The organism is Promicromonospora kroppenstedtii, assembly GCF_044389675.1.
Lineage (GTDB): Bacteria > Actinomycetota > Actinomycetes > Actinomycetales > Cellulomonadaceae > Promicromonospora > Promicromonospora kroppenstedtii.
Window position 1 is genome coordinate 1 of sequence record NZ_JBIRYI010000012.1, and the last position, 55,156, is coordinate 55,156.

The following is a 55,156-nucleotide window of genomic DNA, read 5'->3' on the forward strand; positions in this document are numbered from 1 at the left end:
TTTGTTGTTCTAGTTGCGCGGGGGGGTGGGTTTTTGTTGGGGGGGGGGGGGGGGGGGGGGGGGGGGGGCGGGGCCCCCCGCGGGGGGGGGGGGGGGGGGGGGGGGGGGGCGGGCGGGGCCCCCCCCACCACCGGTCGGTCACATCGAGGCGAGGAGCTGCTTCATCGTCTCGATCTCGGCTGCCTGCGTGTCGACGATGGTCTGCGCCATCTCGACCGCGCCCGCGTCCTCGCCCGACTCCACCTGGGCCTGCGCCATCTCCACGGCGCCTTCGTGGTGCGCCACCATCTGCTCCAGGAAGAGGCGGTCGCCGTCGGGGCCGGTGGCGGCGCCCAGCGCCTGGAGGTCCTCCTCGGTCATCATGCCGTCCATCCCGGCATGGCCGTCGTGCTCCGCGGTGCGCTCGGCGCCCCACGTGTCGAGCCAGCCGTCGAGCTCCTCGATCTCGGGCGCCTGCGCCGCCTTGATCTGCGTGGCGAGCTCGGCCACCTGCGGGTCGGCGTCCGGCCGTGCCAGGACGACGTCCGACATCTCGATCGCCTGCTCGTGGTGCGGGATCATCATCTGCGCGAACATGACGTCCGCGTCGTTGTGGCCGGCCTGCTCGGAACCTGAGCACGCTGCCAGGGCCAGGGCCCCGGCCAGGGCGATCGCGGACATGAGGGTGCGCTTCATGGTCTTTCCTCTGCTTCTGCTTCGATCTCGGGTAGCACTCATCGGCACGACCGCGCTGGGGCACGGTCGCGCTCGTGGGGCCGGCGCGCGGTGCGCGCCGGGCCCGGGTCTACGTCCGGGAGATGCAGAGGTCGTGCAGGCTGGGCGCGGCGAGGTCGCGGACGACGGCGAGCGCCGGCGTCAGGGACATCGCGAGCTCCAGCGGGGCACGCCACAGGAGGCGCCGTACGGGGGCCACGAGGCCCAGCAGTGCGACGAGGATCATCAGGCACATCGCCATGGCGGCGTCGTGCCCGCCGCAGCCGTCGCAGCAGGAGCCCTCGTCGTCGGCGTGGCCGTCCGGCGCCTGGGGCTGGATCTGGGCCTGTACCGGGCCCGAGGTCGTGACCGGGCCGGTGGCCGCCTGCGCGGTGCCGGCTCGTTCGACGGCGACCACGGAGGTCTCGTGCGGCACGGCGTGCCCGTGCGACGTCGGCGACCCGCTCATCGAGTGCATCGTGACCACGCCGACGATGACCGTCAGGATCGCCAGCGCCCCGACGGGACCCCGGTGGGGACCGGCGAAGGCCGAACGAAGGAGCGAGATCACGCGCACGGCACGGAGGCTACCGGATCGCGGCGCGTCGACGACGCGACACCCGCCGGGCGCGGCTCAGCGCCGTCCGTCGAGCTGGGGCACGTCGACGCCCTGCGCCGCGCGTCCGACGTGCGAGCGGGCGTGCGCGACGGCGTCGTCCAGCGTGGCGAACACGTGGTTCTCGTGCCGCAGCCCCGCCAGCACGCCGACGGTCGTCAGGAGCTTCTGGTGCCGGGTCTGCACGCCCTTGACCAGTACCGTCATGCCCCGCTGCTCCAGGGCGGTGACCAGCTCGGCCAGGGCCCGGGCGCCGGTGGCGTCGACCATGCCGAGCTGTGAGAGCCGCAGGACGACCACCAGCACGTCGGCGCGCACCGAGGCGTCGGTGACCTCGCCGAGGATTCGGTCGGCGGCCCCGAAGAACATGGCGCCGTCCAGCCGGAACAGCGCGATGCGCTCGTCGCCCTCGCGCGCGGCGCCCGGCAGCGGCTCGCGGTGCACGGACGACGCGCGCGCCACCCGGCGCAGCGCGAAGAACGCCGCGACGACCAGCCCGATCTGCACGGCTTCGACGAGGTCGAACGCGACGGTGATGACGGCGGTCACCACGAACGTGACGGCGTCGGAGCGCGTGGAGCGCAGCACGGCGCGGACGGTGCCCGCGCCGATCATCCGGAACGCCGTCACCATGAGCACGCCCGCCAGGGCAGCCAGCGGGACGCGCCCCACGGGCCCGGTGGCCAGGTAGATGACCGCGAGGATCACCAGTGCGTGCACGACGGCGGCCAGGCGGGTGCGGGCACCGGAGCGCACGTTGACGGCCGTCCGCGCGATGGCTCCCGTGGCGGGCATGCCGCCGAACAGCCCCGACGCCAGCGAGGCCAGGCCCTGCCCCACGAGCTCACGGTCCGGGTGGTACACCGAGCCGGGAGACATGGTGGCCGCCACCCGCGCCGACAGCAGCGACTCGATCGCGGCCAGCGCCGCCACCGCCACCGCCGCGCCCAGCAGGTCGCCGGCCACCGCGCCGTCGAACCCCGGAAGAACCGGGGCCGGGAGGGTGTCGGGCAGGGTGCCGATGCGGGCCACGGGCGCGCCGGTCGCCTCGGCCAGCACGGTGGCGAGCGCGACCGCCACGAGTGAGGCCGGGATCGCGGCATGCAGGCGCGGCAGCAGCACCAGCACGGCCGCGACCAGCACCACGATCGCGAGCGCCCACAGCGTGCTCGTGTCCGGGGCGAGGTTCCCGACCGCACCGACGGCGGCGACCAGCGGGTTCTCCCCGGCCGGGGAGCGCTGTCCGACGGCGGCGGGGACCTGCTGCAGGAAGATGATCGCGGCGATCCCGAGGGTGAAGCCCTCGACCACCGGCCACGGGATGAACGTGACCACGCGGCCCAGCCGCAGCACCCCGGCCAGCAGCACGATCGTGCCGCCCAGCACGGTGACCAGGGCGACCGAGGCGAGCCCGTGCTCGGCGACGACAGGGGCCAGGACCACTGCCATCGCGCCGGTCGGTCCCGAGACCTGGAACCGCGAGCCGCCGAGCACCGCCGCGACGACGCCCGCGACCACCGCGGTGACCAGGCCTGCCGCGGGCCCGGTGCCGGAGCTCACGCCGAACGCGAGCGCCAGCGGCAGCGCCACGACGCCGACGGTCAGTCCCGCGAGCAGGTCCGCGCCGAGGGACCGGGGCCGCAGGTCGTAGTCGTCGCGGTGGGGGAGGAGGTCGCGGACCGTCACGGCCGGGCCGCCTCGGCCGGTGCGGTCTCGGCCGGCGTCGTCCGAGCCAGTGCCGCCTCCAGCACCGCCCGGGCGCTCGCGCCGGGCAGGGCGGGGAGCCGCCGGGCGGCGGCGAGGCGGTCGGCGTCGGCGTCCCGGCCCGCGAGGCGGTGCAGCAGGAACGCGCGCGCGACGACGAGCAGCTCGGCCACGAGCGGCTCGGTCAGCCGGTAGTGCACGGCGTTGCCCGATCGGGTCGCCTCGACCACGCCCGCCCGCTTGAGGACGGCCAGGTGCTGGGAGAGCGCCGACGGCTCGGACCCGGTCACGGTCTGCAGGCGGGAGACCGGCGCGGTGAGATCGGCGTCGGCCGCGAGCACCTCCAGCACCTGGATGCGTACCGGGTGGGCCAGGCTCTTGAAGAGCTCCGCCTTGATCGCGTAGAGGGGCTGCGTGTCCACGGCACTGAATTTAGCATTTGCTCAAACCACTCCGCCGCGTCGGGCGGGGCGATGAGTTCCGCCCGCCGTCGCCGTCAGCCCTGCGAACCGGTCCGACGAGAGGAACCCACCATGGTCACCACGCTCCGCAGCTTCAGCGGCTTCTCCGTGGACGACGCCGAGACGGCGCTCCGCTTCTACCGCGACACCCTCGGCCTGCCCGCCCGGGCCAACGACATGGGCGGCCTGGAGATCGAGCTGACCGAGGGCTCGACCGTGTTCGTCTACCCCAAGGGCGAGGCGCACGCCCCGGCGTCGTACACGGTGCTGAACCTCGTGGTGCCGGACATCGACGCCGCGGTGGCCGAGCTCGAGGCCGCTGGGGTGAGCCTGCTGCGGTACCCGGGCTTCGAGCAGGACGAGCACGGCGTGGCCCGCAGCTCCGACCCCGCCCAGGGCCCGACCATCGGCTGGATCGCCGACCCGGCCGGCAACGTCATCGGCCTGATCCAGGACTGAGCCGGACCGGCGCCTGCTGATCCTCGCTCCGCCCCGGTGAGCTCCGATATCACCCGGGAAAGTCAGTCGTGGGGCCGATCCTGGCCTGCGCGCGCAGCCCGGTCGATGGATGCTGGCAGGACGGCTCGGGCAGCCGGGCCCCAGCACCAGCGAACGGAGCGACAACGTGCCGAAGATTGTGACTGACGAGGGCATCGAGATCTTCTACAAGGACTGGGGGACGGGGCAGCCGATCGTGTTCAGCCACGGTTGGCCGCTGTCGGCGGACGACTGGGACACGCAGATGCTGTTCTTCCTGCAGCAGGGCTACCGTGTCATCGCCCACGACCGGCGCGGTCACGGCCGGTCGTCCCAGGTGGGCGACGGGCATGACATGGACCATTACGCGGACGACCTGGCCGCGGTGACCGCTCACCTGGACCTGCGTGACGCCGTGCACATCGGCCACTCCACCGGTGGTGGCGAGGTGGTCCACTACATCGCGCGGCACGGTGAGTCCCGGGTGGCCAAGGCCGCGATCATGTCCGCGGTGCCGCCGCTGATGCTGCAGACCGACGCCAACCCTGGCGGCCTGCCTTTGAGCGTGTTCGACGACCTGCGGGCCCAGCTCGCGGCGAACCGTTCGGAGTTCTACGTCGCGCTGGCCTCGGGCCCGTTCTACGGGTTCAACCGGCCGGGTGTGGAGACCCGTGAGCCGTTGGTGCGTAACTGGTGGCGGCAGGGTATGACGGGTGGTGCCAAGGCGCACTACGACGGCATCAAGGCGTTCTCGGAGACGGACTTCACCGAGGACCTGCGCAAGATCACGGTCCCGGTGCTGGTCATGCACGGCGACGACGACCAGATCGTGCCCTACGCCGACGCCGGCCCATTGTCGGCCGAGCTGTTGCAGAACGGCACGTTGAAGACCTACCAGGGCTTCCCGCACGGCATGCCGACCACGCACGCCGACGTCATCAACGCCGACCTGCTGGAGTTCATCCGCTCCTGACGCCGGCAGACCCCACCAGCAGCCGACCGTGCCGCGACGGGTGACGCCCCCACGGGCCCGCGTCATCCGTCGCGCGGCGCGGTGAGCTGCTCCGTGGTCCGTCGGGGTGTCCGCAGGGGCACCGAGCTGTACCCGAGCCTCATCAGCATCTGCGGCGCCGCGTCCATCCCCAGCGCCCGGCGCAGGTCGTGCCGCGTCGTCGGGTTCTCCAGCACGGTGGTCGCGAACGACGCGTGCACGAAGTAGGTGGTCGCGACCAGCAGCGCATGCTCCAGCGCCTGGCCCGCCGTGATCCAGTCCCGCGGGGAGTCGCCCGGCGTGGACAGCAGCGCCATCGTCGTCCGCTGCTCGAACGGGACCGTGCCCGTGCTGGCGAGGAACCGCCGCACCGGCGCGCCGTCGTCGTCAGGCGCGGGGCCCAGCAGGTCGCGCGGTATGCCGTCCGCGCGGTCCCGGTCCGTGGCCGTCCACGCCAGCTCCTCGTCCCGGGCCACCGGGTCCTCGGCGGCGAGCGACTCCGCCCGCCGCACCAGCCCCAGGACCTCGTCGCGCACCGGCTCCGAGGGCTGGATCGGCCGCAGGTCCGCGTTCTCCTCCCGGGCGGCCTGCTGGATGGACAGCAGCACGTCCGTGAACAGCGGCTGGTCGTCGAACGGCACCCGCGACGTGGTGCGCCGCGCGATCGCCACCGACAGCTCCAGCTCGTCCGTGTTCGGGATCGGACCCGGCTCCAGGTCCACCTGCGCCACCAGCAGCTCGTCGTGCGGGTCCGGCAGCAGCCGGACGACAGCGGTCAGCGACTCGCGCCGCGCCGCGGTCCGGGCGTTGAACAGGAACGCCCCGCAGCTGATCAGCATCTCCCGGCCGTGCGGGTCGCAGTGCCGCAGCTGCCGGGCCGGGTCGGCCCGGAGGGACATCGTGCGACCGGCGAAGCTCACCTTCCACGGCTGCGTGTTGTACACGCTCGGGGCGCTCGCGGCGGCCCGCAGGATCCGCTCCACCCGTGCGTCGACGACGTCCATGTCCGCTGCTCCCGTCGGTCGTGCTGCACCGTCCCGCCCAGTCTTCGCGCGAGCGCCCGCCGGGGCACGGGCCAAAGGTCCCGGTGACCGGGGCCGGACGGCCCTGCCGGGCGGCAGGCCCCGGAACGGAGCGTGGAGACAGGAAACGAGGAGCTGATGACGATGCGTGCGCTGGTGGTCTACGAGTCGATGTTCGGAAACACGCAGGCGGTGGCGCGGGCGGTCGCGGAAGGGATCGAGGCGTCGATGCACGCCGACGTCGTCGAGGTCGGGGCCGCGCCCCGCACGGTCCCGGCCGACGTCAGCCTGCTGGTCGTGGGCGGGCCGACCCATGCCTTCAGCATGTCCTGGCCCTCGACGCGGCGCGACGCCGCGGGCCGGGGCACAGCCGTCATCTCCCGCGACGAGGGCATCCGGGAGTGGCTCGGCGGGCTGCCGGGCGTGTGCACGCCGACGGCGGCCGCGGCGTTCGACACGCGCACCACGTCCCGCCTGACGGGTTCCGCGGCACGGGCGGCCGGGCGGCGGCTGGACCGGCTGGGCTACGCCCTGGTCGCGGCGCCCGCCAGCTTCCGCGTCGCCGACGTCACCGGCCCGCTGGCGGACGGTGAGCTCGACCGCGCCCACGCCTGGGGCAAGACGGTCGGCGCCGAGGTCGTGCAGCACCGGCCGACCCGGAGGATCCCGTGACCAGCCCGGTGGCCCGGCCCAGCGAGGCGGCGATGCCCATGGACGGGGGTCGGCGGCCTGCCCCCGTCGTCGTCGCCGTCGACGGGAGCGACCGCAGCGCGGGCGCCGTCCGGTATGCGATCAACGAGGCCCGGCTGCGTGGCAGCGGCATGCGCATGGTGCACGTGGTGCCGGCGCCGCTGCCCGAGAGCGGGCTGTGGCCCGCCGAGGCGGGCGACGTCGACTACCTGGAGCGCACGGGCCGCGGCATCGTGAACCGTGAGGTAGCCCGGGCCCGTGCTGCCGCCCCGGACCTCGAGATCGAGCCGGTCCTCGCGCTGGGCCCGCGCGTGGCGCAGCTGGTGACGGCGTCGTCCTCCGGTGACCTGATGGTGCTCGGCCGCGAGACCCGGCGCGGCGCCGAGCGGCTCGTCGCGCGGGCGACGACCGCCGAGGTGGTCGGGCGGGTGGACCTGCCGGTGACCGTGGTCCCCGCACGCTGGCAGGAGACCAGGCTCGGCCGCATCGTGGTGGGCATCAAGACGTTCACCAGCGCCGGCGAGCTGCTCAGCCACGCGCTGTCCACGGCGGCCGCACGGCACGCCGCGGTGCGGGTGGTGCACGCCGTGGAGGTCCCGGACCTCGCCGCGGACCTGGGCGTCGCGGACGCCTACGCCGACGACTCGGTCGCGGTCGCCACCCGGCTGCTGGAGCAGGTCGTGGGCGAGCGGTCCGCGGCCCACCCGACCGTGCCCGTCGAGACGGCCGTGCTCCCCGGGCGCCCGGACGAGGTGCTGGTCGCCGCGGCCGCGGACGCCGACGTGCTGATGGTCGCGCGCCACCACCGCGGGATGCGGCACCCGGCCCGCCTGGGCCGGGTACCGCGCGCGATCCTCACGGTGTGCGACACCCCTGTCGAGGTGCTCCCGCTGCGTCGGACGGCCGAGAACATGCCGCTCGTCCTGGAGAACGCGGGCGAGACCCTGAGGAACTGACGCCCGCCGCGCCGGGCCGGGCCAGACCTGCGAAGGTGGGAGCAGCCCAGGACCCGGCGCTAAGGACGGTCAGCGATGGACGACTACCTGTGGGTGCTCAAGGACGACGAGCTCGCGCTGGTGCGCGAGCTCGAACCCGAACGGCTCAAGGCGCTCGACGAGGACGAGCTGCTCGACCTGCACCGGCGGGTGCGCCGGGCACGCAACAAGCACGTCAAGAACTACCGGCGCAAGGCGGCGCTGGACGTGAAGGCCGCCGGCGGCCGGGGCAAGGCCGCGCCCAAGGGCGGCAAGGCCCGGTGGCGCGCCGCCGCGTTCGAGGAGGCGCTGGCGATCGTCAGCGGGCGGCTGGCGCACGTCGCGCACCTCCAGGCCGAGGCCCTCAAGGAGGAGCGGTTGGCCCGGGCGCGGTCGGGCAAGTCGTCCGGGCCGGAGATCGCCGACCACCCGCAGGGCGGCAAGGTGGGCCCTGGTCGGGACCGCGAGTACGAGAAGACCACCGGCGGCCTCAAGCGGGATGCCTCGTCCCGGGCCCAGGGCGCGCGCCGGCAGGGCAAGAAGGACAGCAGGTAGCGACACCTCATGACAGCTCCTCTCCGACCAGCGCCAGGCACTGGATGGCCGCCAGGCCGTACTGCGCGCTGGCGTTGGTCGAGAACCGTCCCTCGTCCACCGCGTTGAGCACCAGCGGCGGCTCGACGCGGACCGTCTCGAAGGAGTGGCCGGCCGGGTACCCGGCGTGGCCGGTGCGGAACTCGGTCCAGGCCCGGCGCGCCAGCGCGGGGTCGTCCAGGCGTGCCGCCGCGTAGGCGGTGGCACGCGAGTAGGACTGCCGCAGGTTGAGGCTGCCCCACGACGCGCCCGTGGCCGCCACCTGCTCGGCGGCGGTGCCGTTGTAGAGGCGGCAGAACTCGACCCACGCCGCCTCGACCTCCGGCTCGTCGACCAGGTCGATCAGCTCCGTCATCACCTCGATGAGCCCGAACACGCTGCTCAGGCTGCCGATCGACACCGACGGTCCCGCCGGTGTCGTGAACGTGCCGTCGGCCAGGTCGTAGCGCACCGACCCCTGCACCCAGTGGTTCGGCAGCGCCGCGATGGACCGCGCGCCGTTGAGCAGCTTGGTCCGCGCGATCGGGTCGCCGTTCCGCTCCCACTCGGTGAGCCACGCACCCGCCAGGGCACCCCAGTCGGTGGTCTGCCCCACGCCGAGCGCGGAGGGGTCAGGGTCGAACGGGCCGCCGCCGTTGATCTTTCGGCCCGGGTCGAGCACGAGGAACGTCCGGTCGGAGTCCACGAGCTCGTGCAGGGTGTCGCCCACCCGCTCGTCGGCCGTCAGGAAGTAGTAGAACCGCCGGTAGCTCGCGTTCGAGATGCGCACCTGCTTGGCGCTGTCACCCCAGTGCATCACGCCGTGCCGCGTGCCCAGCCCCTTCCACGTGCCCAGATGGTACTGGTCCACCTCGCCCGTGTGCCGGGTCATCGCCTCGGCGAGCCGGAACGCCGTCGCGTCGCCCGTGCGCAGGTAGTGGTACCAGAGCCACAGGTCCGTGGACAGCTCCGAGTTGTCCCACGCGTACCCGCCCACGTCGTACCGCCACTGGTGCCGGTCGCCGTCGTACTCGTGCATCACGTCGCCGTGGTCCCAGAACCCGTACCAGGACCGCTGGTCCACCTGGTCCACGTAGTAGGCGTGCATCCGGTCCAGGTTGTCCTCGATCGCCGCCCGCGCCGGGGTCGACCGGTCCGCCGGCGCCCACGACCCGAACACCCCGGCCGAGTGCACGTGCCCCGGCCCGGTGACCAGGAGCGGCGGCGTGGCGCTCGCGGCGGCCAGCTCGGTGAAGCGATCGGCGGTCGGCGTGGCGGCCAGCGCCCAGAACATCAGCTCGGTGGTGCGAGCCACGCCGTAGGGCGTGCCGAACTCGGGCTCGTAGTCCTCGTAGGTGATCTCGAGGGCGTCGAGCTGCTCGGGGTAGGAGTCCTGGCCCAGGCCGTCGTGGTAGAACCGCAGGTCCATGGCCTCGGCCCGCGGCGACCACAGCCAGACCGTCGCCTCGGCCTCGTCGGTCGCGGCGCCCGTGACCTCCAGCTCGGTGGGGTGCAGCTGCCAGAAGTCACGCATGCCGAAGGCCAGGCCGCCCGACGGCGTGCCGACGTACCCGAGCCCCGCGGCGCGGGTGCCGCCGTCGACCCGGATCCACGAGTGGCCCGGGCCGGTGCGCTTGCGGATCTCGAACCCGTGCGCCGTGAGCTGGGACAGGCTGTAGTCGCCCCACTCGGGGACCCAGTGCAGGCGGGAGGTGACGCGCTGGTCCCACGTGGCCGGGTCGGGCAGGGCACGGCCCTCGACCTGGGCCGCGCGGACGGCGGCTCCGGGGTCCCGGCGCAGGCCGGTGACACTCCGCACGGCCTCGGACAGCACGCCGCCGTCCGCCCCCGCGAACCGCACGTGGCGGTCGTAGGACGCGCCGCGCATCGGCACCGAGAACGTCACGCCGATGCCGGTGATGAAGTCGCGGTTCTCGTCGCCGTCGAACACGAAGGTGTGCACCACGCGGACGCCGTCCGAACCCGCGTACAGGTAGAACCGCAGCACGAACGGGAGCCACGCGCGCTGGCCCTTGCGGTGCCGGCCCTCGACCTTGACGACGGCGCGCACGGGCCCGGACTGCTCGACGGTCACGCGGTCGACGGCGCCGGCGAACGACTCGTGCCGCACGCTGCCGCCACGGTCGGTGTCCGGCACGTCCTGCCGCGAGACGACGAGCCGGCCGTTGCGCGCCACGTCCTGCCCGCCGCGGCGGATCGCGCGGACCACCTGGCTGCCGTTGCGGGCGAAGACCACCTGGACCGTGCCGGTGTCGACGACGATCTCGCCCGGGGTCTCCCGGACCGTGAGCCGCTTGCCGGGCGCGCTCGGCCGGCCGGCGGCCAGCCGGTACGACTCGGCCCGCGGCGCGTCAGCGCTGACGGCGTGGGCGGTCCACTTCACGCTGCCGTCCGGCCACCAGCCCGTGGGCCAGGTCTGCACCGGCACCGGATCGCCGGCCGCGGTCGTGAGCGCGAGCTGCTGGTCGGGGGCGAACGCGCCCCGCGGCCAGGGCACGCCCCAGGTGGTGCCCGCGGCCAGGGCGGCGGGGGAGCCGCCCTCCAGCCAGTGCAGGTCGACCGGGCCGTGCCCGGCCGGGACCAGGGTGGGGACGCCCTGGGCCGCGTGCGCCGTGGCGAGGCGCGGCCCGAGGGCCGCGCCCGCGCCCGCGGCCAGCGCCGAGGTCAGGACGGTACGCCGACTGATGTGAACCACGATGTTCAGCTCCTTCGCGCGAAGTGAGGTCGCCCGTCGTCGGGCGTCAGACATCCTGGGTCGGCGGCCCGCGGACCGCGGACGAACGGACAAATGCGGTCAGGCGCTCGGGCTCCGCCCGGGGCTCAGGCCGTCGTGGCGAGCTGGTCGGGCAGCACCTCGTGCAACAGGTCCTGGCCCGCGGCGAGCCGTTCCACCTCCGCGACGGCGGACGCGCCGAGCCGCCGCAGCTCGTTGCCCAGCGAGCCCGCCACATGCGGAGTCAGCAGCGCCCCGGGTGCGTCGAACAGGGGATGGTCGCGCGGCAGCGGCTCCGGGTCGGTCACGTCGAGGACGGCGCGCAGGCGGCCCGCCACGACCTCGCGGGTCAGCGCCTCGGTGTCCACCAGCTGCCCGCGCGCGGTGTTGACCAGCGTCGTCGCGTCGCGCATCCGGGCCAGCTCCCGCGCGCCGATCATCCGGTAGGTCTCCGGCAGGGCGGGCGCGTGCACCGTCACGACGTCGGACCGGGCCAGCAGCTCGTCCAGGCCCACGGCGGTGGCGCCCAGGGCGCGCGCGGCCGCGGCGTCCACCCACGGGTCGTGCAGCAGCGCGTCCATGTCGAACGGGGACAGCAGGCCCAGCACCTGGCGCCCGATCCGGGAGGCGCCGACCACGCCGACCGTCAGCCCGTTGTTGCCCAGCGGTGCCGGCGGTGACCAGCCGCGCAGCGTGCGGTCCCGGCCGTAGGCCGCGGCCGACTCCAGCACCCGCTTGCCCGCCAGCAGCACCATGGCCAGCGTGTACTCCGCGACCGGCCGGGCGTTCGCCGCGGCCGCCGTCGAGACGCGGACGCCCCGCTCCCAGACCGCGGGCGTGACGAACGACTTGACCGTGCCCGCCGTGTGCACCACGGCCCGCAGCCGCGGCGCGCGCCGCAGGAACGCCTCGTCGAGGTACGGCGCGCCCCAGCCGGTGACGAGGATGTCGGCGGTGGCCAGGTCGTCATCCTCCGCAGCGCTCGGGGTCAGCACCCCGTCGGCGACGTCGGCGGCCGCCCGCAGGCGGGCGAGCGCGGCGTCGTCGAACAGGTCGGGCAGCAGCGCCGGGTCGCGGAGCGCGAACAGCACGCGGGGCCGGGTCACGCGACGCCCCCGGGGACGACGTCGACCACACCGTCCCGCCAGCGCACCTCGATCACGCCGCGGGCGGGCACCGGCACCACGGCCTCGACGGCGTCGAGGCCCGCCGTGGGGTCCCCGGTCAGCACGACGAGCGCGGCCACCACGTCGCCCGGATCCGCCGGGGCGGCGCCGGTCAGCGACGGGACCACCGAGGCCGCCCCGAGCGGGTCGGCGCCGGTCCGGCGGTCCGCGTCCGCCCGGGACAGCCCGCGCAGCCCTCGCAGCGCCGACGTCGTCCCGTCGGCCCGGGTCACGCGCACGGTGCCACCTGCGGCCTCCACACCCAGGTCCTCGTCGGACCCCGCCGCGAGCGGCCAACCGCCCACCCGGAACACCCACGGACCGGGGTCGGCGGGCCAGGCGACGTCGGCGTCCAGGTCCGTCCCCGGCGGCGGGGCGGTGACCCCCGCCGCGGACGGCGGCGTCCACCACGCCAGGCGCACCTCCAGCGGGCCGCGCACCACGCTCGCCGTGGTGACCACCGGGCCCCGGCGCGCCGCCGCCCAGCCGGCGTGGTCACCGTCCGGCCCGGCGCCCGGCACGTCCAGCCAGTGCACGCGCGACCGCGAGACGGCGACCCGCTCGCCCAGGTGCACGCGCTCGATGCCGTCGCGGTGCGACGGCCGGCCCGCGCCGTCGAGCAGCGCCACGTGCGAGTCCGACGGAGCCGCGACGTCCGCGGTCGCGAGCTGCGGCGAGACCACGTTGGCGTAACCGACGCGGCGGTAGAAGGGGTCGTCGGCGTGCGCCTGCGCCCCCGGCTCCAGCAGCCGGTCCGAGCCGTGGTTGAGCACCCGCACGATCCCGTCCGACGGCGTCCCCACGACCAGCCACCCCGGCGCGCGCAGCGGCACCACGTGCTCGTGTCGCCAGGGCGCGGGCACGTCGTCCGGCGCCGTCCACACCGGGTGGTCCGGGGGCAGCAGCAGGCCCGCGAACCCCTTGCTCGCCCAGTACGGCGACGCCCCGCCCGAGTAGAGCTGCCGCAGCCGGTCGAACCGGCCGTGCCACCCGACCGGCAGCAGGCCGCGCTCGTCCACGGCGCCGTGCTCGAAGAAGTGCTCCGCCACCGCCGACGTCAGCGCGCCCGTCGCGCCCGGCGACAACGGCGTCGCCCCCGCGAGCGTCCCGGCCCAGAACGGGGCCAGCACCGCGAACCGGTAGGTGACCGACCGGCCCTGCAGCAGCGGGGCACCGTTCGGCCCGACCAGGTGCTGCGCCTGCTCCAGGTAGGCCCGCAGCCGCTCCGCGTGCCGCTCGGCCAGGGGCCGTCCCTCGATGCGCGCGTGCAGCACCGGGTACAGGTGCCACGCCCACCCGGCGTACCAGTCGAACGTCTGGAGCCGCCCGTCGTGGCCCCGCCCGTCCGAGTACCAGCCGTCGTCCACGTACAGCCCCTCGGCCAGCTCCTCGTTGCGGTCCAGGTCGGCCTGGTCCCACGGCCCGCCCACCGACGCCAGGAACGCCTCGATCACGTTCTGGAACCAGACCCAGTTGTTGCGGTACCCGCTGGTGCCGACCACCCCGGCGAGCCACGCGACCACGCGCTCGCGGACGTCGTGGTCCAGCCGGTCCCACAGCCAGGGTCGCGTCTCGGCCAGCCCCACCGCGACCGACGCCGCCTCCACGACGGCCTGGCGGCGCTCGTCGATGCGCGGCCAGCGCTCGGGGCTCGTGGGATCGGTGCCGTTCCGCAGCCCCTCGGCGTACCGCTCCAGCAGGCCGTGGGGGTCGCCGCCGGCCTGGCCGCGTACCCGGAAGGCCGCCAGCAGAAACGTCCGGGCGAAGCCCTCCAGCCCGTCGCTCCAGGCGCCCGAGGCGCTGACCGGCCCGGGCAGCGGCAGCAGGGCGCGGCCGGGGGAGGCGTACGGCTCGGTGGCGCGCAGCAGGTCGTCGGCGGTCGCCAGCCAGCGGTCGCGGCTCCAGCGTGGGGTGGTCTCGGGCAGTGTTCCGGCAGTGGGTGCGGTCGTCACGCGCGCATCCTCACCCGCCGCACCGCCCGGATCTGTCCGACCGGACAATTCCGGTCATCGGCTGGCTACAGTGTGGTCCGGCGTCGACGGGGATGCCGCCGGGCACGAGGAGAGAGACATGCACCTGCCGAGGAGCCGGCACGAGTACCTGCTCCGCGAGGTCGAGCTGCGGGGGAGCGTGCGCTCGGCCGAGGTCGCGGCGCGGCTGGAGGTCTCCGAGGTGACCATCCGCCGCGATATCCGGGAGCTGGAGCGCGCGGGCAAGCTCGGGCGCGTGCACGGCGGTGCCATCGCGCTGCGCTCCGACCGGGGTCCGCAGGCCGCCCAGGCGCTGGTGGGCGTGGTGGTGCCGAGCGCCGTCGCGCACTTCCTGGACACGGTCCGGGGCATGGAGGCGCTGGCGCCGTCCCTGCGCGTGCGGCTGGTGCTCGGCGTCTCGCACTACCGGTCCGAGCTGGAGGTGCAGCAGGTCGAGCGGCTCCTCGCGCTGGGGGCGACCGGCCTGGTGCTCGCCCCCACCACGCGCGACCGCAGCCCGGAGGACCTTGCCGCGTGGCTGGGCTCGATCCCCGTGCCGCTGGTGCTGGTCGAGCGGCGTATCGACGCGCTGACCAGCCTCAGCGAGCTCGACGTGGCCCGCACCGACCACGCGCACGGTGCCGTGCTCGCCGTCGAGCACCTGGCCCGGCTGGGGCACCGCCGCGTGGGCCTCGGCGTCTACGACCGGACCCCCACCGCACCCCGCGTGCGGGAGGGCCACGCCACGGCCGTGGCCCGGCTGGGCCTCGAACCGGGTCCGGACGTCGCCCTGTCCAAGGGCGACGAGGACCCGGCCCGGCTGCGGCGCGAGCTCGCCGACCTGCTGGACCGGTGCCTCGCCACCGGCACCCGGGCGGTGCTGGTGCACACCGACGACCACGCCGCGCGCCTCGTGGAGACCGCCCTGGACCGCGGCCTGCGCGTGCCCGACGACCTCGCCGTGGTGGCCTACGACGACGAGAACGCCGAGCTCGCCGCCGTGCCGCTGACCACCGTGACGACGCCGCGCCGGGAGCTGGGCCGGGAGGCGCTGCAGCTCCTGGTCGACCGCATCGCGCACGACACGGGCGAGCGCGACACCGACGTGCGCGACGGGGGCGAGCACCGCCCGCCGCGGCACATCGAGCTGCTGCCTCGGCTCACCGTGCGCGCCTCCTGCGGGGCAGTGCCCCGGCTGTGACCGCTTTTGTCCGTTCGCGCGGCGCGGTGCGTGCGGGGCTGCACGCTGTGCGCGGGTCAGGGCGTATCCGTCCTGCGACGAACACGAGCAAGGAGGCTCACATGAATCTGCACGCGAGGAGCGACCGCGGCACGGCCCGCGGTCGCGGCCACCACAGGATGGTCCGCGCCGGGGTGGCCGTGGCGGCCGTGCTGGCCGTGGCCGCGTGCTCGTCCGGCGGCTCGGGGTCGGGCGGTTCGGACCAGGACGTGTCGCTGACGTTCTCGTGGTGGGGGGACGCCAGCCGCGCCGAGCGGTACGAGCAGGCGCTGGAGATCTTCGAGGAGGACAACCCGGGGATCACCGTCCAGACCAGCTACGCGGGATTCACCGACTACTGGACCGCGCGCAACACCGAGGCCGCGAGCCGTACCCTGCCCGACGTGCTCCAGATGGACCTCGCCTACCTCACCGAGTACACCGAGTTCGGGCACGTGATCCCGCTCGACGAGTACTTCGGCGACACGATCGAGGTCGACACCATCGCCGAGCCGCTGCTCGCCTCGGGGCAGGTGGACGGCCAGACCTACGGCCTGGCCAGCAGCGCGAGCACGCTCGGCACGTTCGTCAACACGGATCTGCTCGACGAGCTCGGCGTCGACGTGCCGCAGGAGGGCCTGACCTGGGACGAGTACGACGCCCTGCTGGCCGAGATCTCCGCCGCCGGGGCCGAGCACGACCCCGCCGTCCACGGTTCGGTCGACTACACCCAGTTCTTCTGGCTGTTCCAGATCTGGCTGCAGCAGAACGGCAGGTCGCTGTTCGACGGCGAGCAGCTCGGCTTCACGCAGGACGACCTCGCCACCTGGTGGGGCAAGAGCGCCGCGATCCACGAGCAGAACGGGTTCCTGCCGACCAAGCGCCAGGAGCAGCTCTCCGGAGCGGACGCCGTCGGCGTGGGCGAGACCGCCGCCGAGATCAGCTGGGACAACTTCCTGGTCCGGTTCAGCGAGGGGCAGGCGGAGCCGAACCTGACGCTGCTGCCCGTGCCCGCCGACGACTTCGAGAACAACAGCGGCATGTTCCTCAAGCCCGGCCTCCAGCTCTCGGTCGCGGCCAACAGCGAGCACCCCGACGAGGCCGCGAAGCTCGTCGACTTCCTGGTCAACGACCCGCGCGTCGGCGAGATCTTCGGCATGTCCCGCGGCGTGCCCGCGTCGAGCGCCACGCTGGAGGGCGTCGAGCTGGACGAGCTCGACCAGCAGATCCTCGACTACGAGAGCGCGCTCGAACCCCACCTCGTGGGCTCGGCGCCGCCGCCCGTGGCCGGCCTCAGCAACCTGGAGGCCACCTTCACGACCATCGCCATGGAGGTCGCCTACGGCACGCTGACCGCGGACGAGGCGGCCGACCGCTGGTTCGCCGAGGCGGAGACCGCCCTCGCCGGGTAGCCCCGACGACACCCGGGGGCCGCGTCGATCGACTTCGGTGCGGCCCCGCCGGTGCGTTGTTACGGTGTCGGTCATGTTCTCGGACTGGAGTCGCCGGCGTGCTGATCAGCGGGTACGGCCAGGAGACGGCAGCCCGCTCCAGCGGTTCCGGTGGTGGCAGCCGCTCTCGCGCTCGCTGTTCCACCTGGAGCTGACCACCGCGGACGGACGCCCCGAGACCTGGTCGGTCGACGTCCGGCACGGCGGGGACGACAACGGCACCGTCCGCGCGAAGCTGTACCTCGACGGCCGGCTGCACGCGGTCTCGAAGCTCCCGGCCCGGTTCCCGGTGACCGGCGGCGTCATCGAGGTGGTCACCAGCGGTTTCGGCCTTCGCCGCTGCCACTACGTGTCCGACGACGGCACCGAGCGCCAGCTCGCGCCCGACGCCGCCTCGGCCGAGGGCCGCCGCGCCCGGCTGGAGCACTCGCACCCCGCCGCGGGCCGGTTCATCGGGCTGGTCTCCGTCGTCGTCCTGGTGATCGGCCTGGTCCTCGGGGTGCCGCAGATCGTCCAGGAGGTCTCCCAGTTCCCGCCGATCGCCGAGCGGATCGGCAGCACCTTCACGTCGCCGGTCCGGCTGCCCGGGTGGCTCAACCTCTCGATCCTGGTCGCCACGCTGGTGGCGAGCACCGAGCGCGCCCTGCGCCTGCGCTACAACTGGCTGCTCGACGGCGGCCTGTTCGACGGCGACGGCTGAACCCCGGCCGGACTCGCCGGTCCGAGCGGGCGAGCGCACAGTTGGTGTGACGGCACGCCGGCGGCCGGCGTCGACGGCCGGCTGATGCGCGGGAGGCGTCATGACCTATGAGATCGGCTACCTGGTCGGCAGCCTGGCCAAGGGATCCATCAACCGCACGCTGTCGAGGGCGCTGATCGCCTCGGCGCCCGACGACCTGTCGTTCACCGAGATCCCCATCGGCGACCTGCCCCTGTACAGCTGGGACTACGACGCCGACTTCCCGCCCGAGGGCCGCCGGTTCAAGGCGGCGCTCGAGGCCTCGGACGGGCTGCTGTTCGTGTCCCCGGAGTACAACCGGTCCATCCCGGGTGCCCTGAAGAACGCCATAGACTGGGGCTCGCGGCCCTGGGGCCAGAACTCGTTCGCCCGCAAGCCGACCGGCATCATCGGGGCCTCGCCGGGCGGCATCGGCACGGCCGTGATGCAGTCGTCGATGCGCGGCGTGCTCAGCTTCCTCGACGCGCCCCAGCTCAACGCCCCCGAGGCCTACATCACCTACGACGCCGCGGACTTCGGTCCGGACGGCACCGTGGTCAACGAGGCGACGGCGACGTTCCTGCGGCACTACATGTCGGAGTACTGCGCCTTCGTCCAGCGGGTCCTGGCCGCCAACGCCCCGGGACACATCGGCGACGAGGACCCCGCCTCGACCAAGTAGCCGGCCGGCTGAGGCGCGGGCGGCGACGTGCCCGCCCGCGCCCCACCCCGGGTGTCAGCCGACGCGGATGAACGTCGGGCTGGACTGCCAGATGCTGGTGTACCGGACGCTCTTGCCGGGGACCGGCGCCTCGATCTGCATGCCGTCACCGGCGTAGATCGCGATGTGCCCGGGCGACCAGATCATGTCGCCCGGCTGCGCCTCGGACCACGGCACCACGGTGCCGGCGTACCGCTGCTCGGACGACGTGCGCGGCAGGTCGATGCCGACCTGCGCGTACACGTACGACGTGAAGCCCGAGCAGTCGAACCCCGCCGGGGTGTTGCCGCCCCACACGTAGGGCACCCCGAGGTAGCGCATCGCGACGGAGACGACGGCGGAGCCCGCCGCGGACGCCGGGACGTCGACCGCCGCGGCCTGTTCGGCCGCAGCTGCGGCCGCTGCTTCGGCGGCCTCCTCCGCGGCCTCGGCCTCCGCCTCGGCGGCGAGCTGGGCCTGGTACTCCTCGTTGTCCGCGGCGGAGACCACGGACACGGCCGCGCTCTCGACCCTCAGCTCGGCGTCGGTGGCGACGGTCACCACCGGTGCGGCGGCCACCGACGCCTTGGCCTGGGTGGCCAGGGCGTCCAGGGCTGCCGCGTCGAGCGCGCCCTGGACGGGGCTGCCGGCCAGCTCGGCGTTGACCGCCGCGGGGGCGGGCGCGGCCTGGGCGGGCGGCGCGATCAGCGACAGCAGCACGCCGCCGCCGGCGGCCGCAACCACGGCGCCGCGGCCGGTGAGGGCGCTGACGTCGGACAGGAGGGGGCGGCGTACCGCCCGGTGCCGACCGCGAGCACGCGGGGTGGTGGCCGGCTGGTTCTGGGGATCCATCAAGGCTCAAGACCTTTCGTTCGGAGGTGGACCACGCGCGCGACCCGGGTGCGGGCGCGCGAGAGACGCCCGGCACCGTGCGGTGCCGGAGCGTGGTGGTGGTCTACGTCCGGGAGATCCCCAGGGCGTGCAACGACGGCGGGACCGGGGCGGCCACGCCGTCGGCCGTGCGGTGGTCCAGGTAGGCCGCGGCGGGCGCCGTCCGCTGCACGGTGCGCTCGGGCAGCACGGCCGAGACGACGGGGGAGGGCCGCAGCGGGTCGCACTGCGCCGACGTCGAGTGGTGGTCTCCGCAGCCGTGCGACTCGTCGCCCAGCGGCTCGGATGCCGTCCCTGGGACGGGGGCCGCAGAGACGACGGCCGGGACCTCGCCGTGCCCGTGGCCGGCGTGGCCGCGGTCGAGGTGGACGCTGCACAGCACGTGCACGCTGACCAGCGCGAGCGCTACGAACATGACCGACAGCACGCTCATCGAACCGCGCCGGGCACCGGCGAGGAAGGGGCGGAGGCGGCGGGTCGGGTTCATGGCGCGACAACACTAACCGACCTGGCAGGCGGCTCGCCCCGCCCGGTGCCCGTCAGATCCAGCCGCGCTCCTGCGCGAGGAGCACGGCCTGCTGCCGGGTCTCGACCGCGAGCTTGCCCAGCACGGTGGAGACGTGGTTGCGCACCGTGCCCGGGGCGAGCGAGAGGGTGCGCGCGATCTGGCGCGTCGTCTCGCCGTTCCGGCCCGCGCGCAGCACGTCCAGCTCGCGGTCGGTCAGCGGCGAGCGCTCGTCGCTCAGCGCGTCGGCGGCGACCTCGGGGTCGACGTACCGCCCGCCGGCCGCGACCCGGCGGATCACGGCCGCGACCTCGTCGGCGCCGCGCGACTTGGGCAGGAACCCTGCGGCCCCCGAGGCCAGCGCGCGGCGCAGGACGCCGGGCCGGGCGTGCCTGGTGACGATCACGCAGCGGGTGGCGGTCGTGCGGTTCAGGCGCTCGGCGACCTCCACGCCGTCGAGGCGCGGCATCTCGAGGTCCAGCAGGCACACGTCCGGCCTGAGGCGCGTGGCCTCGGCCACGGCCTCGGCGCCGTCGGCGCACTCCGCGACGACCTCGATGTCCGGTTCCAGGCGCAGCAGCGCGGCCAGGGCCGACCGGATCATCCCCTCGTCGTCGGCCAGCAGCACTCGGATCATCCTGCGTTCTCTCCTTCGCTGGGAACGGTCACGGTCACGGTGAACGAGCCGTGCTCGCGCCGCACGTCCAGGTGGCCGCCCACCTCGGCGGCCCGGCGCGCGATGCCCTCCAGGCCCGCTCCGCCGGAAGCCCCGGCGGGGTCGGCGACGGCGACGGCGTCGCTGCCGTCCGCGACGTCGTTGGCGATCTCGTACAGCCACGACCCGTTCGACCGCGACAGGTCCAGCCGGGCCCACCGGCCGCCACCGTGGCGCAGCACGTTCGTCGTCGTCTCCCGGATCACCGGACCGAGGGCGGACGCCGGCGCCTGCGGCGAGTCCGGGTCCACCGTGGCCTCGGTGACCGTGCCCGCGGCGCGCAGCAGGTCCACCGCGTTGGCGATCTCGTCGCGCAGCGGCACGGAGCGGAAGCGTGTGGCGAGGTCGCGTGTGCCCTGGCGTGCGTCGCCGACGCTGGCGCGCGCCGCGCGCAGCTGCTCCATGCCGGCGGCCGGGTCCTGCGGCATGAGCCGCTCGGCGAGCTCGAGCTGGAGCGCGATCACCTGGAGATGGTGCCCCTGCAGGTCGTGGACGTCGGTCGCGACGCGCAGGCGCTCCTGGGTCGCGGCGAGTCGCGCCTCCGAGGCGCGGGCCTTGTCCAGCGTGACGAGCACGTCCCACCACCACAGCGACGAGACCGATGTGATCGGCAGGATGGTGGACAGGAAGGCGAGCTGGAACGCGCTCGGCGCGCTGTCCGCCCCGAGCGACTGGTTGCCGTCGACCACCCACAGCAGGACGAGCAGGGCGGTAGCGGCCACCACCACCCGCAGGCGCACCCCGGGCGGCCAGTTCAGGAGGATCACCGCCTGGAGCACGGGCAGCGCCAGCACCACCCACATCCCGGTGGCGTACCCGGCGCCGAGTCCGTACACCACACCGACCAGCAGCGACGGAAGGTGCTGTCGGGGAACCAGCAGCGGCGCGTCCTCGGCCCGGTGCCGGTAGGCGGCCACGGGCAGCAGCGTCGCCAGCCACCACAGCAGCCCGCCGACCGCGACGGCGAGCGTGGTGAGCGCGTCGCGCTCGTCCTCGACCAGGACGACGACCGTCAGGAGCACGGCGATCAGCTCGAACGAGACGACCCCCAGCGCCATGTACCACCAGGTCGCGCTGACGCTCCGGGTCAGGCGCAGGGCGCTGCGGGCGTCGACCGGCGTCGGTGCGGGGCCCGCATCAACGGGTCTGCTGCTCATCCGCCCAGGCTACGGGCATGACACATGTCATGGCCGGGGTGTGCGCAGCGCCCGGAAGGCGGTGACAGGCGGACACTTCTGCGCCGCGCCCCCTGCGGGTGGACTAGGGACATCGTCACCAGGCCCACCTCAAGGAGCACCCCATGAACCTCGTCGAGACCCTCCAGAACCTGCTCGGGCAGGTGCCCGAGCTCCTCCAGCCGCTGATCGTCGCGCTCGCCGGCGCCATCCCCTTCGTCGAGGGCGAGGGCGGTGCCGCGATCGGCATCCTCGGCGGCCTCCCGCCCGTCGTCGCCGCGGTCGCCGCCATGGTCGGCAACTTCCTGACCGTCGCCGTGCTCGTGCTGCTCAGCGCCGGCGCCCGCACCGCCGTCGTGACCCGCCACCGGGAGAAGGTACTGGCCCGGGACGGCGTGCTGGTCGGCGGCTCCCAGGCCGGCACCCGCATCGACCACGCCGACGACCGCGGCTCGGCCCGCCGCGCCAAGTTCCAGCGCGCCTACGAGCGCTACGGCGTCCCCGGCGTGAGCCTGCTCGGCCCCCTGCTCCTGCCCACGCACTTCACGGCCACCATGCTCGCCGCCTCCGGCGTCGGCAAGGCCCGGATCCTCGTCTGGCAGGCCATCGCGATCTTCGCCTGGACCACGCTCACCGCGCTCATCATCAGCGGTGTGCTCCGGGCCGTCGTCTGACCCGGTCACCGGACGCGCGGCACGGAGCTGCTCGACCAGCTGCACGGCGAGGGGTTCCGCACCCGGGAGTACCTGATCTTCGGCGACGAGTGGTGGCTCTACGTCCTGAACCGCATCGCCGAGGACCCCACGCGGGTCATCACCGCGCTCGCCGATCTCCGCGAGGGCCCCGCGGCCTGACCCGGCGATACGATGAGGCACCCCGGAGGAGGGTGGAGATGACCACCACGCAGCAGCAGTTCACCGACCCCGAGCTCACCCCGCGGCTCACCGACGCGCAGTGGGAGAAGCTGCTCGCCCGGGCGACCCCACGGGACGTCGTCGCCGGCGACTACGTGTTCCGGACCGGCGAGCGGGACTACCCCATGGTCCTGGTCGAGTCCGGCGAGATCGAGGTGGTGCGGGATGCGCTGCGCTGGATCGGCGAGGAGGTCGTCGCCACCATGGGACCCCGCTCGTTCGCGGGCGAGCTGGGGCTGCTCAACGGGCAGAGCGCGTTCCTGTCGGCCCGGGCCACGGGCCCGGGACGGGTCTGGTTCCTCGCGCGACCGGAGCTGCGCCGCATCCTCGCGCAGGAGGACGAGCTCGGCGACGCCATCCTGCACGCGCTCTGGGCGCGGCGGGAGCTGCTGCGGCGAGGACCGGCGGCGCTCACCCTGAAGTTCGTCGGGCAGGAGACGTCGGGAGAGTTCCTCGCGCTGCGCCGGTTCGCCGAGCGGCTCGACCTGGTCCACACGGCCGTCCCGATGCCGGCGGACGGCAGCCTGTCGCACACGTTGCACGACTACGCCCCCGAGGACCTGCCCATCGCGTTCGTGCAGGGCGAGCCGATCGTGCGGGCCACGCCCGGGATCATCGCCGAGCAGCTCGGCCTGAGCTACGAGGCCACCGACGACGACGTCGTGGACCTCGTCGTGATCGGCGGCGGGCCGGCCGGCCTCGCGGCGTCGATCTACGCCGCCTCGGAGGGTCTGCGCACCCTGCTGCTGGAGGCGATCGCCCCGGGCGGGCAGGCGGCGTCGACGTCCCGGATCGAGAACTTCCTGGGCTTCCCGTTCGGCGTGAGCGGCGGTGCCCTGATCGGGCAGGCGACGCTGCAGGCCATCAAGTTCGGCGTGCGGGTCTGCGCGCCGTGCGAGACGGCGGCGCTGCGTCCGGTCGGGGACGAGCTCGTGCTGACGTTGACCGACGGCCGGACCGTCCGGGCCCGCGCGGCCATCGTCGCCTCCGGCGCCGCCTACCGTCGGCTGCACCTGGACCGCTGGGCGGAGTACGAGGGGTCCGGCATCCACTACGCGGCCACGCCCCTGGAGCTCAAGCAGGTCACGGAGTCGCCCGTGGTGGTCGTGGGTGGCGCGAACTCCGCCGGCCAGGCGGCCCTCTACCTCGCGGCGAACGGCTGCCCCGTGCACCTGGTGGTGCGCGGCGGCGACCTGGGCGCACGGATGTCGTCGTACCTGGTCAACCGGCTCACCGAGGACCCGCGGATCCACATCCACCGCGAGTCGAACATCGTCGGGCTGGATGGCAACGGGCATCTCGAGTCCGTCTCGATCGACACGGCCGGGCGGGTCGAGGCGCGTGGCCTGTTCTGCTTCATCGGGGCCGAGCCCGCCACGGCCTGGCTGCATGAGCTCGACCGGGACCCGGCGGGCTTCATCCGCACCGGCGTCGACGTGGCGCCCGAGGCCCTGGCGCAGTGGGCGGGGCTCGGGCGCGGCCCGCTCCCGTTCGAGACGTCGATCCCGCGCGTGTTCGCGGTCGGCGACGTGCGGCGCGGCTCGATGAAGCGCGTGGCGGCCGCCGTCGGCGAGGGGTCGAGCGCCGTCGCCTCCGTGCACCGGGTGCTGGGCGCGACCGTCGCCTGAGCCGGTCAGGCCTGGGGCGGCCTCGTGTCGAGCGGCACGGCGGCGCCCCGCACGATCCCGAGCTGTACCGACTGGCGGCCCAGCACGGCGTCGAGCAGCCAGTCCGCGGCGGTACGGACCCGGTTCCCGGGCATCGAGATCAGGTGGTAGCCGCGCGTGACCACCTTCGCGGGGAACCCCGACAGCGGTACCTGCAGCGGGTTGGCCGCCGCCTGGAGGCCGCCGAGGTCCACGACGAACCCCAGGTCGTGGTGCTTGTACGTGCCCGTCTCGCCGTAGCCCAGCGACGCCGCGACGTTGCGGCCGGCCAGCGTGCCCTGGCGGGTGGCGTGCTGCGCCGTCATGGCCGTGACCTCGCCGGGGCGGGTCACGTCGGGCACGGCCGCGGCGTCCCCGCAGGCGAACAGGTGCGGCTGCCCGGGCACGGCGAGCGTGGTGTCCACGACCAGGCGGCCCTTGTGCGTCTCGAGGCCGGTGTCGCCCACGAGTGGGTCGGGCCGCACGCCGACGCACCAGACGAGCGTGCGGGCGGCGACGTCCGCGCCCGTGGTGAGCCGGACGCCGTCGGGCGTCGCCTCCTGCACCGAGACGCCGGTCAGCACCTTGACGCCGCGCTCCCGCAGCACGCGGTCGGCCGCGCGCGACAGGCGCGGGTCGAGTTCCGGGAGCACCTTGGGCGCGAGGTCCAGCAGCAGCCAGCGCACCCGCTGCCGCGCCAGCACGGGGTGCCGGCGCAGCAGCGCCCTCGTGAGCAGCGGGCCCTGCGCCGCCACCTCGGTGCCCGTGTACCCGGCGCCCACGACGACGAACGTGCACCGCGCGTCCCGCTCCGCCGGGTCGTCGGTCGCGGCGGCGAGCTCCACCTGGCGGATCACGTGGTCGCGCAGGTACAGGGCCTCGGCGACGCCACGGAACCCGTGCGCGTGCTCCGCGACCCCGGGGATGGGCAGCAGCCGGGTGACGCTGCCCGCCGCCAGGATCAGCCGGTCGTACCGCAGCTCGTGCTCGGCGCCCTCCGGGTCGGTGTACGCGACGACCTCCCGTTCCGCGTCGATCGCCGTCACGTCGCCGAGCGCGAGCCGGACGCCGCGCAGGGTCGCCGGGATCGAGACCGTCACCCGCCTCGGGTCGATCACGGCCGCCGCGATCTCCGGCAGCAGCGGCAGGTAGAGGAAGTAGTCGGTCCGGTTCACCAGCACGATCTCGACGTCGGCCGTGCGCGGCAGGGCCCGGTGCAGGGCCCTGGCCGCGTTGTAGCCGGCGAACCCGCCGCCGACGATCACCACCCGCTGGGTGCGTTCGCTCATCGTCATGCCTCGTCTCTGCTCGGGTCGTCCCGTCTATGCTGCTGCCGATCGAGCGAAAGGACCCGCGGTGACCGACATGCCCGGGCAGGAGCGGCTCCGCCAGGAGTGGGCGGAGCACCGGCCCGCGGTCTTCGGCGCCGCGTATCGCCTGCTCGGGAGCGTGGCCGACGCCGAGGACGTCACCCAGGACGTCTGGCTGCGCGCGCTCGGTGCCGACCTCGACGAGGTGCGCAACCTGCGGGCCTGGCTCATCACCGTGGCCGCCCGCCGGTCCTACGACATCCTGAACAGCGCCCGCCGACGCCGGGAGACGTACGTGGGGCCGTGGCTGCCCGAGCCGCTGCTGACCGGGCCGGACGCCGCCGAGCCGGTGCTCGTCGACGAGTCGGTCACCGCGGCGATGCTCCTGGTCATGGAGCGGCTCAGCCCGCCCGAGCGAGTCGCGTTCGTGCTGCACGACGTCTTCGAGCTGGAGTTCGCCCGGATCGCCGAGATCCTGGACGTCACGGTGCCCGGCGCCCGCAAGCTCGCCTCCCGGGCGCGGCAACGGGTGGCCGCGCAGCAGGACGCCGAGCCCCGGGTCTCCCGCGTCTCGCGGGCCGAGCGCGAGCGCGTGCTGGAGGCGTTCCGCGGTGCCTACGAGAACGGTGACCTGGAGGGCCTGGTCGGCCTGCTCGACCCCGACGTCGTCTACGTCACCGACGGCGGAGGCAAGGTGCACGCGGCGCGCAAGCCCATCGTCGGCGGGCGGCGCGTGGCCGAGGTCATGGTGCGCGTCGGTCACCAGCTGCCGCCCGACCGGATCGACCTGGTGGAGGTCGGCGGCGAGCTCTCCCTCGTGTTCCACCGCGAGGGCCGGGTCTTCTCCGTGGACACGGTGCAGATCGCGGACGGGCGGATCACCGCGTACCGCCGCGTCGTCAACCCGGACAAGCTCACGCACGTCTGAGCGTCACGTCCGGGCGGTCTGCGTCGTCTCCCTGGCGTCCGACGAACCAGACGAAGGAGAAACCATGACCACCACGCAGCGCGTCGACCTGGGCAAGCAGCACCCGAACACGTACAAGGCCCTGCTCACCCTGTCCGCCGAGGCCGAGAGCAACGCCCTGGACTCCGGCCTCGACCCCCTGCTGATCGAGCTGCTGCGCATCCGCACCTCGCAGCTCAACGGCTGCGCGTTCTGCCTGCGGATGCACACGGCTGATGCCCTCAAGAAGGGCGAGAACCCGGACCGGATCGCCGTGCTGCCCGCCTGGCGGGAGACCGGCTACTTCTCCACGGCCGACCGCGCCGCCCTCGGCCTGGCCGAGGCGATCACCCTGGTCGCCGACGGGCACGTGCCGGACGCCGACTACGAGGCCGCGGCCGCCGTGCTCCCGGACGAGCAGCTGGCGGCGGTGTCGTGGGTCGTCATCGCGATGAACGCCCTGAACCGCGTCGCGATCACGAGCCGGTACACCGTGGCCTGACGGTGTCTGCACGCGCGACGGCCCGCGAGCCGTCCGAGCCCCGGTCGGTTAGGTTGACCGAGGTCGAGAAGCGGCCGCAGGCACGTCGTGGTGAGGTGGCCCATGCAGGAGCCGGTCGGTAACGGGCTCACCCACAGCTGCGACGCCGACCCCGGCATCCACCGCCGGCGCCGCGGGCGCGGGTTCAGCTACACCGACGACGGCGGCGACCGGGTCACCGACCAGGAGACGCTGGACCGGATCCGCGCGCTGGTCATCCCGCCCGCGTGGACCGACGTGTGGATCTGCGCGGACGCGACGGGGCACGTCCAGGCCACGGGCCGTGACGCCAAGAACCGCAAGCAGTACCTCTACCACCCCCGGTGGCGCCGGTACCGGGACGCCGCGAAGTTCGAGGAGCTGGCGGGGTTCGGCGAGGCGCTGCCGGCGCTGCGCAAGCAGGTCGACGCCGACATGGGCCTCTCCCGGCTGAGCCTGGACAGGGTGTCGGCCACCGTCGTCCGGCTGCTCGACGAGACGTTGATCCGGGTGGGCAACGACGAGTACGTGCGCTCCGGCGAGTCCTACGGGCTGACCACGCTGCGCAACCGGCACGCCACCGTCGGGGGAGCCGAGGTGCGGTTCCGGTTCCAGGGCAAGTCGGGGGAGCCGCACGACGTCGTGGTGCACGACCGGCGGGTCGCGAACATCGTCCGCCGGTGCAAGGAGCTGCCCGGTCAGCAGCTCCTGCGGTACGTGGACGGGGACGAGGCCCGCGACGTCGGCTCGGCCGACGTCAACGACTACCTCGCCCGGGTGACCGGGGGCGACCACACCGCCAAGACCTTCCGGACCTGGGGCGCCAGCGCGATCGCGCTGGGCCATCTGCGCGGGCTCGAACCCGCGGACCAGGCCGAGCACGACGCGCAGCGCGTCGAGGCGGTCAAGATCGCCGCCGACCACCTGCACAACACCCCCGCGGTGTGCCGCAAGAGCTACGTGCACCCCGCGATCCTGGCCGACGACCGCGCCGAGCTCGACCGGCGGATCGCGCGGTCGGGGGCGGACGCCGTCCGCTCGTCGCGCTGGATGAGCGCGGACGAGCGAGCGCTGCTCAGGTTCCTGAGCGGATGACCCGGGCGGGTCAGGCCGCCCGGCGGGTGAGCAGCGGGTCGTTCGCGCGGGTCTTCTTGACCGGCACCACGGACGCCAGGATCCGGCTGACGCGGGTGGCCGCCCCGCCACCGAGCCGCTCCTTGCCGGACAGGCCGGCGAGCAGGTGCGCGGCGGTGGTCCGCAGGTCGACGCCGGCGGCGCTGGCACGCTCGGTGAGCATGGTCAGCGCGTCCTCCTCGCTCACGCCGTGCACGGCCATGAGCACACCGCGGGCCTGCTCGATCGTGGCCGTCGTCGCCATCGCGTTGTCGACCGACCGCTGGGCCGCACGGGCGACGGCCTCGTGCTGCAGGGGCGTGACGTCGGCGACCTGCCCCACCAGGACCGGGCCGCGCTCGGACCGGACGGCCTGCCCGGTCACGAGCAGGGTGCGGGCCCTGCCGTGCACGTCCACGACGCGCTGCGCGCAGGTGAAGGTGTGCCCGGACCGCAGCGAGCGCACGGCCTCGCGGATCACCCGGTCCTGGTCGTCCGGGTGGCGGCGGGCGTGCAGGATCTCGGGTCCGGGAACCACCTGTGCGGGCTCGTACCCGTACATCCGGTACACCTCGTCGGACCACCACCAGGTGCCCGTGGCAAGCTCGACACGGTACTGACCTGCGAGTACGGGCGTCCCGACCGCGAGGTTCTTGACCGTGTCGCCGAGGAAGGGAGTGTGCTGGGTGGTGTCGCCGGTAGTCGTCGTCATCAGGGCCTCCGTCATCGCGGTGCGGCGCCGTGGCTTGACTCCTGCCGCCACGTTAGCCCTTTCACCCGCTGAGGGCCAGCGCGGCCCGGCCGCGCGCTCAGCGTCGCGTGCGCGCCATCCACTCCCAGACACTCCGGCCCGCGTGCCGCGGGTCGTTGCGGGCCACGTAGATCCACGACCAGTGCCCGGGGTACGTGTTAGCGTCCCACACGACGCCGTCGTACAGGCTCATGATCGAGCCGGCGATCCGCTCGTGCGCGTGGACGGTGTTGTCCTCCGGGTCCAGTGTCGTGTCGTCGGCCGAGGCGACCAGCCACGTCGGAGTCGTCATCGCCGCGAGCTCCGCGTCGGAGATGAAGTAGCCGCCCGAGCCGTCCCGCGGCCCGATGCCGCAGCAGATCGGCGTCGACGTCGCGAACCGGTCGGGGTGCTCGGCGACCATCTTGAGCGACATGTACCCGCCGTTGGAGCAGCCGACCACGTGGACGCGGCTCGCGTCGATCCGGTGCGCCGCCGCGACCTCCTCGATCGCCTCCAGGATCTGGGGCGCGAAGCCGTCGCCGTCCTGCATCCAGGCCGACGTCGCCTGCGGGGCGAGCACGTACGCGCCGCCGAACAGGTCCTGCGCCTCCCGCGTGGCGAAGCCGAGCGCGCCCCGGTTGGCCCGCAGCTGCGCCTCGTTGTCGTAGTAGTCGTACCCGCCGGTCAGCAGCCCGCCCTCACCGCCGCCGTGCAGCCACACGACGAGTGCCGCGCCGCGCCGCCCGCCCCGGTGCCGCCGCTCGGGCGAGAACAGCCGGTAGTTCAGGCCCGACGTCGTCGCGTGGTACGTGAACGCGTCGACCTCCGGGTCGGACAGGTCGCCCTGCCGGAACGAGTCGAGCACGACGACGCCGCGCGCACCCGGGCCGCGCAGCGGCTCGGCCTGGGTGACCGTGTGGTCCAGGTCCAGGAGCACGTTGCGGCCGAACGCGCCCATGTACTGCAGGGTGCTGCCGCCGTCGACGCCCCACCCGTGCTCCAGGTCGAGCGTGACCTCGCCAGGGCCCGTCCACCGCGCCGCCGTGACCACACGGTCCTGCTCGTAGGCGACGTCGCCCGTGAGGGGATTGGTGGCCACGACATGCACGGCGAAGGTCGACGACGTGAGCGACGACCGCTCCACGCGGCCCAGCGCGCCGGACGCGATGACCAGCGCGGTGACCTGCTCGCCGCCGTCGAGCACCTCGGCGACGGGGGTCACCAGGGCGGCACGGTGGCCATCGCCCCTGGCGGCGGCGGGGGCGGTCGCGGCGCCCGCGGCCGGTGCGCCCAGCACGGCCGAGGCGCCGACGGCGGCGCCGGTGACGAGCAGGGTGCGGCGGGTGATCGGGGTGCGCATGGCAGAACTCCTTCGTTCGGGGCCAAGGGGCCGGCCCGCGCTACGACGCGCACCACCAGCCATCCGGGAGGCTAATGAGCGGCGTCGGCGCACGTCAACGGGTCGCTGCCCGCCGCATCACGCCCAGCGCTCCCGCGACCGCCGTGGCGACCACGAGGTCCTCCCAGGACATCCCGGAGCTCTTGAACACGACGGGCCGGTCGGCCGGAAGGCTGACCCGCCCGGTGACGACGTCCGCCATCGGGACGAGGTCGGTCGCGCTGACCGCGCCCTCGCCGACCGCGAGCACGACGTCGCCGCACTCGCGCAGCGCGGTCGCGACGTCCTCGACCACGACGGCGGCGCGGCTCAGCAGGTCGGCGGGGAGCTCGCGCGCGTCCGGCTCGTGGGAGCCGACGGCGATCACCACCGCGTCGTCGCGCACCAGGGCGCCGTCGAACAGCGGTTCCCGGGCCGTCGTCGCGCACACGATCACGCCAGCCGCAGCCGTCGCCCGGTCCGCCTCGGCGCTGCCCGCGCCCACCACGCGCGTGAGATCGCCGCGGGAGGTGACCCGGTCGGGCCGGCGGACCACCGCGGTGACGGTGCCGAGCGGGCGGTACCCCGCGAGCGCGTCGCGCAGCGTGTCCAGGTGCCCGAGGCCCTGGTGCCCGGCGCCGTGGAGCACCACGTCGAGCGGCGCGCTCGTCCCGCGCAGCACGTCGAGGGTGGCGGCGACCGAGACGGCAGGCGTGCGCAGGTCGGTCAGCGCCGGTCCGTCGATCAGGCAGCGGGGCGTCAGCGTCTCGGCGTCGAACAGGAGGTAGACGCCCTGGATGCGGGCCAGGCCGCGCGCCGGGTTGCCCGGCGCGAGGCTGAGCACCTTGATCCCCGCGTCCGCCCCGGCCTCGGCGGGCATGAGGAGCAGCTCGCCGTTCGTCAGCGGCTCGGCGATACGCGCGTGGTCCGCCTCGGGGCGCAGACCCGCCCGGAGCGCCTCGCGCAGCGCCTCGACGGCTCCGGCAGGTGCCAGGCGCTGCCGGACGTCGTCCGCGGTGAGGTAGGGGATCGCCCCCGGCTGCGCCGTCATCGCAGCACGAACCCGGGGACGAGGTCGTCACGAGGGTCGACGACGAAGACGTGCTCGGCGGTCCTGTAGGCGGTACCGGTGACCTGTGGCACGACGGCCGCCCGTCCGGCGACGTCGACCCGGTCCAGGACGGTTCCCGTGAACCGCGAGCCGACGATCGACTCGTGCCGGAGGACCGCACCCTCCGGCAGCGCGCCTCGCACGGTCAGCGTGGCCAGGCGCGCACACGTCCCGGAGCCGCAGGGGGAGCGGTCCAGCTCGCCGTCGGCGAAGATCGTCGCGTTGCGCTGGCGCGGCCCGGACCCGTCGTCCCCATCGAGATCCTCGAAGACGATGGTCCCGTAGATCCCGCTCAGCCTCTCGTCGGTCGGGTGGACGGCGTGGGCGGAGTCGTCGAGCGCCCGCTTGATCTCGCGCCCGATCGCGATGATCTCGTCGGTGTGCTCGGGCGTCACGGTCAGCCCCACGTCGCGGGCGTCGAGCTGCGCGTAGATCGCGCCGCCGAAGCTCACGTCCACGGTGACGTCGCCACGGGACGTGGCGACCGGGACGTCGAGCGCGACCACGTAGCCGGGGACGTTGACGAAGTCGACCGCCGTCACGGTCCCGTCGCCGTCGGTGTGCACCCGGGCGGTGACGCGGCCGGAGGGAACGTCGACGACGACGTCGGTGGTGCCCGACGGGTCGGGCTGCACCAGGCCGGTCTCGACCGCCCAGGCGCCCAGCGCGATGGTGCCGTGCCCGCACGCGGTCGAGAAACCGTCCTTGTGCCAGAACAGCACGCCGAGGTGCGCACCCTCGTCGTCGGGCTCGACCACGAAACCGCCGTACATGTCGGCGTGGCCGCGCGGCTCGTGACACAGGATCCGCCGGATCCGTTGGATCTCCGGCGACCCGATCGCGAACATCCGCTTCGAGGCGACGTCGGCGCCCTCGACGGTCACGGGCAGCGTGGTGACGATCCGGAACGGCTCACCGCCCGTGTGGTAGTCGACGGCCTCGTACCGTTCGGTGCTCACCGGGCCTCCTCGTCGGGTCGGGGTCGGGTGCGACGACAATAGCTGGGCCCTCAGACCAGCTCGAGCAGCACCCCGTCCGCCGCCTCCCGGCCTCCCGGCCCGTGCTCGCGGATGATCGCGACGATCTCGTCGAACAGCGTGGGGCCCTCGCCGCGGCGCGCGGCGTCGAGCCGGGCCGTGAAGGCTGCGCGGTTGGACGGGTCGACGCCGGGCAGCAGCCGCTCCAGGCGGCGGGCGGTCTCCGGGTGCCCGAGCGCCGTCCGCGACGTCTCGGAACCGGTCCACCGCAGGACCCAGCCGCCGTCGGGGGTGCCGAACCCGCCGCGGAGCACGTCGTTGAGCGCGTCGAGGTTGCCGTGCCACACATACCCGCTCAGCAGGCCGGAGAACTCGCGGGCGAAGCCGTCGAGGTCGTCGAACCGCGATCCGTCGACGACGAGCACGGGCAGGTCACGGTTCATGTCTCGAGGTTATCCGTCCCGTTCCGGGCCGGACCCGTGCGCCGCGCCCGGCCGGTCGGCCGGGCCGGGCGCGGCGCACGGGGCCCGGTCACATCCGGTAGAAGTCGCCGTAGTGGTTGGGCGAGAAGTAGGTCACCCCGGTGGTGCGGTCCAGGATGAGCCGGTAGGACTGCCGCGCCGCGCCGCAGGCCCGCGGCGTCACGTCGAACTCCAGGTAGGAGTGGCCCGCCGGGAGCTGGCCCTCGTTGTTGTAGTGCGTGCCACCCGCGAAGTTGCACTGGCCGTCCGGCCAGCTCACCCAGCCGCGCGTGCTCGGGTAGCCCTTGGAGCTCCAGATCGCCCTGGAGTCGTAGGCCTCCGCACATCCGCTGTGCGTGCAGGAGCTGTAGACGGCCGCCTCGGACGACGGTGCGACCGCGACGCCGCCGGCCGTGACGAAAGCGACCATCGTCGACAGGATGACGATGATCCGGACCAGGTTCGACGCGATGCTCTTGTTCTCGGACACGCTGACCTCCCTCTCGGTGGGGAACATGCAGGTTGGGAACATGCAGGGAGGATCCTGGCCGATCCGGGCGACGATGGTCCGACGACGCTCCGACGTGCGGGTGAATTTTACTTGTCTGCTTTGTCCAGGAAATCTGCCCGGGTCCGGCCGTCCTGTTGTCCGGACCCGCACCGGCCTGCTTGGGTCGGGGCATGGTGAGGTGGATCGAGGTCGCGGACGGCGTGCTGGTCCGGCGGTACGAGGAGCTGGACCTGTCGGTCGGCCTCGTCGTCGGCGCGGAGGGCTGCCTGGTCGTGGACACCGGGGGAGACGCCGGCCAGGGCGCCGAGCTCGCCGCCGCTGTCCGTGAGGTGACGCCGCTGCCGTGGCAGGTGGTGCTGACCCACTCGCACTTCGACCACAGCTTCGGCACCGAGGTGTTCGTGCCCTGCGCGGTGTGGGCGCAGCGGGGGTGCCGTGCCGACCTGATGGCGACCGGCGAGCACCAGCAGGAGAAGTGGGCGCGGCACTACCGCGAGCGCGGGGAGCAGGCGGTCGCCGACCGCATAGCGGCCGTGCGCCTGGTCCTGCCCGACCGGCTGGTCGACGACGGCGCGGAGCTGGACCTCGGCGGCCGGGTCGTGGGGCTGCGGCACTACGGGCCCGCGCACTCCGACCACGATCTGGTCGTGCACGTCCCGGACGCGGGCGTCGTGTTCGCGGGCGACCTCGTGGAGCAGGGTGCGCCACCCCAGTTCGGCGACGCGTTCCCGCAGGGCTGGCCGGGCGTGCTCGACGGCGTGCTCGGGCTGGGCGCCGCCGTGGTCGTGCCCGGCCACGGCGACCCGGTGGACCGGGACTTCGTGCGGCGCCAGCGTGCGGAGCTGGCCCTGGTCGCCGAGCTGTGCCGGGAGGTCGCCGCCGGCGCGCTCACCCCGGCGCAGGCCGTGGCCCGCTCGCCGTACCCGGAGGAGTTCACACTGGCCGCGCTGGCGCGGTGAACCTAGCGTGGGAGGTGTCCGGCAGCAGGGGGTGAGCGTTCTGGCAGAGCGGCTCACGGCGGCTGACGCCTCGAACTTCGTCCTGGATTCGCGGGACCACGTCAACGCGTTCCTGATGGCGGGGGTGCTCGCACCCGGTGGGTGCGTCGGGCCCGACGGCGAGGTGGACCTCGCTGCGCTGCGGCGCGCGGTCGCCGAGCGGCTCCCCGGGGTGCCCCGGTTCGCGCAGCGGGTGCGGCATGCCGGGCGCACCCTCGTGTGGGAGCCGGTTCCCGTGGATCTGGAACGGCACGTGCGGCAGGCCGCGACGGTCGACGGCCGGAGGGGGTTCGAGGCCCTGTGCGCCCGGCTCGTCGGCACGCCGCTCCCGCTCGACCGGCCGTTGTGGGAGCTGCTGGTAGTGCCTGGTGTCGCCCCGGCGCGAGCCGGGATCGTGCTCCGGGTGCACCACGCGGTGGCGGACGGGATCACGGCGGTGGGGCTGGCCCGGGCACTAATGGACCCGGTGGCGGTCGACCCGGTCCCGACGGGACCGGCTGTTGCGGACCCGGGCCGCCCGAGCTCCCGGCCGGGGCTGCGTGCGAGGGCTCATGCCCTCGTGTCGGGCGTCGAGCGCACGACCGCCGTCCTCCGACGCTCGGTCCCGCCCACCGCACTTCTCGGCCGCGTCGGACGCCGCCGCGCGGTGGCCTTCGTCGACGTCGACCTGGCCGACCTCGCCGCGGGCGCCAGGTCTGCGGGCGCGACCGTGAACGACGCGCTGCTCGTGGCGGCCGCCGCGGGGGCGCGGTCGGCGCTGCTCGCGGTCGGGGAGGACCCGCCGTCCGTCCTGCCCACCAGCGTGCCCGTCGCCCTGCCGTACCGGGGCCGGTCGGGCAACGCCGTCGGCGTCATGCTCGTGCCGCTGCCCGCCGACGCGGGCGACCTCGCCGGCCGCCTGCGTCGCGTCGCAGGGCTGACCCGCGCGGGCAAGGCGGAGGCGCGCACGCGCGGCACGTTCGAGCTCACCCGGACGCGCCCGGGTACCTGGCTGTTCGGGCGGCTCTCGCGCCGGCAGCGGCTCGTCGTCATGTTCGTGACGAACGTGCGCGGCCCCGCGCACCCGCTCACCCTGGCGGGCGCGCGGGTCGAGCAGATCTGGCCCGTGGCCGCGCTCGGGGGCAACGTGCGCCTCGGCGTCGCGGCGATCTCGTACGACGGCGTGCTCCGCTGCGCCGTGCACTGCGACGCGGGCGTGCTTCCCGCCGCCGTCGTCGGGCGGACCCTCGGGGACGAGCTGGCGGCCGTGGCCGCGCTCGGCTGATCGAGCGCGGGCAAGACCCTGTTGACAGGCGACAGCCCACCCGCGTACAACTGATAAATCGATTGTTCACTGGCAATGTCGCCTCAAGGCGACCAGAACGGCTGGCCCATGACCTCTTTTCCCTCCGGCTTCTTCGACCCGCTCCCGCGGATCCTCGTGGCCGACGACTTCGACAACGGCATGAGCGGGTGGCTCGACCTGCGCCCGAACTTCGTGGCCCCCGGGTTCCGCGAGCACTCCGCCGACATCGACCTGATCCACTGGGGGCCGACGATGCTCAGCTCCGCGACCTTCGCCTTCGGCGGCACACATGGTTCCGCGAGCGGCACCTATTCCCTGAAGATCTCCAGCCGCGCCGCCGCAGCGCCGGCCGACCAGCCCCCGGTTGCCGGCTCGATGGGCCTGGCGATCAAGCGGCTCGCCGTCCCCGGCGACGCGCGACGGCTGCGGATCGAAACCCTGCTCGCCCACAAGGTCGAACAGGACCGCCCTGGCCTCGGCGTCGACGACCTGCGCGCGTTCGGCATGTTCGTCGATCTGCAGGACGACGAGCACCGCTACATGCCCGGCGTCCGCTACGTGAACGCCGTCGACGGCGAGCCCGTGCGGCGCTGGCAGTACTACAGCCCCACCGACGCCACCGACGAGGAGTGGAGCTACGGCGCCGACGGCTGGCACAAGGCCGGCGTCGACCCGCAGTGGTTCGGCGAGCGCGGCCCCGACGGGTCCACGGTCGCCACGACCTGGTTCGAGGACGGCGAGCAGCACCTGATCTACAACGAGTCGGACGACAAGCTGAACTGGACACCGTTCTCGCTGACCGTCGACCTCGTGAACCGCTCCTACGAGGAGTTCCGCGTGGGCGGGCGGAGCTTCCGCTTCCCGGACGGAGCCCACCCCACCCTGGCCCCGGCGTACAACGACATCGAGGGCCTGCTCAACCCGGTGTTCTTCGTCGAGGCCGACACCGATCGCCGGGTCTCCCTGTTCCTCGACTCGGTAGTCGTCTCCGTCGAGCGGGGGGAGGCGGCGTGAAGACCTTCTACACCTCCGTGATCGAGCTCCGGCAGCCCTTCGACCAGGTGATCGAGACCCACCCGTACGAGTGCGGCTGGGCCGACGAGGCCATCTTCTTCGTCGAGCTGCACGACCCCGAGCCCGGCACCGGCGTCGAGCTCCGGGTCCAGATCAGCCCCGACGGCATCCGCTGGATCGACGAGGGCACCGACCTCAAGACCACCAGCACCACGTTCTCCCGCGTCACCCACTTCGGAGCATTCCTCCGCCTGGCCGGTACCGCACGGCAGGCCGACGGCGAGGCGGCGTCCGCCACCGTGTCCGTGCGCCTGGCACTGAAAGGTTAGAAAGGAAACGATGACGTTCCGGATCAACAAGGCCACCGTCGGTGCCACCGTGGGCACCGCACTGGAGTGGTACGACTTCTCCCTCTACGGCACCGCCAGCGCGCTGGTGTTCCCCGCCGTGTTCTTCCCGTCCCAGGACCCGGTGCTCGCGACCCTCGCGTCGTTCGCCACGTTCGCGGTCGGGTTCTTCGCGCGGCCCGTCGGCGGGCTCATCATCGGACACCTCGGCGACAGGTACGGCCGCCGGCAGATGCTCTTCCTCACCCTCGTGCTCATGGGGGTCTCCTCGACCCTGATCGGGCTGGTGCCCAGCCACGCGAGCATCGGCATCGCCGCACCCGTGCTGCTCGTCGTGCTCCGCGTGGTGCAGGGCTTCGGCGCCGGCGGCGAGTACGCCGGCGCGACGCTGCTCGCCGCCGAGCACTCCCACGACGGCGCTCGCGGGCTCAACGCCGCGATCCCCGGCGCGGGCAACGCCGTCGGCGCCCTGCTGGCGACCGGCGTGCTGACCCTGCTGAGCACCACGCTCTCGGAGGCCGCGTTCCTGTCCTGGGGCTGGCGCGTCGCGTTCCTGCTCAGCATCGCCGTGAGCATCACCGGCGTCGTCATCCGGCTGCGGGTGGCGGAGAGCCCGGAGTACGAGCGCACCAAGGCGCAGGGCGCCGTGCCGCGGGTGGCCATCGGCGAGCTGTTCCGCACGGCCGGGCGCAGGATCCCGTTCGCGATGCTCGCGAGCATCGGCCCCAACGTCGCCAGCTACCTGCCGTCCGTCTACGCGCTGACGTACCTGACCGCGACGGTGGGCGCGCCCGCGTGGATCGGCCTGACCGGCATCCTGATCGGCAACCTGCTCAAGCTCGTGACGATCCCGCTGGCCGGGTGGATCTCCGACCGCGTCGGACGGCGCCCGGTGTTCCTCACCGGCGCGCTCGGCGCGGTGGCGCTGATCTACCCCTTCTTCTTCCTGCTCGACACGGGCACCCCCGTGCTCGTCTGGATCGCCCTGGTGCTGCTCTTCACCTTCTGCAACGACGCGATGCTGGCGGCCCAGTCGGGGTTCATGTCGGAGCTGTTCGACGTGCGCCACCGCTACACCGGCGTCACGTTCAGCCGCGAGATCACCGGGGCCCTCGTAGGCGGCACCCTGCCGTTCGTCGCGGCCTGGCTGACGGCGGCGGCCGGGGGCGGATCCTGGCTGGTGGCGCTGTACTGCGCCGTGCTGTGCGCGCTCGCCGCGCTCGGGATGTTCCTGCTCCCGGAGACGCGGGCCGTCGCGCGGTCGGTGCGGGTCTGACCGCGGCTGACCGTGTCTGACCAGCGGGGGAGGGGCGGCGGCCGGTTGGCCGCCGCTCCGTCCCGCCCGGCATAGTGGGCACATGGACGCACCCCGGCAGCAGGCGACAACAGTGCCCGGGCCACGGAGCGGGCCGGTCCGGCTGGCCGACGTCGCCGAGGCCGCCGGGGTGTCCCGCGCCCTGGCGTCCCGTGTGCTGAACGGCGACCCCGCTGCGCGGGCCGCCGCCGGGACCAAGGCCCGCATCGTCGAGACGGCGGCGCGGCTGGGCTACGTGCCGAACGTGGCGGCCAAGAGCCTGCGCGGCAACCGCACCGGACTCATCGGGCTCGTCGTCCACGACCTGTCCAGCCCGATCTACCTGGAGCTGATGCGCGGGGCGCGCGAGGAGGCCGCCCGGCACAGCTACTTCCTGGTGCTGGGCGACGTCGACGAGCTCCTCGCGGACGAGGAGGCGTTCCGGATCCTCATCAGCGGGCGCCGCGTCGACGGCATCGTCATGCAGGGCGGCCACGGCGAGCTCGACCGGCGGGTCGGCGACATCGCGCGGGCGCTGCCCACCGTCGTCGTCAATGCCCCGACCGACGTCGAGCACGAGGGCGCGACCCAGGTCTACCCCGACGAGGTGGCCGCGACGCGCCTGCTCACCGAGCATCTGATGGGGCTGGGGCACCGACGGATCGGCCTGGTCTCGGGGCCACGGCAGTCGATGACCAACCGGCTCCGCGAGGAGGGCATCGTCACGGCGCTGGCCGCGGCGGGCTTGGAGCTCCGGGAGGAGGACCGCGTGCACGGAGAGTGGTCGGCCGACGGCGGACGGGCCGGCGTCGACCAGCTCGTGGACCGCTGGGGAGCGGGCGTCGACCGCCCGTCGGCCCTGATCGCCGGCAACTCTCTGGTCGGCATCGGCATGCTCGGCGCGCTGGCCCGCCACGACCTGGTGATCCCGCGCGACCTGTCCGTCGCGGCAGTGCACGACACGTGGATCAACGAGCACCTCGCGCCGTCGCTGACCGCCGTCAGCCTGCCGCTGCACGAGGTGGGGACCGTCGCGGTCAGGACGCTGCTCGCCGGGTCGCACGGCGGCCGGCACATCCTGACGGACCCGCCGCCCGTGCTGCACGCCCGGGGGTCGACGGGGGCGGCCGGGTGAGGCGCCAGGTAGCTGACCCCACGAACACCGCTCGCTGGGTGTTGCCGGTCCTGGTTCCGGTCGCGGCGGTGCTCGTCGCACATTTCGTCCTGGACCCTGGTGGCTGGGCCGAGGTGTCGAAGAGCCTGGTCATCGGTGCGTCGCACGCCGCTGTGGTGGTGCTGGGCACCGTTGTCGTCCTGCTGGTGCTGCTCGCGGCCAGGATGCTCGTCCGTGGCAGGCAGGGCGGCGCGGTCCGTGTGCCGGACGGGCGCACGTGGGCGGGGCTCGCCGTGGTGGCGTACCTGGTCCTGCTGACGGCGATCTCGGGCCGGATCGCGCCGCTGCCGATCTTCGATGGGCTGGAACGCCATTGGCAGGGCAAGGTCCTTGATCTGCTGTGGCTGGCGGTCCTGCTGGGGATCCTTCATCGGTGGGCGCGGGCCGAGGTCGGCCTGCGCCGGCTCGAGCCAGGTTCCGTGCGTCCGGCCCTGCTCCTGATCGGGGCGACCTTCGGTCTGTTCGCCGGGCTCACCGTTCTCTCCGTCGCGATGGGCTGGCTCCCGGTCGAGCCGGTGAGTGCCGAGCAGCTCGCGTACGACGCCACGATCCCCAACCTGACCGAGGAGCTCATCTGGCGGGGCGTCATGCTCGCCGTGCTCGTCGCCGTACTTCCCCCGACCCGGGCCGTGCTCGGGGCCAGGGTCGGCTGGGCCGTGGTGATCAGCAGCATCGCCTTCGGCGTCGGCCACACCGTGCTGGTCGACCTGGAGGGGGCATGGACCCTCAGCGTGGCCGGCGGGCTCTTCGCCACCGCGATGGGGCTCGCGCTCGGCTGGGGCTGGAGCCGCACACGCAGCGTCTGGCCCGCGTTCCTGCTGCACTGCGCGCCGGAGGTCGGGGTCGACGTCGGGATGATCCTCATGGCGTGAGCGGTGCGGAGGTGGTGGCGGCGTCATCGCATCGGCTGTCGCCGGGGAGCGGGCTCTTGCCGGCGGGCGGGATGGCGCGATCGGACTCGTACTCGCCCTGGAGTCTCTGCCACGGCGGGCCTCTGGTGCGCGTGGGTGGGGGCTGGTTACGCGGCGGGCAGAAGAACGAGCGGGTGTCAGTGGGTCCGTCTAGGATCGAACACACGTCCGCCGCAATGGTGTGGCTGGAGTATTGATAAGGGCTGGGGAGGTGTTGCTATGGGCAGGCAGTGGTCGGACGGCGGTGGGGGCTCGGTGCCCGTTGTGCGTGAGGATCCGTTCGTGGACGGCACCATGCCTGACGATGCGTGGCTTGCGGCGTTCTTCGCTGAGTGTGAGGCGCTGTTCGGCGATGATGACGGGCGGCAGGGGCTGGATGCGCCGCCGGAGCCGGAGTGGTGTGACGCCGTGGCCGGTGGCTTGTCGGGCTCTGTTGCCGAGTTCGGGCCGGTGGGGTTGTGGCCGGAGGAGGTGCTGCGGGGAGCGTTGAGCGAGGCGCCGGGGGCTGAGCTGGCTCGGGTGGTCGGTGAGGTCACGGGGCTGGGTGCCGGATCGCTGGGTGGTGCGGACTCAGCGCTGGCTGGCGAACCTGGTGCGGGGAGTGGTCCCGGGCTGACCACCGCTAGCGAGGACGGGGCCGGCCTGCTGGCTGGGTTGTCCGACGACATGCTGGGCGACCTCGCGGGGGCGTGTGCTCGGTTGCAGTCGTGGGCGGCGGGTGTGCAGGCGGTGGTCGTGGCGGAGCGGGCCGGGCGGGAGTCGAGTCCGTTGGCGCACAACTCGTTGGTCGGGCAGGTCACGGCGGAGTTGGTGGTGACGCAGGCGGAGGGGTCGGAGGTGGTGGTGCGGGCCGAGTCGGGTGCGGAGCACCCCACCGTGATCGACGCTCTTGTGTCCGGACGGATCGATGTGAAGAAGGCGCACACGCTGTTGCGGTCGGCTGCTCAGCTGACGGTGGTGGAGCGTGCCGAGGCGATTGCCCGGTACCTACCGCAGGCGCCGTATCGGACGTGGCGGTGGTTGCGGAACAAGATGTTGGCGTTCGCGAAGGCGCGGCATGGCGCGCAGGAGATGGCTCGGGCGGCTGCGTTGGACCGCAATGTGCAGCTGGATCGGGCGGAGAACGACATGGGGTGGCTGTCCGCGTACCTGCCGGCGGTGGATGCGGCGGCGGTGTGGGGTGTGGTGGATGACCTGGCGCATCAGTTGCGGTACACGGCTGGTGAGGAGCGGACCCTGGGTCAGTTGCGTGCGGACTGTCTGACGGGGATCGTGACCGGGCGGTTGGTGCCGGGGGACCGGTTCGCGGCGACGAGCGAGGTTGACGAGACCAAGACCACGAGGGCGGACCTGACCACAAGCTCGATCGCGGGCACGGGCGCGAGTGCGAGTGCGAGTGCGACTGCGAGCATCACCAGCGACACGAGCGGTGCCGATGCCGGTGCCGGTGCCGGTGCCGGTGCCGGTCGGGTCTGCTCGTGTGGTGGTCGGGCGCCCGTCGTCCACCAGAAGGTCGTGCGGGTGACGCCCACGCGCCCCGTCGTCCGGGTCACCGTCCCGGCGTGCACACTCCTGGGTCTGGACGATGCGCCAGGTGATCTGGACGGGTTCGGTCCGGTGCCTGCTGAGACGGCACGGCTTATCGCTGCGGATTCCACCTGGCAGCGTCTGCTCACGGACCCGGTCACGGGTGTCCTGACCGACTACTCGACCGCCACGTACAAGCCGGGCCGGGTGCTGCGCTCGGCGGTCGAGGCCAGGGATGGGACGTGCACCTTCGTCGGCTGCGACGCCCGGGCCGCGACGTGCGATCTGGACCATATCGAGCCGTTCGACCACGACCAGGAAGCGAGTCAGCACGCAGCCGGGAAGGCGGCGCCCGGGCAGACCCGTGCTGACAATCTCCACGCGCTCTGCCGACGTCACCATCTGCTCAAGACCCATGCGGGCTGGGGCGTCGAACGGGACCCGAGTACCGGGATCACGACCTGGACCACCCCCGCGGGCAAGAAGCACGTCCGGCCGCCGACGGTCCTGGACACCCGGGTGGACCTGGACCAGGTCGACCCGGATACCAGTCACAATCTGACTCTGCGTGCCCTGACCGGCCGCCGGCTACCCCGGGCCTACGCCACGGTTGTACCGGTGACCGATTCCTCCGATACCTCCGACGCCTCCGACCTCACCGCCCCATCCGGAACCGGCGAGCCGCCGTTCTGAGCTCCCGGCCCGGCCAGGAAGCCAGACGACGCATCTGGGCGATCGACGCCCAGCTGGATCGTTCCCCCGTGTCGCCTTCAGGTTGGCGTCGCATGCCTGCAAGCGAGACGTCGCACCGCAGTCGACTTGGTACGGGACAGCTCTCGGCTCTGCGCCGCACACCTGTGCACCGGTTGCCGTACTGTCGCCGAACCCAAGCTGCACGGCTGTCGGCCTGGCGTCGACGAGGACCCTCGGGTCCGGACAAGCGTGGTGTCATCAGACAAGCGCGGTGTGAGCACGGCGTCCGCATATCGGAGGGCCCCGGGTCCCGCGCCCCTTCGGCAACGGCTCGTTGCCACGTCCCGGCGCTCTCGCCCCCGGCCGACCCCGCAAGGGCGGCCTGTGGTGACCCGCGGTATCTAGGGGCCTTCCGCCACTACCTCTGCCTTCACCTGCGCCTCAGCCTCACTGAGTTCGTGCGCTCTCCGCAGCACATCCAGCTGCGCCGAGCTGTACAGGGCCTGCAGGGCCTGGTCGACGGCGTTCCGCGCCGCCTCGGCCTGGCGGGGTGTCGTGGCCTTCGGCTCCAGCGTCACCGACCCGTTGGCGCCGACGAACGGCGCCATCCGTTCGGCGAGGGCCTGCCGCGTGGCCTCGTCGGCGTCCGCGGGGAGGTCGCGGAACGCCTCGTCGATCCCCTCGTGAGGGTTGGCCGCGAGCAGGTCGCGCAGCGTGTCCATCGACTCGGCGGAGAACAGCTGGGCGTAGATCGTCAGGAGGGCGCGGTCGTTGTCGCGCAGCGGCCGCGCGACGTCGTGGAAGGTGGCGGGAACGTCCGGCGTCGCGCCGGGGCGGGACAGCGCGGCCAGCTCCTGCCGGATGCCCTGGATCCGTTCGACCGTCGCCTCGAGCTCGGTGCCGATCTCCTGGAACACGGACGGACGTCCGGCGCGCGCGGTCCCCAGCTCCGCCACCTGGGCCAGCGACAGACCCAGGCCGGTCAGCCGCTTGATCTGGAGGAGACGCGTCAGGTGCCGCACCTCGTACCGCTTGTTGTAGCCGTTGGGCTCACGGTCGGGCTCGTCGAGCAGACCGACCTGGTGGTAGTACCGCACGGTCTTGACCGTCGTGCCCGACAGCTCGGCCACCTCGCGCGTGCTCCAGGTCATCGTGTGCGGCGTTCGCGCAGCCAGACCAGGACGACCATCGCCACGTTGACGCCGGCCAGGATCAGCAGGGACGCGTCGCCGGTGTCGGTGGACCGGTCGATGGTGTAGCCCTCGCCGTCGGCCATCAGGGTGTTGACGCTCGAGAACAGGACGTTGTTCGCGACGTGGAACGCGACCGGGGCCTCGATGCCGCGGCTGATGATCGCCATGAGGGCGGTGGCCGCGCCGATGAAGGTGTAGTAGCCGAACAGCCAGGGATCGGTGGAGCCGTGCACGACCGCGAAGGCCAGGCTGGACACCACGAGGCCGACGGCGAGGGCGGGGCGGACCGCGCGTACCCAGGACGCGGCGGCGGGCAGCACCGAGCTGCGGAACATCAGCTCCTCGCCGACGGCCTGGAACGGGGTGCTCACGAGCGTGACGACCAGCATGAGGATCGTGGTCCCGGAGACGCCGAACGCGACCCAGCCCGGCGACTCGGGCGCGACCAGCGCGACGACGCCGATCCCGGCCCCCACCAGCAGCGCCGCGCCGAGCAGGTACTGCGCCAGGCGCTTCCCGTCGAACGCTCGGGGCGAGCTGATCAGGCTGCGCCACGGCACCCCGGCCAGCCGGGCCAGCAGCAGGATCGCGAGCACACCCGCCAGGCCCACGCTCAGATTGATCGCCAGGAGCTTCAGCGGTGTGAACGTGGCGGACATCGGGTCGTCCGAACCCTCGAGGACACCGACGACCTGGTAGAAGGCGACCTGCAGCACCACCATCGCCAGCGGCGGCACGACGATGACGACCAGCGGCCTCCACCAGCTCATGCGCAGGTGCGCGCCGAAAGGCCGCGAGACGTCGAGGCCCTGGGGCCGGCCGGATTCTGGTGTGCGCACGGTGAACGATCTTTCTCTCGGAAGCGGATCGGCTGATCCACTCCCGAGTGCACTATGTGCCCCAGGGGCAGAGGCAAGTGCGCGCATCACGGCGCGGCCTCCGTCCGGTCCGAGGGACCGGGCCGGCACGCCTCCGACGCGCGCTCGTTCGCCGTCGGCCGCGGTTCGCGTGGGGTGGCCGACGGCGTCGGCCGCGCGGGCGAGCACGCGCGCGAGTCCGTGGTCGGTGTGGCCTCGGGCGACCGGGGCGGCTCGGTGGCCTCGGGCCGCGGCGGCGCGGGAACCTGAGATCCGGGAGGCGTCTCGCCGGCATCGGACCACAGCATCGCCGTGCCGACCCCCGCGCCGCACAGCAGTGCCACGGTCGCGGCGAGCGCCCAGGCGGCCGCCCGACGGCGGGGCTGCGTGGGTCGCTGCCCGGACCTGAGGATCTCGACCTGGGGGTCGGCGTCGTCGGCCGGGGGAAGCAGGTCCGGGTCCGGCCGGCGGTGCCCCGAGGTGACGGCGTGCAGGCGGGCCAGGTCCAGCTCCCCGTCGACCTGGTCGAGCGCCCTGCGGGCCCGCGCCAGGGGGTCGTTCTGCGCTCTCGTCAGCGGTGTCATCTCAGTCCTCCTGGCCTTCGGTTACCGCGCGGTATGCGGCCCGTAGCCGCCGTCGGGCCCGGTACACCCGGGCGGCCGCGGTCGCGGCCGAGCACCCGAGCACGCGGGCGATCTCGCCGGTGCTGAGCTCGGCGGCGGCCAGCAGCTCGACCACCTCGCGGTCGGCCGGGCGCAGGAGCACGAGGGCCCGCTGGAGCAGGTCGAGCTCGTCGACCAGTCGTGCGTCGTCCGGCCCGGCCGGTGCCGGATGCCGCGTGGCGCGATCCACGAGCGCGGCGCGCCGCCGGTCGGCCCGGACCTGGTTCGCCAGCACCCGCCGGGCGATGGCGAGCAGCCAGGTCCGTGGCTCGTCAGGGACCTCGCCCTTGCGCCAGGCGATGAGGAACACCTCCGCCACGACGTCCTCGGCCTCCGCGGCGCTCAGCCGGGTGCGCACGTAGCGGTGCACGGCGCGGGCGTGCTCGTCGACCAGTACCTCGGTCTGCTGAGGGGTGAGCGTGCCGTGGACGAGGTCACGCTGCTCGGCATGGGTGGACAGGGTTGTCTCCAGTGGACGGGAGCGGGTCTGCGAGATGGTCGGTGTCCGGCAGGGCCGTCGTCATGACAGCTCGCCGGTGTGGACCACGTCACATCCCGAAGCCATCATGCATCGCGCCCCGCCGCACACTGACCGTTGCGTGACCATCGAGAAGAACACCCCCGTCCAGCCGTCCACCGTCCCGACCCGCCGTCGTGGGGCCTGGAGCTCGGCCGCCCGAGGCGTCGCCGCCGCGGGCGGCGCGCTCGCCGTCGCACTCCTGGCCACGGCCTGCACGCAGGCCAGCGCCGCCGTCCCGGAGGAGCCGTCCGCCGTGCCGTCCGCAGTGTCCTCCGACGCCGCCGACGGCGCGTCGCGGCCTGCCGAGGCCGGGCAGGCGCCGTCCGACGAGGGCGACGCGACGCTTGCCCCGGCCGCCCCGAGCGAGACCCGCCCCTCCGACGAGAGCGAAGCCACGCCCGCCCCCGCGGCTCCGAGCGAGACCCGGCCGTCCGACGACGGCGAGCCGCGGCCCGTCCCGACGGTGCCCGGTGAGCGGGCGGAGCAGGGGCTCGCCGTCACCGGCTGACCCGCACCCCTGCCTCCCGGGCCCCGACAACGACGAGGCGCCCGCCCCGGTTCTCCGGGGCGGGCGCCTCGTGCGTCCGGCGGCATCGTGTGCCCTTCGTCGGACAGACTTTGCCGTACACCGATCACGAGGAGAGCCCGATGGCGCAGGAGAGAAGCACGATGAACGTCAGTCCGGTCACGCTCGGCACGTCAGGCCTGGGCCGGGACACGGAGCCGGGGTCCGCGGGCGAGGGCGCCGCGGTCGAGGTCGCGCTCGACCTGTTCAACAGCGACCATGCCTACCTCGACACGTCGAACAACTACTCCGGCGGCAGGTCGGAGGCAGTGCTCGGCCTGGCCATGGAGCGCCTTGGGCCGGACGCCGCCGCCCGCGTCGTCTCGAAGGTCGACCCCGACCCCGGGACGCGCGCGTTCGACCGCGACCGCGTGCTGCGGTCGTTCGAGGAGACGACGGCGCGGCTCGGTGTCGAGCGGCTGCCGCTGCTGCACCTGCACGACCCGTACTCGGTGACGTTCGAGGAGGCGGTCGGTCCGGGCGGCGCGGTCGAAGGGCTCCTCGAGCTGCGCGAGTCGGGGCAGGTCGGCGCGATCGGCGTCGCCGCCGCGCCGGTGCCGCTGATGGCCAGGTACGTCGGGACCGGCCTGTTCGACGCCGTGCTGATCCACAACCGCTTCACGGTGATCGACCAGTCGGCGGCGCCGGTGTTCGCGGACGCGAAGGAGCGGGGGATGACGGTGTTCAACGCCGCGCCGTTCGGCTCGGGCCTGCTCGCGAAGGGCCCGTACGAGGGCGCCGTCTACAACTACCGGCCCGCGGGCGCCGACCTCCTCGCGTGGACGCGGCGCCTGGCGGAGGTGTGCGACGCCCACGGCGTCGCCCTGCCCGCTGTCGCGCTGCACTACTCCCTGCGGTCGCCGCTGATCGACTCGACCGTCGTGGGGGTGGTGTCTCCGGGGCGGCGGGCACAGCTGGACGAGCTCGTCGCGACCCAGGTCCCGGAGGAGCTGTGGGCGGAGCTCGAGGCGCTCGGCCCGGCGCCGTCGCCGGTGGACGACAGCGCCTACGCCTGACGACGAGCCCGGAACTTTCTGGCGGCAGCCCAGTTGATCTGCGTAGGGTCCGGATCTCGGGAGGGAACGAGGATGTCGTTACGTGAGCGGCGGCTGCGCCCCGCACGCGGATCGGTCGCGGCGGAGAACCACGCGCTGCTCTCCGCGCTGGTCGCGCTGGCGGTGAGCCTGGTGGCGGGCATCGCGGTGTTCGCGGGGGACACGGTGCCGTTGTTCGGGGGAGTGTCGGCCGGCCTGGTCGCGGCCGTCGCCTCGGGTGGGTCCGGGGCGACGGCGTTCTGCACCGGTTACGTCCGGTCCTCGCGGGTGTCGCGCCTCGGGAGCGGGGTCGGGAGACGGGCCGGCAGATGGCGCCGTGGATTCGACGCCGTCGTGCTGACGGTCACGGCAGCCGGCATCGTCGTGCTGCTGACCGCTTCTGCCTTCGCGGTGTTCGACCTGGCGTTCCGTGAGCTCCGCCTGGACGCGCTGATGGCCGCCGTCCTCGTCGGGCTGTCGGCCGCGGTCGCCGCCTACGTGCTCACGCTGGTCTCCGTCGAGGTGACGTCGATCGCGATCGCGAACCTGCTCGCCCTGTTCCTCGTCAGCGGCGCCCTGGCGAGCATGCTCTCGGCCAACGACCCGCACTGGTGGCAGGTCAACTTCAGCGCCCTCGGCGTCGGCGGTGGCTTCTCGGCGTACGCGTTCAACCTCACGCTGATCTTCGCCGGCCTCGCGATGACGACGTTGACCCACTACGTGATCGGCGACCTGCGCACCTGGGCGACGCCCGCGGAGCTGCGGCGGCTCGAGGTGCTCCGCACCTGGCTGATCGGGGTGGCCGTCCTGCTCGTCGGCCTGGGCTGGGTGACGGTCGAGGTCGCCAAGGCGCTCCACACCGTCATCGCGTCGGTCATGACGGTGCTGTTCGCGGGACTGATCGTCGCGACCCCGTACCTGGTGCCGCGCCTGCCGCGGACGTTCCTCGTCACGTCGTCCCTCTTCGTGAGCGTCTTCGCGCTCGTGGTGCTCCTCATGTGGCCGGTGGGCTACTTCAACCTGACCGCCGTCGAGTTCCTCGGGTTCTTCCTCCTACTCACCTGGCTCTTCCTGTTCGTACGGACGGTCGCGGCGTGCCTCCAGGACGCGCGGGCGGACGATCGCCCCGAGCCCGCCGGTGCGGTCGAGGTCGAGGCGCTCGCACCGAGCTGAGCGGGCGGGGCGCACCAGTTCGGCTAGCGGCGCTTGCGGAGATGGTTGAGCAGCGTGATGACGCCGAAGGCGATCCAGGCCACCACGACCGTGGTGACTGCGGCGACGAAGAGGCCGCTGCCGAGCGTGTACGCGATCACACCCGAGACGGCCCCGGCGACGAGGGGCATCAGGGCGTCGCCGTCGACCCGGCGCCGTCGTTCGGGAGTCTGGTCCATGGGTACGAGGCTAGTGCGGCACAGCCCCTCCCTCCGCGACGGAGGAAGGAGCCGCGCTCAGCTCAGATCAGCTCGACACGGTCGGCCTGTGGTCCGCGGTCGCTCTGGCGCACCTTGAACCGGACCCGGTCACCCTCCTCCAGGACCTCGTCGCCCCGCACGACCGACACGTGCACGAACAGGTCCGCGCCCCCGGCATCGGGGGCGATGAAGCCGAAACCGCGGTCCGCGTCGTAGCGCGTGACGGTGCCCTCGCCCCCGCGCACCGGCCCGCCCGATCCCGCGGGACGGCTCGGCCGGCCCCGGTCCGTGGCGGCTCGTGCTCCCCTGGAGCCGCGCACGAGCTGCACGTTGCGGGCATTCGGTCCCTTGTCGCCGTCGACGACGTCGTACGTGACGCGGGCGCCCTCGGACAGCTCGGTCAGACCTTGGCCGAGCCCGCTGACGTGGACGAAGAGGTCCTCGCCGCCCGAGTCGGGAGCGACGAAACCGAAGCCCTTGGTGTCGTCGTACCAGGACACCGTGCCGTCGCCGCCGTCGGACGCCGGCTGTGCGGCCTCGGCACTGAGCGGCAAGAGGTGATCCGCCTGCGGCCCCTTCTCCCCGTCGACGACGAGGAACGCCACCCGCTGTCCCTCCGAGATCACACCGCCCCCGACGATGGCCGAGCTGTGCACGAAGACCTCGGCGCGGCCGCCGTCGGGCGTGACGAAGCCGTATCCCTTGGCCGGCTCGTACCAGGTGACGGTGCCGAGCACGCCCAGGGGCGCGTCGTCGGCCCGGTCGCCCGTGACGCGGACACGGCGGGCCTGCGGGCCACGCTCACCCTCGCCCACCTCGAACTCGACGGCTTGCCCCTCCCGGAGCTGCTTCGGCCCGTCGTCGCCGACGATCTCGGACGCGTGCACGAACAGGTCCTCGGCCTCGTTCCCGAGGTCGATGAACCCGAACCCTCGGTCGGCGTCGAACCATCGGACAGTTCCCTGCGGCAACTCGGACTCCTCGTCTCGGTGGACATTGCTGTCTCCAGTGTCCCTGACAGAACCGGGCTGATCGTCCGCAGGACCGCGGGAGCCCGACAGTCGCTCGTCCTGTGGCTGACGATGCGGGTCATCGACGCCGTCGCCGCGACGGACGACGTCGTACCGCTCGGGATGCTCGGATCACCTACCTGGGAGAGGACGAGAACGGCGGCCCCGATCCTGCCGGTACCACCGTGCGTGACGTCGAGACGATGGGGCTCCTCCGTGCGGGCGACGCCTGGCTGCTCTCGGGCTGGTGCCGGCTGCGTCAGGCGATCCGAGGCTTCCGCATCGAGCGGATAACCCGGCTCGAGATCCTCGGCGAGACCCCGCCGGCCCGCGACCCCGCGTTCTGGGAGGCCGATCTCGAGCGGTGGCCGACCCGGCGCCTGGCCTGATCGCGCTCCCTCCGCCCTACCGGCGAGGGCCGGGCTCGCCCACGAGACCGGGTCACGACCTGTTGCCGGGCTGGTGACCGCTGGCAAGCTCGTGGGCCTCGGCGGCGAGCTCGGGCCAGTCCTCGGACTCCGAGACGGTCACCCAGTCGGCGCCGGGGTCGTGCCTGAGGAGCTCGGCGATGCCGCGCTCGATCAGGTCCTCCGCACGAGCGGCCGGCAGCCGGACGGCGAGCGAGCTGCCCGCGAGGAACGCGAACGCCGTCTGACGGACCACGAGGGCTCCCTCGCGCACGACGACGTCCAGGTCGGGGTCCTGCTGGAGAGTGGTCTTCAGGGCTTCGTATCGAGCGTCCACGGTCATCGTGCTGTCTCCTGTCATGCACCTGCGGATGGGCTGACGCACATCTGATCGATCTTATGGCTCGTCCGCCAAAACTTCCGGGAAGCGCGGCCAGAGATCGCCCAGGCCGGCGGGAGCGAGCCCGCCGTCGGGTCAGAGCCGGTCGAACGGCGCGGCGTAGCGGAACCGCCCCGAGTACTCGTCCCGCCACGCGCTGAGCGGGCGCGCCTGGAAGTAGCCGCCCCACGCCGGGTCGGGTGCCTCGATCCCGAGATCGCTCGCAGGCACGAACCCGAACCGGCGGTAGAGGGCCGGCTCGCCGAGCAGCACCACCACCGGTTCACGCATCGCCTCGGCCGCGCCGAGGAGCGTGTGCATCAAGGCGGAGCCGACCCCGCGGCCCTGGTGTGCGGGATGGACGCTGAGCGGGCCGAGTCCGAGCGCCGGACGGCCGGCAAGCTGCCCGCGGGTGGCGAGCACATGTCCCACCACCTCTGGTCCGGGAGGCTCCGACTCGGCGACGAAGGACAGCTCCTGGACCCAGCCCGGGTCCTCGCGCAGCCACCCGACCAGGGTGGCCTCCCCGGGCACTCCGTCAGGCTCGACCGACGGCGCAGCGTGCTCGACCTCTCCGAAGGCCGCTGCGGTGACCGCCCGGATCGCCGGAATGTCGGACGGACGTTCCTGTCTGATCAGCATCCCGACACCCTCGACGGAACCGTGGCCTCGGGTCAACGCGATTTCGTCGACGCTCGGTCCGCCGCTCGCTGCTCCGGGCCGAGCGTGGTGAGATCCCCGGTCCTGCCGGGAGATTCGCCCGCCCTTGACACGGTATCGACCGACCCTCAGACTGCTTTTGCAAACATGGCGGCAGAAGTCGCATGGTTGTCGCCATAAATGACAAGGTCGTCAAAAGGGGAGCTCCATGCAGATCTCACACGCGTCTCGCGCGCGACGCCTCGGCGCGGTGCTGGCGGGCGGTGCACTCCTCGCGGGCACGCTCGTCGCCACCCCGGCAGCCGCTGCCCCCGCGGACGGCCCGGCCCGTGCACCGGGCACCGTGGCGGGCGAGGCGTGCGGACCCGACGACGGGCTGCCCGACTCCAAGATCTCCATCCAGCTCTACACGCACGTCGGTGAGCTCGGGTCCGGGACGCCGTCCCCCGAGACGATCGACCGGGTGCTCGGCGAGGTGGCCGACGCCGGCTTCACCAACGTCGAGCCGTTCAGCCAGCCCTACTCGATGCCGGTCGGCGACTACCAGGCGATCCTCGACCGGCACGGTCTCGAGGTGTCCTCCAGCCACGGCAGCACCGACTGGGACACATGGCCCGAGACCGTCGCCTACGCCGTCGCCCTGGGCCAGGACTACATCGGGACCGGCGGGATGGCGGGGAGCTACGGCACCTACGAGGAGGCGCTGGCGACCGCCGCGTACGTGAACCGGCTCGGCGAGTACGCGCACGAGAACGGCGCGAACAAGATCGTGCTGCACAACCACCAGAGCGAGTTCACCACGCGCTACCCCGACCCGGAGACCGGGGAGATGGTCAGCGCGTGGCAGGTCATCGAGGAGAACACCGACCCGCGCTACGTCACGTTCCAGCTCGACGTCGGCTGGGCCGCGGACGCCGGCATCGACGTCCCCGCGTGGATCGAGGAGTACGGGGACCGCATCGAGCTCCTCCACGTCAAGGACGCCGTGAACGTGAACGCCGAGGGCGACATGCGGCAGGTCGCCCTCGGCAGCGGCGAGATGGATCTCCCGGCGATCATCGCGGCGGCCGAGCCGTACGTGCAGTACTACACCTACGAGTGGGACGACGCGCCGTCGTTCGAGACCTCCGCGGAGTCCTACCGGTACCTGCGCTGCTACCTGGCCGAGGGCGGGGGCGGCGACGAGTGCGATGCCGAGGACGGCGAGTCGCTGGCGCTGGGCCGGCCGGTCACGACGTCCAGCATCGACGACCCCGCTCGCACCGGCGAGATGGCGGTGGACGGCAACGCCGGCACCCGGTGGGGCAGCGGGTGGAGCGAGCCGGAGTGGATCGCGGTGGACCTCGGCGCCGAGTACGACCTCAGCCGCGTCGTGATCGACTGGGAGACCGCCTACGCGTCGGGTTACGAGATCCAGACCTCGCCCGACGGCGAGACCTGGACCACGGTGCACACCGTCACGGACGGTGACGGCCAGTTCGACGACATCGACGTCTCGGGCACGGCGCGGCACGTGCGCCTCTACGCCACGGAGCGCGCCACGCAGTGGGGCTTCTCCCTCTACGAGCTCGAGATCTACGGCACGCCGACCGGGCAGCCGACGCCGGAGCCCGTGACCCGCGGCGCCGGGTACTGGACGTCGGAGTACCGGCAGGTCGAGCACCCGGACCACACGGTCGACGAGCTGCTGTGCCTCCTGTCGACCACGCGCGCACAGAGCGACGTGTTCGACGAGGTGGTCGACCTGACCACGCTGGACGACGCCGTCCAGGTTCTCTGGCCGCGCCACCACGACGAACCGGTCGACGTCCTCGACCGGCAGCTGCTCGCCGTGTGGCTCAACGTGGCGGAGGGCTCGGTCTCCCTGGACGACCCGGTCGTCGGGGGCAGTACGGTGGGCGACCTGCTGCGGGCTGTCGAGGCCGTGCGTCTCGGCGTGGACACGACGAGGTCCGACGTCGAGCGGTACCGGAACGCGCTGGAGACGGTGAACGCCCGGCACTGACGGCGCCGGCGGCGGCTTGTCGCCCGCACGGGGTGCAGCACGCTTGCCATCCCTGAATGTTAGTCACTAACATTCAGGGATGGTGACCCCTCGGACGCTCCGCACCCGCGCTCGGATCCTCGACGTGGCGCTCGACCTGTTCGAGCGCCAGGGCTACGGCTCGACCACGGTGAACCAGATCGCCGAGGCCGCCGGGATCACGCCGATGACGTTCTTCCGGCACTTCCCGACCAAGGACGCGGTGCTGGTCACCGACCCGTACGACCCGCTGATCGCCCAGGCCGTCGGCGCGCAACCGACCGCGCTGCCACCCCTGGAACGGGTCCGGGCCGGTCTGCTCGCCGCGCTCGGGCACATCACTCCGACAGAGGACGCCACGGCCCGGCGTCGGGTCGCGCTCGTCGCGCGCGAGCCGTCCCTGCGGGCCGCCGTGGCGATCGGTACGCAAACCACGCAGGACGCGATCGCGGCCCGGCTGCTCGCCGACGACGTCGGCCGGCTGGAGGCGAACATCGCCGCCTCGGCGTGCCTCGCCGCCGTCACGGCGGCACTGCTGGAGTGGGGTTCCGCTCCCGCCGACGTCACGCTGGCCGACCTCGTACGCCGCGCCCTGGCGCAGCTCGCCCCGGCGGGTGCGTCGTCATGACCGCTCCGGTCCTCGTGCTCGACGCCGTCTCGCACGACTTCGGCGGCCGGCCCGCCCTCGACCGGCTCACGCTCACGGTCCGCCCCGGGCAGGTCGTGGCCCTGATCGGCCTCAACGGAGCCGGCAAGACCACGGCCCTGCGCGCGCTCGCCGGCAGGCTGCGCCCCGGACGCGGCAGCGCCCGCGTCATGGACCACGACCCGGTCGGCCTGCCCCGGGCGCTCGCCGCGCGCTTCGGCCACGTGATCGACACCCCGCTCGTCTATCCCGAGCTGACCGTCACCGAGAACCTGCGCTGCGCCGCCCGCCTGCACGGCATGCCCCGACCGCTGGCCGTGGCGACGGCGGACGCCGCGGTCGACGGGTTGGGGCTCGACCCGTGGCGACAGGTACGCGCCGCCACGCTCTCGATGGGCAACCGCCAGCGGCTCGGGGTCGGCTGCGCCACGTTGCACCGACCGAGCGCGCTGATCCTCGACGAACCCACCAGCGCGCTGGACCCCCAGGGCGTGGTCCTGGTGCGCGCCCTGGTGCGCGGTCTGGCTGAAGACGGCGCGGGCGTGCTGGTCTCGAGCCACCACCTGGACGAGGTCGCGCGGATCGCGGACGAGATCGTGGTGCTGCATGCCGGCCGCGACGTCGGCCGCCTGGAGCCGGGTGGCACCGATCTGGAGCAGCGGTTCTTCGCCATGGTGCTCGCCGCCGACGCCTCTGCCGGCCGCGCCGAACGCGCTGCCGAGCCCCGGAGCCACGCATGACCGGTCTCGCCGCGCTACGCGCCGCCCTTGCCGTCGAGACGCTCAAGCTGCGCCGCTCCGTCGTCGCGCGCCTGGCGACCGGCCTGCTCCTGGTGCTGGTACCACTCGGGTCGGTGGGCATGGTCGCGCTCGCGCGCTCCCCGCAGGCGGTCGGCCCGGCGGCGGCCAAGCTCGCGGACTATGCCACCGGAGACCTCGCCGCGACCCACCTCGCGGTCTGCGCCCAGGTGCTGTCGGTCGCCGTGCTGGCTGCGGGCGGGTTCTGTGTCGCCTGGTCGTTCGGCCGTGAGCTCGAGACCGGAACGGCCGGTGCACTCTCGGGCCTCGCCGTCTCCCGGGGCGTGATCGCTCTGGCGAAATGCCTGGTCGCTCTGGCCTGGATCGCCGGATGCGTGCTGCTGACCGTCGGCCTGACCCTCGCGGCCTCGGCCGTCGTCAGCGCCACGCAGGGCACGGCCCTCGCCGGGGCCTGGGCCGGGGCGCGGACCGCTCTGGTCGCCGGCCTCCTCGGGGGTGGGCTGGCCCTGCCGTTCGCCTGGGTCGCGACGGTGACGCGCAGCCAGCTCGGCACCGTCGGCGCCCTGGTGGGCATGGTCGCGCTCACCCAGATCGTGGTCCTGCTCGGCGGGGGAACCTGGTTCCCGTACGCGGCACCGTCGTTGTGGGCAGGAATGGGCGGTGCCGAGGCGGCGTCCGCCGTCGGGTTGCCGCACCTGTTTCTTGCCGCCGCGGTCGGCCCG

At 73.5% G+C, this 55,156-nt stretch carries 57 protein-coding genes (1 of these 57 cut by a window edge); 30 read left to right on the forward strand and 27 right to left on the reverse strand.

Annotated features, from left to right (window positions below; genetic code table 11):
* Window positions 1-138: 138 nt before the first annotated feature.
* The 4 genes from ACH47X_RS18830 to ACH47X_RS18845 form a co-directional block, all read right to left on the reverse strand.
* A complete protein-coding gene (locus ACH47X_RS18830) occupies window positions 139-675 on the reverse strand; it encodes a DUF305 domain-containing protein (RefSeq protein WP_397406054.1) in 537 nt (178 codons plus the stop codon).
* Window positions 676-784: 109 nt separating this feature from the next.
* A complete protein-coding gene (locus ACH47X_RS18835) occupies window positions 785-1,270 on the reverse strand; it encodes a hypothetical protein (RefSeq protein WP_397406055.1) in 486 nt (161 codons plus the stop codon).
* 57 nt (window positions 1,271-1,327) lie between these two features.
* Window positions 1,328-2,995 (reverse strand): SulP family inorganic anion transporter, encoded by a 1,668-nt coding sequence (locus ACH47X_RS18840; RefSeq protein ID WP_397406056.1) that lies wholly within the window; start codon window positions 2,993-2,995, stop codon window positions 1,328-1,330.
* Window positions 2,992-3,435: an ArsR/SmtB family transcription factor gene (locus ACH47X_RS18845; RefSeq protein ID WP_397406057.1), complete on the reverse strand. Its 444-nt coding sequence runs from the start codon at window positions 3,433-3,435 to the stop codon at window positions 2,992-2,994. The genes ACH47X_RS18840 and ACH47X_RS18845 overlap by 4 nt, the downstream gene beginning before the upstream one ends.
* Window positions 3,436-3,546: 111 nt before the next feature.
* Between ACH47X_RS18845 and ACH47X_RS18850 the strand changes: the two genes are divergently transcribed.
* Window positions 3,547-3,933 (forward strand): VOC family protein, encoded by a 387-nt coding sequence (locus tag ACH47X_RS18850; protein WP_397406058.1) that lies wholly within the window; start codon window positions 3,547-3,549, stop codon window positions 3,931-3,933.
* A gap of 166 nt (window positions 3,934-4,099) precedes the next feature.
* Window positions 4,100-4,924, forward strand: a complete 825-nt coding sequence (locus tag ACH47X_RS18855) for an alpha/beta fold hydrolase (protein ID WP_397406059.1) — start codon at window positions 4,100-4,102, stop codon at window positions 4,922-4,924.
* Window positions 4,925-4,986: 62 nt separating this feature from the next.
* Here ACH47X_RS18855 and ACH47X_RS18860 read toward each other — a convergent pair whose 3' ends face one another.
* Window positions 4,987-5,946 (reverse strand): Acg family FMN-binding oxidoreductase, encoded by a 960-nt coding sequence (locus ACH47X_RS18860; RefSeq protein ID WP_397406060.1) that lies wholly within the window; start codon window positions 5,944-5,946, stop codon window positions 4,987-4,989.
* Between the two features lie 132 nt (window positions 5,947-6,078).
* Between ACH47X_RS18860 and ACH47X_RS18865 the strand changes: the two genes are divergently transcribed.
* From ACH47X_RS18865 to ACH47X_RS18875, 3 genes are all read left to right on the forward strand, one after another.
* A complete protein-coding gene (locus ACH47X_RS18865) occupies window positions 6,079-6,636 on the forward strand; it encodes a flavodoxin family protein (protein ID WP_397406061.1) in 558 nt (185 codons plus the stop codon).
* Window positions 6,633-7,610: a universal stress protein gene (locus ACH47X_RS18870; RefSeq protein WP_397406062.1), complete on the forward strand. Its 978-nt coding sequence runs from the start codon at window positions 6,633-6,635 to the stop codon at window positions 7,608-7,610. The genes ACH47X_RS18865 and ACH47X_RS18870 overlap by 4 nt, the downstream gene beginning before the upstream one ends.
* A gap of 75 nt (window positions 7,611-7,685) precedes the next feature.
* Window positions 7,686-8,183 carry a hypothetical protein gene (locus ACH47X_RS18875; protein WP_397406063.1) on the forward strand — a complete coding sequence of 166 codons (498 nt, stop codon included), beginning with the start codon at window positions 7,686-7,688 and terminating at the stop codon, window positions 8,181-8,183.
* Window positions 8,184-8,190: 7 nt separating this feature from the next.
* Here the strand turns inward: ACH47X_RS18875 and ACH47X_RS18880 are convergent, their stop codons facing one another.
* From ACH47X_RS18880 to ACH47X_RS18890, 3 genes are all read right to left on the reverse strand, one after another.
* Window positions 8,191-10,917 carry an exo-rhamnogalacturonan lyase family protein gene (locus tag ACH47X_RS18880; RefSeq protein WP_397406064.1) on the reverse strand — a complete coding sequence of 909 codons (2,727 nt, stop codon included), beginning with the start codon at window positions 10,915-10,917 and terminating at the stop codon, window positions 8,191-8,193.
* Between the two features lie 125 nt (window positions 10,918-11,042).
* Window positions 11,043-12,041 (reverse strand): hydroxyacid dehydrogenase, encoded by a 999-nt coding sequence (locus tag ACH47X_RS18885; RefSeq protein WP_397406065.1) that lies wholly within the window; start codon window positions 12,039-12,041, stop codon window positions 11,043-11,045.
* A complete protein-coding gene (locus ACH47X_RS18890) occupies window positions 12,038-14,053 on the reverse strand; it encodes a DUF2264 domain-containing protein (protein ID WP_397406066.1) in 2,016 nt (671 codons plus the stop codon). The genes ACH47X_RS18885 and ACH47X_RS18890 overlap by 4 nt, the downstream gene beginning before the upstream one ends.
* Before the next feature lie 118 nt (window positions 14,054-14,171).
* On the opposite strand from ACH47X_RS18890, the gene ACH47X_RS18895 reads away from it, so the two are divergent.
* The 4 genes from ACH47X_RS18895 (at window position 14,172) to ACH47X_RS18910 (ending at window position 18,141) form a co-directional block, all read left to right on the forward strand.
* The gene (locus tag ACH47X_RS18895; protein WP_397406067.1) at window positions 14,172-15,272 is read left to right on the forward strand and encodes a LacI family DNA-binding transcriptional regulator; all 1,101 of its coding nucleotides are present in this window, start codon (window positions 14,172-14,174) and stop codon (window positions 15,270-15,272) included.
* Window positions 15,273-15,373: 101 nt separating this feature from the next.
* Entirely contained in the window at window positions 15,374-16,702 is a 1,329-nt protein-coding gene (locus ACH47X_RS18900; RefSeq protein WP_397406068.1) for an ABC transporter substrate-binding protein, read from the forward strand.
* A gap of 73 nt (window positions 16,703-16,775) precedes the next feature.
* A complete protein-coding gene (locus tag ACH47X_RS18905) occupies window positions 16,776-17,441 on the forward strand; it encodes a hypothetical protein (protein WP_397406069.1) in 666 nt (221 codons plus the stop codon).
* A gap of 100 nt (window positions 17,442-17,541) precedes the next feature.
* The gene (locus ACH47X_RS18910) at window positions 17,542-18,141 is read left to right on the forward strand and encodes an NADPH-dependent FMN reductase (protein WP_142035897.1); all 600 of its coding nucleotides are present in this window, start codon (window positions 17,542-17,544) and stop codon (window positions 18,139-18,141) included.
* Between the two features lie 54 nt (window positions 18,142-18,195).
* On the opposite strand, the gene ACH47X_RS18915 is transcribed toward ACH47X_RS18910, so the two are convergent.
* The 4 genes from ACH47X_RS18915 to ACH47X_RS18930 form a co-directional block, all read right to left on the reverse strand.
* Complete coding sequence (locus tag ACH47X_RS18915) at window positions 18,196-19,011, reverse strand: C40 family peptidase (RefSeq protein WP_397406070.1); 816 nt, start codon at window positions 19,009-19,011, stop codon at window positions 18,196-18,198.
* A gap of 103 nt (window positions 19,012-19,114) precedes the next feature.
* Window positions 19,115-19,537, reverse strand: a complete 423-nt coding sequence (locus ACH47X_RS18920) for a hypothetical protein (protein ID WP_397406071.1) — start codon at window positions 19,535-19,537, stop codon at window positions 19,115-19,117.
* Between the two features lie 52 nt (window positions 19,538-19,589).
* The gene (locus ACH47X_RS18925; protein WP_142035888.1) at window positions 19,590-20,192 is read right to left on the reverse strand and encodes a response regulator; all 603 of its coding nucleotides are present in this window, start codon (window positions 20,190-20,192) and stop codon (window positions 19,590-19,592) included.
* Window positions 20,189-21,427, reverse strand: coding sequence for a sensor histidine kinase (locus ACH47X_RS18930; RefSeq protein WP_397406072.1), 1,239 nt, complete (start codon window positions 21,425-21,427; stop codon window positions 20,189-20,191). Before ACH47X_RS18930 ends, ACH47X_RS18925 begins: the two co-directional genes overlap by 4 nt.
* 143 nt (window positions 21,428-21,570) lie before the next feature.
* On the opposite strand from ACH47X_RS18930, the gene ACH47X_RS18935 reads away from it, so the two are divergent.
* On the forward strand, window positions 21,571-22,119 hold the full coding sequence (locus ACH47X_RS18935; protein WP_397406073.1) for a small multidrug efflux protein: 549 nt from the start codon (window positions 21,571-21,573) through the stop codon (window positions 22,117-22,119).
* Window positions 22,120-22,337: 218 nt separating this feature from the next.
* Window positions 22,338-23,987, forward strand: a complete 1,650-nt coding sequence (locus tag ACH47X_RS18940; RefSeq protein WP_397406074.1) for an FAD-dependent oxidoreductase — start codon at window positions 22,338-22,340, stop codon at window positions 23,985-23,987.
* A gap of 5 nt (window positions 23,988-23,992) precedes the next feature.
* On the opposite strand, the gene ACH47X_RS18945 is transcribed toward ACH47X_RS18940, so the two are convergent.
* Window positions 23,993-25,294, reverse strand: a complete 1,302-nt coding sequence (locus tag ACH47X_RS18945) for an NAD(P)/FAD-dependent oxidoreductase (RefSeq protein WP_397406075.1) — start codon at window positions 25,292-25,294, stop codon at window positions 23,993-23,995.
* 76 nt (window positions 25,295-25,370) lie between these two features.
* On the opposite strand from ACH47X_RS18945, the gene sigJ reads away from it, so the two are divergent.
* From sigJ to ACH47X_RS18960, 3 genes are all read left to right on the forward strand, one after another.
* Window positions 25,371-26,243, forward strand: coding sequence for an RNA polymerase sigma factor SigJ (sigJ, locus tag ACH47X_RS18950; RefSeq protein ID WP_397406221.1), 873 nt, complete (start codon window positions 25,371-25,373; stop codon window positions 26,241-26,243).
* Between the two features lie 64 nt (window positions 26,244-26,307).
* On the forward strand, window positions 26,308-26,763 hold the full coding sequence (locus ACH47X_RS18955; protein WP_397406076.1) for a carboxymuconolactone decarboxylase family protein: 456 nt from the start codon (window positions 26,308-26,310) through the stop codon (window positions 26,761-26,763).
* Between the two features lie 102 nt (window positions 26,764-26,865).
* Entirely contained in the window at window positions 26,866-27,876 is a 1,011-nt protein-coding gene (locus tag ACH47X_RS18960; RefSeq protein WP_397406077.1) for a DNA topoisomerase IB, read from the forward strand.
* A gap of 10 nt (window positions 27,877-27,886) precedes the next feature.
* On the opposite strand, the gene ACH47X_RS18965 is transcribed toward ACH47X_RS18960, so the two are convergent.
* The 6 genes from ACH47X_RS18965 to ACH47X_RS18990 all read right to left on the reverse strand — a co-directional run bounded on the left by ACH47X_RS18965 (window position 27,887) and on the right by ACH47X_RS18990 (window position 33,044).
* Window positions 27,887-28,606, reverse strand: coding sequence for a PAS and ANTAR domain-containing protein (locus ACH47X_RS18965; RefSeq protein ID WP_397406078.1), 720 nt, complete (start codon window positions 28,604-28,606; stop codon window positions 27,887-27,889).
* Between the two features lie 97 nt (window positions 28,607-28,703).
* Window positions 28,704-29,987 carry a prolyl oligopeptidase family serine peptidase gene (locus ACH47X_RS18970; protein ID WP_397406079.1) on the reverse strand — a complete coding sequence of 428 codons (1,284 nt, stop codon included), beginning with the start codon at window positions 29,985-29,987 and terminating at the stop codon, window positions 28,704-28,706.
* A 94-nt stretch (window positions 29,988-30,081) separates the two neighbouring features.
* A complete protein-coding gene (locus ACH47X_RS18975) occupies window positions 30,082-31,056 on the reverse strand; it encodes an ornithine cyclodeaminase family protein (RefSeq protein ID WP_397406080.1) in 975 nt (324 codons plus the stop codon).
* Window positions 31,053-32,075 (reverse strand): proline racemase family protein, encoded by a 1,023-nt coding sequence (locus tag ACH47X_RS18980; RefSeq protein WP_397406081.1) that lies wholly within the window; start codon window positions 32,073-32,075, stop codon window positions 31,053-31,055. The genes ACH47X_RS18975 and ACH47X_RS18980 overlap by 4 nt, the downstream gene beginning before the upstream one ends.
* Before the next feature lie 50 nt (window positions 32,076-32,125).
* On the reverse strand, window positions 32,126-32,536 hold the full coding sequence (locus ACH47X_RS18985; protein WP_397406082.1) for a barstar family protein: 411 nt from the start codon (window positions 32,534-32,536) through the stop codon (window positions 32,126-32,128).
* 88 nt (window positions 32,537-32,624) lie between these two features.
* Window positions 32,625-33,044, reverse strand: a complete 420-nt coding sequence (locus ACH47X_RS18990; protein ID WP_397406083.1) for a ribonuclease N — start codon at window positions 33,042-33,044, stop codon at window positions 32,625-32,627.
* Between the two features lie 191 nt (window positions 33,045-33,235).
* On the opposite strand from ACH47X_RS18990, the gene ACH47X_RS18995 reads away from it, so the two are divergent.
* From ACH47X_RS18995 to ACH47X_RS19030, 8 genes are all read left to right on the forward strand, one after another.
* Complete coding sequence (locus ACH47X_RS18995) at window positions 33,236-34,024, forward strand: MBL fold metallo-hydrolase (RefSeq protein WP_397406084.1); 789 nt, start codon at window positions 33,236-33,238, stop codon at window positions 34,022-34,024.
* 31 nt (window positions 34,025-34,055) lie between these two features.
* A complete protein-coding gene (locus ACH47X_RS19000) occupies window positions 34,056-35,327 on the forward strand; it encodes a wax ester/triacylglycerol synthase domain-containing protein (protein WP_397406085.1) in 1,272 nt (423 codons plus the stop codon).
* A 108-nt stretch (window positions 35,328-35,435) separates the two neighbouring features.
* A complete protein-coding gene (locus ACH47X_RS19005) occupies window positions 35,436-36,362 on the forward strand; it encodes a DUF6772 family protein (protein WP_397406086.1) in 927 nt (308 codons plus the stop codon).
* On the forward strand, window positions 36,359-36,691 hold the full coding sequence (locus ACH47X_RS19010; protein ID WP_397406087.1) for a hypothetical protein: 333 nt from the start codon (window positions 36,359-36,361) through the stop codon (window positions 36,689-36,691). The genes ACH47X_RS19005 and ACH47X_RS19010 overlap by 4 nt, the downstream gene beginning before the upstream one ends.
* 10 nt (window positions 36,692-36,701) lie before the next feature.
* Window positions 36,702-37,985 carry an MFS transporter gene (locus ACH47X_RS19015; protein WP_397406088.1) on the forward strand — a complete coding sequence of 428 codons (1,284 nt, stop codon included), beginning with the start codon at window positions 36,702-36,704 and terminating at the stop codon, window positions 37,983-37,985.
* A gap of 82 nt (window positions 37,986-38,067) precedes the next feature.
* Complete coding sequence (locus ACH47X_RS19020; RefSeq protein ID WP_397406089.1) at window positions 38,068-39,138, forward strand: LacI family DNA-binding transcriptional regulator; 1,071 nt, start codon at window positions 38,068-38,070, stop codon at window positions 39,136-39,138.
* Between the two features lie 68 nt (window positions 39,139-39,206).
* Window positions 39,207-40,049, forward strand: coding sequence for a lysostaphin resistance A-like protein (locus ACH47X_RS19025; RefSeq protein WP_397406090.1), 843 nt, complete (start codon window positions 39,207-39,209; stop codon window positions 40,047-40,049).
* A gap of 258 nt (window positions 40,050-40,307) precedes the next feature.
* A complete protein-coding gene (locus ACH47X_RS19030) occupies window positions 40,308-42,308 on the forward strand; it encodes an HNH endonuclease (RefSeq protein ID WP_397406091.1) in 2,001 nt (666 codons plus the stop codon).
* Window positions 42,309-42,709: 401 nt separating this feature from the next.
* Here ACH47X_RS19030 and ACH47X_RS19035 read toward each other — a convergent pair whose 3' ends face one another.
* The 4 genes from ACH47X_RS19035 to ACH47X_RS19050 all read right to left on the reverse strand — a co-directional run bounded on the left by ACH47X_RS19035 (window position 42,710) and on the right by ACH47X_RS19050 (window position 45,390).
* Window positions 42,710-43,459, reverse strand: coding sequence for a helix-turn-helix domain-containing protein (locus tag ACH47X_RS19035; RefSeq protein WP_397406092.1), 750 nt, complete (start codon window positions 43,457-43,459; stop codon window positions 42,710-42,712).
* Window positions 43,456-44,340 carry a CPBP family intramembrane glutamic endopeptidase gene (locus ACH47X_RS19040; protein WP_397406093.1) on the reverse strand — a complete coding sequence of 295 codons (885 nt, stop codon included), beginning with the start codon at window positions 44,338-44,340 and terminating at the stop codon, window positions 43,456-43,458. The genes ACH47X_RS19035 and ACH47X_RS19040 overlap by 4 nt, the downstream gene beginning before the upstream one ends.
* A gap of 86 nt (window positions 44,341-44,426) precedes the next feature.
* Entirely contained in the window at window positions 44,427-44,942 is a 516-nt protein-coding gene (locus tag ACH47X_RS19045; RefSeq protein ID WP_397406094.1) for a hypothetical protein, read from the reverse strand.
* 1 nt (window position 44,943) lies between these two features.
* Window positions 44,944-45,390, reverse strand: a complete 447-nt coding sequence (locus ACH47X_RS19050; protein WP_397406095.1) for an RNA polymerase sigma factor — start codon at window positions 45,388-45,390, stop codon at window positions 44,944-44,946.
* Window positions 45,391-45,619: 229 nt separating this feature from the next.
* On the opposite strand from ACH47X_RS19050, the gene ACH47X_RS19055 reads away from it, so the two are divergent.
* The 3 genes from ACH47X_RS19055 to ACH47X_RS19065 all read left to right on the forward strand — a co-directional run bounded on the left by ACH47X_RS19055 (window position 45,620) and on the right by ACH47X_RS19065 (window position 48,312).
* The gene (locus tag ACH47X_RS19055; RefSeq protein WP_397406096.1) at window positions 45,620-46,048 is read left to right on the forward strand and encodes a hypothetical protein; all 429 of its coding nucleotides are present in this window, start codon (window positions 45,620-45,622) and stop codon (window positions 46,046-46,048) included.
* 140 nt (window positions 46,049-46,188) lie between these two features.
* Window positions 46,189-47,121 (forward strand): aldo/keto reductase, encoded by a 933-nt coding sequence (locus ACH47X_RS19060; RefSeq protein ID WP_397406097.1) that lies wholly within the window; start codon window positions 46,189-46,191, stop codon window positions 47,119-47,121.
* A gap of 72 nt (window positions 47,122-47,193) precedes the next feature.
* Window positions 47,194-48,312: a hypothetical protein gene (locus ACH47X_RS19065; RefSeq protein ID WP_397406098.1), complete on the forward strand. Its 1,119-nt coding sequence runs from the start codon at window positions 47,194-47,196 to the stop codon at window positions 48,310-48,312.
* Window positions 48,313-48,335: 23 nt separating this feature from the next.
* On the opposite strand, the gene ACH47X_RS19070 is transcribed toward ACH47X_RS19065, so the two are convergent.
* Both ACH47X_RS19070 and ACH47X_RS19075 read right to left on the reverse strand, forming a co-directional pair.
* The gene (locus ACH47X_RS19070) at window positions 48,336-48,530 is read right to left on the reverse strand and encodes a hypothetical protein (RefSeq protein WP_397406099.1); all 195 of its coding nucleotides are present in this window, start codon (window positions 48,528-48,530) and stop codon (window positions 48,336-48,338) included.
* Window positions 48,531-48,592: 62 nt separating this feature from the next.
* Complete coding sequence (locus ACH47X_RS19075; protein ID WP_397406100.1) at window positions 48,593-49,522, reverse strand: cold-shock protein; 930 nt, start codon at window positions 49,520-49,522, stop codon at window positions 48,593-48,595.
* 224 nt (window positions 49,523-49,746) lie between these two features.
* On the opposite strand from ACH47X_RS19075, the gene ACH47X_RS19080 reads away from it, so the two are divergent.
* Complete coding sequence (locus ACH47X_RS19080) at window positions 49,747-49,950, forward strand: WYL domain-containing protein (RefSeq protein WP_397406101.1); 204 nt, start codon at window positions 49,747-49,749, stop codon at window positions 49,948-49,950.
* A gap of 52 nt (window positions 49,951-50,002) precedes the next feature.
* Here ACH47X_RS19080 and ACH47X_RS19085 read toward each other — a convergent pair whose 3' ends face one another.
* Window positions 50,003-50,311 carry a hypothetical protein gene (locus ACH47X_RS19085; protein ID WP_397406102.1) on the reverse strand — a complete coding sequence of 103 codons (309 nt, stop codon included), beginning with the start codon at window positions 50,309-50,311 and terminating at the stop codon, window positions 50,003-50,005.
* A 132-nt stretch (window positions 50,312-50,443) separates the two neighbouring features.
* On the reverse strand, window positions 50,444-50,989 hold the full coding sequence (locus tag ACH47X_RS19090) for a GNAT family N-acetyltransferase (RefSeq protein ID WP_397406103.1): 546 nt from the start codon (window positions 50,987-50,989) through the stop codon (window positions 50,444-50,446).
* A 226-nt stretch (window positions 50,990-51,215) separates the two neighbouring features.
* Here ACH47X_RS19090 and ACH47X_RS19095 point away from each other — a divergent pair, with 226 nt between their 5' ends.
* The 4 genes from ACH47X_RS19095 to ACH47X_RS19110 form a co-directional block, all read left to right on the forward strand.
* Window positions 51,216-53,012 (forward strand): discoidin domain-containing protein, encoded by a 1,797-nt coding sequence (locus tag ACH47X_RS19095; protein ID WP_397406104.1) that lies wholly within the window; start codon window positions 51,216-51,218, stop codon window positions 53,010-53,012.
* A gap of 79 nt (window positions 53,013-53,091) precedes the next feature.
* Window positions 53,092-53,658, forward strand: a complete 567-nt coding sequence (locus ACH47X_RS19100; protein ID WP_397406105.1) for a TetR/AcrR family transcriptional regulator — start codon at window positions 53,092-53,094, stop codon at window positions 53,656-53,658.
* The gene (locus ACH47X_RS19105; protein ID WP_397406106.1) at window positions 53,655-54,416 is read left to right on the forward strand and encodes an ABC transporter ATP-binding protein; all 762 of its coding nucleotides are present in this window, start codon (window positions 53,655-53,657) and stop codon (window positions 54,414-54,416) included. The genes ACH47X_RS19100 and ACH47X_RS19105 overlap by 4 nt, the downstream gene beginning before the upstream one ends.
* A protein-coding gene (locus ACH47X_RS19110; protein WP_397406107.1) for an ABC transporter permease crosses the window boundary here: on the forward strand, window positions 54,413-55,156 show its 5' portion. The gene runs 51 nt beyond the window's last position; only the first 744 of its 795 coding nucleotides appear in the window; the start codon lies at window positions 54,413-54,415; the stop codon falls past the right edge of the window. The genes ACH47X_RS19105 and ACH47X_RS19110 overlap by 4 nt, the downstream gene beginning before the upstream one ends.

Bases quoted from the DNA above. Each gene is read 5' to 3' on its own strand.
- ACH47X_RS18860 (WP_397406060.1), bottom strand. From the start codon at position 5,946: ATGGACGTCGTCGACGCACGGGTGGAGCGGATCCTGCGGGCCGCCGCG.
- ACH47X_RS19045 (WP_397406094.1), bottom strand. From the start codon at position 44,942: ATGACACCGCTGACGAGAGCGCAGAACGACCCCCTGGCGCGGGCCCGC.
- ACH47X_RS18995 (WP_397406084.1), top strand. From the start codon at position 33,236: ATGGTGAGGTGGATCGAGGTCGCGGACGGCGTGCTGGTCCGGCGGTAC.
- ACH47X_RS18920 (WP_397406071.1), bottom strand. From the start codon at position 19,537: ATGAACCCGACCCGCCGCCTCCGCCCCTTCCTCGCCGGTGCCCGGCGC.
- ACH47X_RS18900 (WP_397406068.1), top strand. From the start codon at position 15,374: ATGAATCTGCACGCGAGGAGCGACCGCGGCACGGCCCGCGGTCGCGGC.
- ACH47X_RS19070 (WP_397406099.1), bottom strand. From the start codon at position 48,530: ATGGACCAGACTCCCGAACGACGGCGCCGGGTCGACGGCGACGCCCTG.
- ACH47X_RS18930 (WP_397406072.1), bottom strand. From the start codon at position 21,427: ATGAGCAGCAGACCCGTTGATGCGGGCCCCGCACCGACGCCGGTCGAC.
- ACH47X_RS19035 (WP_397406092.1), bottom strand. From the start codon at position 43,459: ATGACCTGGAGCACGCGCGAGGTGGCCGAGCTGTCGGGCACGACGGTC.
- ACH47X_RS19095 (WP_397406104.1), top strand. From the start codon at position 51,216: ATGCAGATCTCACACGCGTCTCGCGCGCGACGCCTCGGCGCGGTGCTG.
- ACH47X_RS19020 (WP_397406089.1), top strand. From the start codon at position 38,068: ATGGACGCACCCCGGCAGCAGGCGACAACAGTGCCCGGGCCACGGAGC.
- ACH47X_RS18875 (WP_397406063.1), top strand. From the start codon at position 7,686: ATGGACGACTACCTGTGGGTGCTCAAGGACGACGAGCTCGCGCTGGTG.
- ACH47X_RS19005 (WP_397406086.1), top strand. From the start codon at position 35,436: ATGACCTCTTTTCCCTCCGGCTTCTTCGACCCGCTCCCGCGGATCCTC.
- ACH47X_RS18955 (WP_397406076.1), top strand. From the start codon at position 26,308: ATGACCACCACGCAGCGCGTCGACCTGGGCAAGCAGCACCCGAACACG.
- ACH47X_RS18970 (WP_397406079.1), bottom strand. From the start codon at position 29,987: ATGCGCACCCCGATCACCCGCCGCACCCTGCTCGTCACCGGCGCCGCC.
- ACH47X_RS18945 (WP_397406075.1), bottom strand. From the start codon at position 25,294: ATGAGCGAACGCACCCAGCGGGTGGTGATCGTCGGCGGCGGGTTCGCC.
- ACH47X_RS19100 (WP_397406105.1), top strand. From the start codon at position 53,092: ATGGTGACCCCTCGGACGCTCCGCACCCGCGCTCGGATCCTCGACGTG.
- ACH47X_RS18975 (WP_397406080.1), bottom strand. From the start codon at position 31,056: ATGACGGCGCAGCCGGGGGCGATCCCCTACCTCACCGCGGACGACGTC.
- ACH47X_RS18965 (WP_397406078.1), bottom strand. From the start codon at position 28,606: ATGACGACGACTACCGGCGACACCACCCAGCACACTCCCTTCCTCGGC.
- ACH47X_RS18940 (WP_397406074.1), top strand. From the start codon at position 22,338: ATGACCACCACGCAGCAGCAGTTCACCGACCCCGAGCTCACCCCGCGG.
- ACH47X_RS19090 (WP_397406103.1), bottom strand. From the start codon at position 50,989: ATGCTGATCAGACAGGAACGTCCGTCCGACATTCCGGCGATCCGGGCG.
- ACH47X_RS18935 (WP_397406073.1), top strand. From the start codon at position 21,571: ATGAACCTCGTCGAGACCCTCCAGAACCTGCTCGGGCAGGTGCCCGAG.
- ACH47X_RS19085 (WP_397406102.1), bottom strand. From the start codon at position 50,311: ATGACCGTGGACGCTCGATACGAAGCCCTGAAGACCACTCTCCAGCAG.
- ACH47X_RS18830 (WP_397406054.1), bottom strand. From the start codon at position 675: ATGAAGCGCACCCTCATGTCCGCGATCGCCCTGGCCGGGGCCCTGGCC.
- ACH47X_RS19105 (WP_397406106.1), top strand. From the start codon at position 53,655: ATGACCGCTCCGGTCCTCGTGCTCGACGCCGTCTCGCACGACTTCGGC.
- sigJ (WP_397406221.1), top strand. From the start codon at position 25,371: ATGCCCGGGCAGGAGCGGCTCCGCCAGGAGTGGGCGGAGCACCGGCCC.
- ACH47X_RS18910 (WP_142035897.1), top strand. From the start codon at position 17,542: ATGACCTATGAGATCGGCTACCTGGTCGGCAGCCTGGCCAAGGGATCC.
- ACH47X_RS18985 (WP_397406082.1), bottom strand. From the start codon at position 32,536: ATGAACCGTGACCTGCCCGTGCTCGTCGTCGACGGATCGCGGTTCGAC.
- ACH47X_RS18850 (WP_397406058.1), top strand. From the start codon at position 3,547: ATGGTCACCACGCTCCGCAGCTTCAGCGGCTTCTCCGTGGACGACGCC.
- ACH47X_RS18915 (WP_397406070.1), bottom strand. From the start codon at position 19,011: ATGGATCCCCAGAACCAGCCGGCCACCACCCCGCGTGCTCGCGGTCGG.
- ACH47X_RS18905 (WP_397406069.1), top strand. From the start codon at position 16,776: ATGTTCTCGGACTGGAGTCGCCGGCGTGCTGATCAGCGGGTACGGCCA.
- ACH47X_RS18895 (WP_397406067.1), top strand. From the start codon at position 14,172: ATGCACCTGCCGAGGAGCCGGCACGAGTACCTGCTCCGCGAGGTCGAG.
- ACH47X_RS19065 (WP_397406098.1), top strand. From the start codon at position 47,194: ATGTCGTTACGTGAGCGGCGGCTGCGCCCCGCACGCGGATCGGTCGCG.
- ACH47X_RS18960 (WP_397406077.1), top strand. From the start codon at position 26,866: ATGCAGGAGCCGGTCGGTAACGGGCTCACCCACAGCTGCGACGCCGAC.
- ACH47X_RS19015 (WP_397406088.1), top strand. From the start codon at position 36,702: ATGACGTTCCGGATCAACAAGGCCACCGTCGGTGCCACCGTGGGCACC.
- ACH47X_RS19060 (WP_397406097.1), top strand. From the start codon at position 46,189: ATGGCGCAGGAGAGAAGCACGATGAACGTCAGTCCGGTCACGCTCGGC.
- ACH47X_RS18925 (WP_142035888.1), bottom strand. From the start codon at position 20,192: ATGATCCGAGTGCTGCTGGCCGACGACGAGGGGATGATCCGGTCGGCC.
- ACH47X_RS19030 (WP_397406091.1), top strand. From the start codon at position 40,308: ATGGGCAGGCAGTGGTCGGACGGCGGTGGGGGCTCGGTGCCCGTTGTG.